This is a genomic window from Rhizomicrobium sp. (genome assembly GCF_056722145.1).
Genome location: NZ_JBWZET010000206.1, coordinates 1 through 46,066 on the forward strand (window position 1 = coordinate 1; position 46,066 = coordinate 46,066).

At 63.5% G+C, this 46,066-nt stretch carries 38 protein-coding genes; 18 read left to right on the top strand and 20 right to left on the bottom strand.

All coding sequences use genetic code 11. The annotated features are described in order from the left end of the window. The coding region (locus AC1P6P_RS10990; RefSeq protein WP_481402483.1) for a TMEM164 family acyltransferase at nucleotides 1-420 on the bottom strand (420 nt) is incomplete at its 3' end. A 229-nt stretch (nucleotides 421-649) separates the two neighbouring features. Between AC1P6P_RS10990 and AC1P6P_RS10995 the strand changes: the two genes are divergently transcribed. Together AC1P6P_RS10995 and zwf are read left to right on the top strand one after the other, a co-directional pair. Next, complete coding sequence (locus AC1P6P_RS10995) at nucleotides 650-2,053, top strand: MFS transporter (protein ID WP_481402484.1); 1,404 nt, start codon at nucleotides 650-652, stop codon at nucleotides 2,051-2,053. Nucleotides 2,054-2,148: 95 nt separating this feature from the next. Further along, nucleotides 2,149-3,588 carry a glucose-6-phosphate dehydrogenase gene (zwf, locus tag AC1P6P_RS11000; protein ID WP_481402485.1) on the top strand — a complete coding sequence of 480 codons (1,440 nt, stop codon included), beginning with the start codon at nucleotides 2,149-2,151 and terminating at the stop codon, nucleotides 3,586-3,588. Here the strand turns inward: zwf and msrA are convergent, their stop codons facing one another. From msrA to AC1P6P_RS11040, 8 genes are all read right to left on the bottom strand, one after another. After that, nucleotides 3,589-4,248, bottom strand: coding sequence for a peptide-methionine (S)-S-oxide reductase MsrA (gene msrA, locus AC1P6P_RS11005; RefSeq protein ID WP_481402486.1), 660 nt, complete (start codon nucleotides 4,246-4,248; stop codon nucleotides 3,589-3,591). A gap of 11 nt (nucleotides 4,249-4,259) precedes the next feature. Then, nucleotides 4,260-4,781, bottom strand: a complete 522-nt coding sequence (gene msrB, locus AC1P6P_RS11010; RefSeq protein ID WP_481402487.1) for a peptide-methionine (R)-S-oxide reductase MsrB — start codon at nucleotides 4,779-4,781, stop codon at nucleotides 4,260-4,262. 68 nt (nucleotides 4,782-4,849) lie between these two features. Further along, complete coding sequence (locus AC1P6P_RS11015; RefSeq protein WP_481402488.1) at nucleotides 4,850-6,007, bottom strand: DUF2914 domain-containing protein; 1,158 nt, start codon at nucleotides 6,005-6,007, stop codon at nucleotides 4,850-4,852. Between the two features lie 88 nt (nucleotides 6,008-6,095). Continuing rightward, the gene (locus tag AC1P6P_RS11020) at nucleotides 6,096-7,394 is read right to left on the bottom strand and encodes an MFS transporter (protein ID WP_481402489.1); all 1,299 of its coding nucleotides are present in this window, start codon (nucleotides 7,392-7,394) and stop codon (nucleotides 6,096-6,098) included. 39 nt (nucleotides 7,395-7,433) lie between these two features. Then, entirely contained in the window at nucleotides 7,434-8,258 is an 825-nt protein-coding gene (locus AC1P6P_RS11025; protein WP_481402490.1) for a 2-keto-4-pentenoate hydratase, read from the bottom strand. 285 nt (nucleotides 8,259-8,543) lie between these two features. Further along, complete coding sequence (locus AC1P6P_RS11030; RefSeq protein ID WP_481402491.1) at nucleotides 8,544-8,669, bottom strand: hypothetical protein; 126 nt, start codon at nucleotides 8,667-8,669, stop codon at nucleotides 8,544-8,546. Continuing rightward, complete coding sequence (locus AC1P6P_RS11035) at nucleotides 8,669-8,908, bottom strand: hypothetical protein (protein WP_481402492.1); 240 nt, start codon at nucleotides 8,906-8,908, stop codon at nucleotides 8,669-8,671. The genes AC1P6P_RS11030 and AC1P6P_RS11035 overlap by 1 nt, the downstream gene beginning before the upstream one ends. Before the next feature lie 80 nt (nucleotides 8,909-8,988). Continuing rightward, on the bottom strand, nucleotides 8,989-12,069 hold the full coding sequence (locus AC1P6P_RS11040; protein ID WP_481402493.1) for a TonB-dependent receptor: 3,081 nt from the start codon (nucleotides 12,067-12,069) through the stop codon (nucleotides 8,989-8,991). 599 nt (nucleotides 12,070-12,668) lie between these two features. Between AC1P6P_RS11040 and AC1P6P_RS11045 the strand changes: the two genes are divergently transcribed. After that, entirely contained in the window at nucleotides 12,669-14,132 is a 1,464-nt protein-coding gene (locus tag AC1P6P_RS11045) for a carboxylesterase/lipase family protein (RefSeq protein ID WP_481402494.1), read from the top strand. A gap of 36 nt (nucleotides 14,133-14,168) precedes the next feature. On the opposite strand, the gene AC1P6P_RS11050 is transcribed toward AC1P6P_RS11045, so the two are convergent. From AC1P6P_RS11050 to AC1P6P_RS11095, 10 genes are all read right to left on the bottom strand, one after another. Beyond that, nucleotides 14,169-14,720: a hypothetical protein gene (locus AC1P6P_RS11050; protein WP_481402495.1), complete on the bottom strand. Its 552-nt coding sequence runs from the start codon at nucleotides 14,718-14,720 to the stop codon at nucleotides 14,169-14,171. A 698-nt stretch (nucleotides 14,721-15,418) separates the two neighbouring features. Beyond that, a complete protein-coding gene (locus AC1P6P_RS11055; protein ID WP_481402496.1) occupies nucleotides 15,419-16,093 on the bottom strand; it encodes a PEP-CTERM sorting domain-containing protein in 675 nt (224 codons plus the stop codon). Nucleotides 16,094-16,266: 173 nt separating this feature from the next. After that, nucleotides 16,267-17,022, bottom strand: coding sequence for a 2-dehydro-3-deoxy-D-gluconate 5-dehydrogenase KduD (gene kduD / locus AC1P6P_RS11060; RefSeq protein ID WP_481402497.1), 756 nt, complete (start codon nucleotides 17,020-17,022; stop codon nucleotides 16,267-16,269). Nucleotides 17,023-17,031: 9 nt separating this feature from the next. Further along, entirely contained in the window at nucleotides 17,032-17,886 is an 855-nt protein-coding gene (gene kduI, locus AC1P6P_RS11065; protein WP_481402498.1) for a 5-dehydro-4-deoxy-D-glucuronate isomerase, read from the bottom strand. Nucleotides 17,887-17,981: 95 nt separating this feature from the next. Then, nucleotides 17,982-19,031 carry a LacI family DNA-binding transcriptional regulator gene (locus AC1P6P_RS11070; RefSeq protein ID WP_481402520.1) on the bottom strand — a complete coding sequence of 350 codons (1,050 nt, stop codon included), beginning with the start codon at nucleotides 19,029-19,031 and terminating at the stop codon, nucleotides 17,982-17,984. A 210-nt stretch (nucleotides 19,032-19,241) separates the two neighbouring features. Further along, nucleotides 19,242-21,794, bottom strand: a complete 2,553-nt coding sequence (ligD, locus tag AC1P6P_RS11075; protein WP_481402499.1) for a DNA ligase D — start codon at nucleotides 21,792-21,794, stop codon at nucleotides 19,242-19,244. Between the two features lie 46 nt (nucleotides 21,795-21,840). Next, a complete protein-coding gene (locus AC1P6P_RS11080; RefSeq protein WP_481402500.1) occupies nucleotides 21,841-23,667 on the bottom strand; it encodes a tetratricopeptide repeat-containing sulfotransferase family protein in 1,827 nt (608 codons plus the stop codon). Continuing rightward, a complete protein-coding gene (locus AC1P6P_RS11085; RefSeq protein WP_481402501.1) occupies nucleotides 23,664-25,367 on the bottom strand; it encodes a tetratricopeptide repeat-containing sulfotransferase family protein in 1,704 nt (567 codons plus the stop codon). The genes AC1P6P_RS11080 and AC1P6P_RS11085 overlap by 4 nt, the downstream gene beginning before the upstream one ends. After that, nucleotides 25,364-27,331, bottom strand: a complete 1,968-nt coding sequence (locus AC1P6P_RS11090) for a tetratricopeptide repeat-containing sulfotransferase family protein (protein ID WP_481402502.1) — start codon at nucleotides 27,329-27,331, stop codon at nucleotides 25,364-25,366. Before AC1P6P_RS11090 ends, AC1P6P_RS11085 begins: the two co-directional genes overlap by 4 nt. 129 nt (nucleotides 27,332-27,460) lie before the next feature. Further along, complete coding sequence (locus AC1P6P_RS11095; RefSeq protein WP_481402503.1) at nucleotides 27,461-30,871, bottom strand: TonB-dependent receptor; 3,411 nt, start codon at nucleotides 30,869-30,871, stop codon at nucleotides 27,461-27,463. A 433-nt stretch (nucleotides 30,872-31,304) separates the two neighbouring features. Here AC1P6P_RS11095 and AC1P6P_RS11100 point away from each other — a divergent pair, with 433 nt between their 5' ends. Continuing rightward, nucleotides 31,305-32,339: a hypothetical protein gene (locus tag AC1P6P_RS11100; RefSeq protein WP_481402504.1), complete on the top strand. Its 1,035-nt coding sequence runs from the start codon at nucleotides 31,305-31,307 to the stop codon at nucleotides 32,337-32,339. A gap of 65 nt (nucleotides 32,340-32,404) precedes the next feature. Here the strand turns inward: AC1P6P_RS11100 and AC1P6P_RS11105 are convergent, their stop codons facing one another. Then, a complete protein-coding gene (locus AC1P6P_RS11105; protein WP_481402505.1) occupies nucleotides 32,405-32,938 on the bottom strand; it encodes a hypothetical protein in 534 nt (177 codons plus the stop codon). 390 nt (nucleotides 32,939-33,328) lie between these two features. Between AC1P6P_RS11105 and AC1P6P_RS11110 the strand changes: the two genes are divergently transcribed. The 14 genes from AC1P6P_RS11110 to AC1P6P_RS11175 all read left to right on the top strand — a co-directional run bounded on the left by AC1P6P_RS11110 (nucleotide 33,329) and on the right by AC1P6P_RS11175 (nucleotide 45,972). Then, complete coding sequence (locus AC1P6P_RS11110; RefSeq protein ID WP_481402506.1) at nucleotides 33,329-33,529, top strand: Flp family type IVb pilin; 201 nt, start codon at nucleotides 33,329-33,331, stop codon at nucleotides 33,527-33,529. A gap of 131 nt (nucleotides 33,530-33,660) precedes the next feature. Continuing rightward, on the top strand, nucleotides 33,661-34,476 hold the full coding sequence (cpaB, locus tag AC1P6P_RS11115) for a Flp pilus assembly protein CpaB (protein WP_481402507.1): 816 nt from the start codon (nucleotides 33,661-33,663) through the stop codon (nucleotides 34,474-34,476). Nucleotides 34,477-34,490: 14 nt separating this feature from the next. Continuing rightward, nucleotides 34,491-35,891: a type II and III secretion system protein family protein gene (locus AC1P6P_RS11120; protein WP_481402508.1), complete on the top strand. Its 1,401-nt coding sequence runs from the start codon at nucleotides 34,491-34,493 to the stop codon at nucleotides 35,889-35,891. Then, nucleotides 35,888-36,193, top strand: a complete 306-nt coding sequence (locus tag AC1P6P_RS11125; RefSeq protein ID WP_481402509.1) for a hypothetical protein — start codon at nucleotides 35,888-35,890, stop codon at nucleotides 36,191-36,193. The genes AC1P6P_RS11120 and AC1P6P_RS11125 overlap by 4 nt, the downstream gene beginning before the upstream one ends. 57 nt (nucleotides 36,194-36,250) lie before the next feature. Next, nucleotides 36,251-37,189, top strand: coding sequence for a CpaE/TadZ family protein (locus AC1P6P_RS11130; RefSeq protein ID WP_481402510.1), 939 nt, complete (start codon nucleotides 36,251-36,253; stop codon nucleotides 37,187-37,189). 9 nt (nucleotides 37,190-37,198) lie between these two features. After that, complete coding sequence (locus AC1P6P_RS11135; RefSeq protein WP_481402511.1) at nucleotides 37,199-38,551, top strand: TadA family conjugal transfer-associated ATPase; 1,353 nt, start codon at nucleotides 37,199-37,201, stop codon at nucleotides 38,549-38,551. After that, entirely contained in the window at nucleotides 38,548-39,507 is a 960-nt protein-coding gene (locus tag AC1P6P_RS11140) for a type II secretion system F family protein (protein ID WP_481402512.1), read from the top strand. Before AC1P6P_RS11135 ends, AC1P6P_RS11140 begins: the two co-directional genes overlap by 4 nt. 4 nt (nucleotides 39,508-39,511) lie before the next feature. After that, nucleotides 39,512-40,441 (top strand): type II secretion system F family protein, encoded by a 930-nt coding sequence (locus AC1P6P_RS11145; protein ID WP_481402513.1) that lies wholly within the window; start codon nucleotides 39,512-39,514, stop codon nucleotides 40,439-40,441. After that, nucleotides 40,438-41,253 carry a LytR C-terminal domain-containing protein gene (locus tag AC1P6P_RS11150; RefSeq protein ID WP_481402514.1) on the top strand — a complete coding sequence of 272 codons (816 nt, stop codon included), beginning with the start codon at nucleotides 40,438-40,440 and terminating at the stop codon, nucleotides 41,251-41,253. Before AC1P6P_RS11145 ends, AC1P6P_RS11150 begins: the two co-directional genes overlap by 4 nt. After that, complete coding sequence (locus tag AC1P6P_RS11155) at nucleotides 41,250-41,723, top strand: A24 family peptidase (protein ID WP_481402515.1); 474 nt, start codon at nucleotides 41,250-41,252, stop codon at nucleotides 41,721-41,723. The genes AC1P6P_RS11150 and AC1P6P_RS11155 overlap by 4 nt, the downstream gene beginning before the upstream one ends. Nucleotides 41,724-41,728: 5 nt before the next feature. Then, nucleotides 41,729-42,139 carry a TadE/TadG family type IV pilus assembly protein gene (locus tag AC1P6P_RS11160; RefSeq protein WP_481402516.1) on the top strand — a complete coding sequence of 137 codons (411 nt, stop codon included), beginning with the start codon at nucleotides 41,729-41,731 and terminating at the stop codon, nucleotides 42,137-42,139. Then, complete coding sequence (locus tag AC1P6P_RS11165; RefSeq protein ID WP_481402517.1) at nucleotides 42,136-43,728, top strand: TadG family pilus assembly protein; 1,593 nt, start codon at nucleotides 42,136-42,138, stop codon at nucleotides 43,726-43,728. The genes AC1P6P_RS11160 and AC1P6P_RS11165 overlap by 4 nt, the downstream gene beginning before the upstream one ends. 196 nt (nucleotides 43,729-43,924) lie before the next feature. After that, nucleotides 43,925-44,347 carry a hypothetical protein gene (locus AC1P6P_RS11170; protein WP_481402518.1) on the top strand — a complete coding sequence of 141 codons (423 nt, stop codon included), beginning with the start codon at nucleotides 43,925-43,927 and terminating at the stop codon, nucleotides 44,345-44,347. A gap of 335 nt (nucleotides 44,348-44,682) precedes the next feature. After that, nucleotides 44,683-45,972 carry a tyrosine-type recombinase/integrase gene (locus tag AC1P6P_RS11175; RefSeq protein ID WP_481402519.1) on the top strand — a complete coding sequence of 430 codons (1,290 nt, stop codon included), beginning with the start codon at nucleotides 44,683-44,685 and terminating at the stop codon, nucleotides 45,970-45,972. The last annotated feature ends 94 nt before the right edge of the window (nucleotides 45,973-46,066 follow it).

The window sequence follows — 46,066 nt, forward strand, 5'->3', positions numbered from 1 at the left end:
GATGCCGCCGTGGAACAGCGAGAATTCGATGAAGCGGAAGGCGGGGAAATCGTCGGGGATGTCGGGCGTGACGATGCCTTGCACGGTGCCGGCCATCGCCCAGAACCACGCCAGCTCATAGGCCTTCTGGTTGCCGGTCGCGAGCGCGACGATGGTGGCGATTGCCGCCCAGCTGCAGAGATCGAGCGGCAGTGCGTTACCGGAATTGATCCAGCCCATCTTGGTGAAGACGATGTACCAGGCGATCCAGGTGCCGGCGATGACAGCCGCGAAGGCCCACGCGATCACCCGCGACAACGTGGCAGACCGGGTCAGCCGGACCAGCGCCGACAACAGCAGCGGAACCAGCACAATCAACCCCAGGACGACGCGATGGGATGGCCCGAAAACCACGAACGGTGCGATTTGCCCCCCCGACATGCTGCCTCCTTGTCCACCGGTGTCAATTCCGTCATACTGCCGATGGGCTGGTGCCAGATGATGCCAAAAATGCCGCTATGTCCATTCCTCAACAGCGGGGTGGGGAGCGGCAACGGCGCCATCGTTACCGGTAACATGCTATGGTATCAGGGGGCGGAATACGCACCGTCAACAGAAACGGTCGCCCCATCGTCACGGCGGCAGCCCCGCCACCCAGGGAGAAAAACCAATGAGTAACACCGACCTCGGCGCAACCAAGGCAGCGCCGGCCAAGGCTGGCGGCTGGTATCGCTGGGTGATCTGCGGACTGATCTTCGCCTCGACCAGCCTGCTCTATGTCGACCGCCTCACCATCGGCTACCTCAAGAAGCCGCTGTCCGATTTCTACGGATGGAACCAGGCCGACTACGCCTTCATCGTCCAGTTCTTCATGTTCGCCTATGCGGTCGGCTTCCTGCTGTTCGGACAGTTGATCGACAAGCTCGGCGCCAAGCGCGGCTACATCATCGCCGTCGGTGTCTGGACGCTGGCCCATCTCGGCTGCGCCCTGATCGGCCTGCTGCCGCTTCCGATGGTGCTGATCAGCTTCGCGGTAAGCCAGGCGGTGCTCGGCCTCGGCCAAGGCGGCAACTTCCCGGCTGCCCTGAAAACGGTAGCGGAATGGTTCCCGCAGCGGGAACGTTCCTTCGCCATCGGCATTTTCAATGCCGGTTCCAATGTCGGCGCCATCCTGACGCCGATGATCGTGCCCTTCGTGATGCTGACATTCGGTTGGCAGTGGGCCTTCGTCGCCACCGGCCTGTTGTCGATCCTGTGGCTCTTGGTGTGGATTCCGTTCTACTCCAGGCCTGCGGAAAGCCGCTTCACCAACAAACAGGAACTCGCCTACATCGAAAGCGATCCCTATGTGCCGGTAAAGCAGCTCCCCTGGCTCACCGTGCTGCTGAAGAGGGAAACCTGGGCGTACGGGCTGGGCAAGCTGCTGACCGATCCGGTATGGTTCTTCTATTCCTTCTGGCTGCCCACCTTCTTCCTCGACAACTACAAGGAACAGCTCGCCCATATTGGCGGGCCGATGGCCGCCGTCGGCAACTTCATCTGCATCCTGCAGAAAGGCACCGACTGCCGCTCGACGCTCGGCGTGGCGCTGCCGGTGATCGTCGTGTTCCTGGTGTCGGACGTCGGGTCGGTGATCGGCGGCTGGATGAGTTCGGCAATGATCAAGGCCGGATTTTCGGTCAACAAGGCGCGCAAGCTCTCGCTTCTGATCTGCGCCGCCTGCGTGATGCCGGTGGCCGTCATGACCATGCTCACCAAGGATTTGTGGCTCACCACCCTCATCATCGGCCTCGCGGCGGCGGCACATCAGGCGTTCTCGGCCAATCTGATGACCCTGACCAGCGACCTGATGCCAAAGGAGGCCGTCGGACGGTGTTCGGGCATCGGCGGTACGGCAGGCGCCATCGGCGGCATCATCATGGCGCGGGGTGTCGCCAAGGCCCTGTCGGGTCTGGGCGGCTACTCGGCCGTGTTCCTGGTCGCCGGCATTATCTACCTGGTCGCCGTCGCGGTAATCCACGTCTTGTCGCCCCGCCTCAAGCCGGCCGACTTCAGCAGCGCCAAAACGGTTTAAAGGCGCAATTGTTCCCGCAAGGGAATGCGCTTGTTTGATTGCGATTTTGCGCAGGCCGGGGGAGACTCCGGCCTGTTTCTTTTTGGAAAGGCTGCATGGCCAACAAGCAAGCGCTCGTGATCTTCGGCGCCACCGGCGACCTCGCGCTGAAGATGATCTACCCTTCGCTCTATTTCCTCGACATGGAGCATCACCTCGCCGACGACCTCGCAATCATCGGGGTGGCGCGCAGCGACCTCGACGATGCCGGCTTCGCCGCCAAGGTGCATGACAGCCTGATCGACCACGCCAAGGCCGATTTTCGCGAGGACGTGTGGGCGCGCTTCGTCAAGCGGCTCGGCTATCAGAGCGGTGACGTCACCGAACAGGCGCCCTATCTGGCACTGAACGAGCGGCTGAAGGATTGCGCCATTCCGCTGCACTATCTTTCCACTTCGCCCGATTTCTTCGGCACCATCGCCGGACATCTGAAAGCCAACGGACTGGTCCGGCCCGAGACGGCGATCGCAGTGGAAAAGCCGATCGGCCGCGATCTGGCGAGTTCGCGCGAGATCGAGACGGCGCTGGAACAGGCCTTCCCCGAGAGCCGCATTCACCGCGTCGATCACTATCTCGGCAAGGACACGGTGCAGAACCTGATCGCGTTGCGTTTTGCCAATACGCTGTTCGAGCCGCTCTGGAACAAGGACTGCATCGAGCACGTCCAGATCACCGTCGCCGAGACCGTCGGCGTCGAACGGCGCTGGTCGTATTACGACTCCTACGGCGCCCTGCGCGACATCGTACAGAACCACATGCTGCAGCTCCTCTGTTTGGTCGCGATGGAGCCGCCGCCCGATCTCGGGGCCGATGCGGTGCGCAACGAGAAAGTGAAGGTGCTGCGCTCGCTGCGCCCGATCGGCACCGCCGAAGTCGAACGCGAAACCGTGCGCGGCCAATACCGGCGCGGCTTCATGGAGGCGGGCGCGGTGCCCGGCTACAGCGAAGAAAGCGGCGGCGGCAATTCCGATACCGAGACCTTTGTCGCCTTGCGCGCCCACATCGACAATTGGCGCTGGGCTGGCGTGCCGTTTTTCCTTAGAACCGGCAAGCGCCTGCCGACGCGCTCCACCCAGATCGTGGTGCAGTTCAAGCCGGTGCCGCATTCGATCTTCCACAGCACCATGAACGTGCCCAACCGGCTCGTCATCCGGCTGCAGCCGCAGGAAGAGATCGCACTGCAGATCATGAACAAGACGCCGGAACTGGAGGCGGTGCGGCTTCGCCCGGTAACGCTCGACCTCAACCTGATCGACGCCTTCCGCACCACCCGCCGCCGCATCGCCTATGAGCGGCTGATCTTCGACGCGCTCGGCGGCTCGATGTTCCTGTTCGTCAGGCGCGACGAGGTGGAAGCGGCGTGGACCTGGATCGACCGCATCGAGGCGGGCTGGAAGGAACGCGACATGAGGCCCCTGCCCTACACCGCCGGCACCTGGGGGCCGTCGAGCGCTTTCGCCCTCACCGAACGCCAAGGGTATTCGTGGTACGAGTGACTAGCGCTGCGCCATCGTGATCGGGCGCGGGCTGTAGAGATCGGGATAAAGCGCCTTCAGCTTGTCGATCTTGGGCAGGTCGTTGATGACGATGTACGGCGCCCTCGGATTCCGGATCAGGTAATCCTGGTGATAGGCCTCGGCCGGATAAAAGCCGTGCAATGCCGATACGCGGGTCGCGATCGGGCGCGAAAAGACACGCGAAATCTGCGCGATATAGGCGCCAGCGATGCGGGCCTGTGCCGGATCGGCCGCGAAAATCTCGGAGCGGTATTGCGGACCGTCGTCGGGGCCCTGACTGTTCACGGATGTCGGGTCCATCACCGAGAAATAGACCTGCAGCAATCGCCCGAACGAGACCGCGCGCGGATCGTAGGTGATACGCACGGATTCGGCATGACCGGTATTGCCCCATTCCACGGCACTGTAACGGGCGGTGGAAGCCTCCCCACCGGAATAGCCGGCCGTCACCTGCTGGACGCCTTTGACGTGCTGGAACACGCCCTGCATGCCCCAGAAGCAGCCGCCGGCGAACACGGCCGTCTGCAGCGAGGCGCCTGCGGGCATATCCTGCTGCGGCAGCGGCAAGGCGCGGCGGGTTTCCTCGCCGCAGGCCGAGGTGGTGAGAAGAAGGGCGGCGACGACAAGCGGTTTCAGCATGGGAGCCTCCTTCAGGCGCGGGGAATGAATTTGAGAGCGACGGCATTCATGCAATAGCGCAGGCCCGTCGGACGCGGTCCGTCGCCGAACACATGACCGAGGTGGGCGTCACAGAGGGCGCACGACACCGCGGTGCGTTCTTCCAGCAGACTGCCGTCGCGGGTCTCGTGCACATTGTCGGCGGCGATCGGCTTGAAGAAGCTCGGCCAGCCGGTGCCGGAATCGTATTTGGTGTGGGAATCGAACAGCGCGGTGGAGCAGCAGATGCAGCGGTAAATTCCGTCGCCGTGATTGTCCCAGCCCGGCCCGGTGAAGGCCCGCTCGGTGCCGGCCTGGCGCGTTACCGTAAAGGCAAGCGGGGACAACAGATGGCGCCAATCGGCGTCGCTGCGCACGACCTTGGGCTGGCGCTTGACGCCGAGCAGCTGGCCGGATGCCGAAAACTCCGCTACCGGCACGGTCGTGGCGGCGAAGGATGGCCTTACAAAGCCTACGGCTATTGTTGCGGTGGCTAACAGTTGGCGTCGCGTCACGCGTACCTCCGGTCCCCGCTGCCGCAGTATGTGGTGGCAGGGACCGGATTTGCCAAGTGGATTTTATTTCAGAGACGCACCGTCTTCATCGCGCCGCCGCCGGAACCAGCCTCGACCTTGAACTCGGTCCGCCCGATCAGGCGGCCGTCCACCGACACGACGTCGACACGCCACAGGCCGGCATCGATGTCGGACTTGTAGGTGTAGCCGCGATAGCCCTGGTCACGGCCGCCGCGCAGCGAATTGGTGAGGCGCTGCACCATCACCCAATCGCCGACCTTCTCGTCATAGCGCTTCCAGATGTAGTAGGTCGTGGTGTTGAGGTCGACCGGCGCGAACACCGCGCCGAACACGATCACCGGCTCGCCCGGCTGGACATGGATGATGCGCCGGATGCCGAGGATTGGCGGCAGCGTCTGTTCCTCCTCCACCGCCTGGTAATAGGTGTTGCGGGCGCGCGCGACCGAGGCATCGGCCTTGGTGCCGACGCAGCGCACCGCGCCCCGCGCCGGCACGCGGCAGATCGAGTGGTACACGCCCGACTGCTGCATCGCGAGTGGCAGTGGCGGCAAGACGTCGAGGAAATAGAGCGCGGTGACCAGCGCATAGACCGCCACGGCGCCGCCGCCGATCTGCCACTTCACCTCGCCGAACCGCGACCGGCTGAGCTTGGCCAGCAGCCACAGGAACAGCGCAAAAATCGCGACCGCAACAATGCCGCTGACCACGAACATGCCGACGCTGATCACCTTGGTGAACACCGGCAGCATGAAGGCGCAATAGGAGAACAGCGCGAAAAAGAACAGCGTCGTCGTGAAGATCAAACGGGCATGATAGTGCTTGAAGACTTCATTGCCGACGAAGATCGCGAACAGCACCAGCAGGAACGGCCACGATCCGGCCAGCACGCCGCTGCGGGCATAGAACACGAGGAACGCGCTCCACAGCGAGCCGAGCACGAACTGGGTCAACGCCGGCAGGTAGGAGCGCAGCTTGAGGACCAGCTTCGATTCCCACTCCTGGTGCGCCTCGAGCCAATGCAGCAGCCCGATCGAGAACGCCGCCACCGAAAGATAAACGATCAGCAGCGTCTGGGTCACCGCATGGTCGACGCGGCCGTAGGTGAAGAAGTCGAAACCGAAGCCGCCCGCCATCGCCAGCGCCGAAATATGGCGCTCGTAGGTCTTGAGGGTCGACATCCAGAGCTGGATCGGGGGCTTGAACATGGGGCGCAGCGTAATTCGGGTTTCGCGGCGTGATAAGCGCATCTGCCCCGGCCGCGAAGGTGACCCCGCGTCGCGTGAGCCAACCCCTTCAAACTGAGGAGAATTTTGCCATCTCCAGGCGTGGCGTCAGCCCATGGATGACGATCACCGCGAGGAAATAGATCGATCCGGCGACGATGAAGACCGGCGTATAGGCGCCCGTCGCCTTGAGCGCCTCGCCAACGCCGAACGCCATCGCCACCCCGCCGAGCGCTCCCGCCGTGCCGCCGATGCCGGAAACCGAGCCGACCGCGGCGGGCGGGAAGGTGTCGGACGGCAGGGTGTAGAGGTTGGCGGAGAACGCCGCATGCGCTGCCGCGGCGATGCCGATGATCAGCGCCGTCGCCCACATGTCGTGGACGTAAAGCGTCGCGAAGGCGACCGGCAGCACGCAGCAGGCGCTGAGCAGCATGGTCAATTTGCGCGCCACGTTGGCACTCGCGCCGCGCCCGATCATCGCCGACGACAGCCAGCCGCCGGCAATCGAACCCATATCGGATATGACATAGATCATGATGATCGGCGCCGCGATGTACTCAACCTTGAGGTGATAGGTGTCGACAAAAAACGACGGCATCCAGAAGGTGTAGAAGTACCAGACCGGATCGGTGAGAAACTTGCCGAGCGCGAACGCCCAGGTCTCGCGAACCAAGATAAGCCGGCCCCAGGGCACCCGCGGCATCGGCGGCGGCCGGTCGTTTTCGATATAGCGAAGCTCGGCGGCGCCGACCGTTTTGCTGTCGCGCAGGTTGTGAAACTTCGTCGCCCAGATCGCCAGCCAGACAAGGCTCAAGGCGCCGGTCGCAACAAAAGCCCAGCGCCAGCCGACACTCATCAAGACCACCGGTACGACCACCGGTGTCAGGATGACGCCGACATTGGTACCGGCGTTGAAAATGCCGACCGCAAGCGCCCGCTCCTTCTGCGGGAACCACTCGGCGACCGCTTTCAGTGCGGCGGGAAAATTGCCGCTCTCGCCGAACCCAAGCGCGGCCTGGGCAAACTTGAATCCGGTCAGCGAGCCGACCAGGGCGCACGACAGATGCGCCAGACTCCAGATCATCACCGCGACGGAGTAGCCAAGCTTGGCACCGAGCCGGTCGATCAGATGGCCGAACACGACGTAGCCGACCGCATAAGCGGTCATGAACCAGCGCACGATGTCGGCATAGTCCTGGCGGTTCCAATGGAACACGCCCGATAGCGTCGGCTGCAGCAGCGCCATCGTCTGGCGATCGACGTAATTGAAGGCGGTGGCGCAAAACAACAGGCCGCATACCACCCAGCGCTGCCATCCGATCCGCCCGGAGCCCATGCTTCCGGCGGCCCGCCCCCCTGCTTGGCCCATACCTACTCCCTGTCGCGACAGGGGCTTCCCTGCCGCCCTTTAGATGCGCGGCTTCATCGGTACGGCAACGCAACTGATGGCGCCGAGACCCTTGAACTCCACGCGCGCCATTTCGCCGGGCACGACGTCGTGAATGCCGGTAATGGCGCCGGTGGTGATGAAGTGGCCCGCTTTCAACGGGCAGCCGCGCTTGGCGCACAGCTCGGCGACGAAGCGCAGCGATTCAAGCGGACCGCCCGGAACGTTGGCGGCCATGCCGGTGCCAACCGACTTGCCATTGATGAAGGTCTCGCAGGTCAGCTCGGTCAAAACGCGCTCGCGCCAGTTCGGAATTTCCGGTCCGACGATGATGCCGTTGTTGTTGCCGAAGTCGGAGACGACGCAGCGCGGACCGATCTTGTTGATGGTGGCGAGCGGGCTGCCCGCCATTTCGACGCCGCACAGCATCCGCTTGACGATGGCGATGACGTCGGCGGTGGTCCACACCGTCTTGCCGACTGGTGCATCTTCGCCGATCTCGAACATGTATTCGGCTTCCACTGCAGCGAAGCCGCCGACGAACATGCCGTATTCCACCACACCGCCGGGCGCGGCGTAATGCACATCCTTGCGGAACACCGGACCGGCCAGCGACTTGGCGCCGAGCGACGCGATCACGTCGGCGGGAATCTTGCCGATTTTCCAGCCGGCGATTTCATCCGGGAACAGATCGATGGCGACATCCTGCACGGCGTAGGCAGCGTCGAGATCGGCTGGCAGCGCGCCGGGGAATTCCTTGAGCGCTTCGCCCTTCAAGCGCGCCGAAACGAACTCGTTGGCGATTGCCTCTGCAGCGGCCGAATGCGGCTTGCGGACTGCCTCCATAACGCGCTCCACTCTAACAAACCGGTGTTGATGTCGTGCCCATTGCTCCGTTCGGAGCCGGCCTGTCCGGTTTATAGGAAACCGGTGTCATTATCAATCCAGGAGACGCATTCTGCGACGGTAAGCACAGGGATTTCCGTCCGAATAGCGGCTCAAACCACATCCCGGCCGCATTCGCCCCGCTCTGCCGCTGCGGTCCGGTGCAGGCCCCCGCGACGACGCCAACTTATTGCAATTGCATCGCATTACCGGACCCTCGCAACGGGCACCAACCTGCTGTGCCGATCAATGCGCCGTGGGCAGTAGCACCTCGTTGTTGGGGAGTGTGATCTCCGGCACCGCCACGACGCCGCCGCCCAGGGTGATCGCCACCGTCCTGGCGCCCGGCTTCGCCGCGGCATTGACATCCATCAGCGTGCGCTCCGGCAGATCGGGTCCATGATGCGGATGTTGAGCGGAATGAGTCCAGCCTTCAGCGGCGCCAGCCCCGCGATGGCGATCGCGATGCCGTCGAGGCCGGCGTTGATGTTCTCCCAGGCAGAGGAGAATTTCGCCGGCGCCCCGCCGATAAGGGCGCTTCCTGGACGGCTCCGGCATATCGTCAGTGTACGTCGATTTGGCGTCGACGCTTTCTTGGTGGCGCAGCGCAATTCACACCGCGGTCCGGCCTCCAAAAAAAGCGCCGGGGAGGACATCCCCGGCGCAAAGCGTGAGCAAAATGGAGAGAGGATCAGTAGGTGTACTTGGCACCGAAGTAGAACACCTGACCGGTCTTATGGAACTGGTAGGACCGCTGGGCGTACTTGTCGGCATAGATGTTGCTCGCCTGGTTGGTCAGGTTCATCGCGTCGACCGTGAACATCAGGCTTTCATTCATCTTGTAGGAGGCCGAAGCGTCCAGGTTGAACGTGCCCTTCACGAAGATGCCGTAGTTGTTGTAGTTCGAAGCGATGTTCGGATCGATGATGTAGTGGCTGCGCGACGAGGCGGTCACGCGGGCCTGATAGACTTCGTCATCGTAATAGATCGTCGCGTTGTAGCTGTTGCGCGACATGTTGTTGAGGTCGGCCATCATCAAGAGCTTGCCGTTCGAGTCGTAATAGGTCTGCTGCGCCTGGACATAGGTGTAGTTGGCGAGCAGGCCCATGTTCTCGAACGGACCCGGCAGGAAGTAGAACTGCTGCTGCCAGTTGATTTCGGTGCCGTACAGCGGCGCACCCTTGACGCTGCGCGAATAAGTGAAGGTCCACGGCGTGTTTTCGCGACCCTGGGTGGCGCAATAGGAGCTCGACGGGATCGACGTCCAGTCGGTGCCAGTGCCGCCGCAGGCGCCGACGAACGCATCCGCCGTCCAACCCCACGGATTGGCCGACCAGATGCCGGTCTGCTGGACGCTCTGGATGAAGTTGTCGAGGTGTTTCCAGAAGCCCGCGACCGAGATCATCGAACCCTTGCCGTAATAATACTCGAAGGCAAGGTCGAGGTTCTTGGAGCGCATCGGCGGGGTTTTCGGATTGCCGATCGAGGCCGTCGCATTGGAGCCGGACACCGACACCGATCCGCTCGGCAACATGCCGGTCAGGTTCGGACGGGTCAGTGCATAGCTGGCGCCGAAGCGGACCTGGAAGTCGTCGGTCGGCAGCAGCACGACGTTCATCGCCGGCAGCCAGTCGTGATAGGTGTTCGAGCCGGTCTTCTGCGTGATTACGCCGGCAACCGTAGCATACCCGAGCGACTGCATCTCGGTCTGGACGAAGCGGACGCCCGCGTCGCCCTTGACGCCCACGCCGAGGACTTCGGTGTCCCAGTTTGCCTGGATCCAGCCGGCGTAGTCGTTTTCACGCACCGTGCCGGTATTGCCGATACCGGCGGCCGAATTCAGCGGGAACACGGTAGGATCCCACAAGCTGATGGCCGAGGCCGCCTTGCCGAAGTCGGCGACCTGCCATGTCGTGGTCGAACCCGCCGGAACGTCGATGCCCTTGAGCGAGACGGTCTTGATGTAGGTGTTGAGGTCGACCGCGCGGATCGCGTCCGGAATGGTCGCAAGTTCGCCGGTGCCGCCGGTCGAACGGCGGGTTTCCAGCGTGCCAAAACCGAAGTTGCGGAAATCGAGGCCGCCGGTGAGGGTCGTCGTGCTGTTGGCCTTGTATTCGAAGTCGGCCGACGCCGAACGATAGGAGTTGTAGGCGAATTCCTGGCGCTCACGAACGTTCGACAGGAACCACGACGAATTCCCCGGCGCGCCGGCATGCAGCATCGGCATGTTGCCGGTGGTGTAATCGAAGGCATAGGGGTCGGTCGCCGAACCGGCGCCGGTGCAACCCGGCGTCGTGGCGTTGCCGGCGCCGGCGCCAGCGCAGCCGAGGTCCATCGCCAGCGTCGCCTGGATCGGGTTGCGGTGATGCGATTCCGACCAGCCGCCCAGCACATGCACCTTGAATTTGTCGGAAAACTCGTGGTTGCCGTCGACGGTCACCTGCATGAAGCGGGTGTCGAGGTGGTCGAGACGATGTTCGGTCCGCAGGCCGACGCCGGTCGCGGTCGCACTGACGATCGTGTTCGAGGCGTAGCCCTGATAGGTGAGGCCCTGCGCGCCGCCGAGCGTGTAGTTGAGAATGGCGATGTTGGCGACGCCAAGCGAGGTCACATGGGCCGCACCGCTGGAGCCGGTGTAGTTGGTGTTGGCGTTGGCGCCGGTCGAGAACGCATTCGCTTCGAGATAGTTCTCGTTGCGGATCTGGGCGAAATCGGCATAGAGGGCGTCGACGGTGAACAGCGTCTTGTCGTCGGGCTGCCACTGCACCGAACCGGTCAGGCCGAGGCGCTTGGAGTGGGTGGTGATCAGGTCATAGCGCGGGAAGCGCGGACGGAACGCCGAGTTGAATTCGGCGCACGCCGCCGACAATGCCGCGATCGTGGACGCGCCCTTCAGCGTGGTGGATTCCCAGGCCGTGGCCGGGCAGGCGGTGCCGCCGACCGAAGCGACGCGGTTGCTGTTGGCGCCCGGGGTAGTGACGATCGGAGCGGTGCTGCTGTAGGCCGGATAGGCGGCAGTACCGTTGGACAGGTCCGACATCCAGCGCACCGAGCTGGTGCCTTCTTCCAGCGTGTTGGTGGTGCCGTAGGCCGCCGAGAGCAGAACGCCGAAGCGCCCGCCGGCGAAGGTGTTGGACACCAGCGCCGCGACGCGCGGATTGACGCTGCCGGCGAGCGATTGATAGCCGCCCTGAGCCGAGGCAGTGAAGATGAAGCCCTGATGATCGAACGGACGGGCGGTCTGCAGCTGGACGGTCGCGCCGAGCGAGCCTTCTTGCAGCGAGGCCGAATTCGACTTGTGAACCGTCAGCGCGGAGAACAGGTCGGAGGCGAAGACGTTGAAATCGAAGCCGCGGCCACGGTTGGTGCCGCCGGCGCCATTGCCCGGGTTCGAGGTCGACACGTCCTGCGAACCGACGGTGGCGATGGCTTCGACGCCGTTGATGAGGACGCGAGTGAACTGGGCGCCGAGACCGCGCACGGTGATTTCACGGCCTTCGCCGGATTCACGGTTGAGGGCGACACCGGGAATGCGCTGCAGCGATTCCGACACGTTCATGTCGGGGAATTTCGCGATGTCTTCCGCCAGGATGGAGTCGGAGGAATCGAGCGAGTTGCGCTTGATGTCCATCGCCTTCTCGAGGCTGGCCCGGAAACCGGTGACGGTGACCGTTTCCATTTCCTCGGCCGAGGCGGCGGTGCCGACGATGGCCATCAACGCCACGGCGGACGCACCAAGCTTGAAGCTCGCGGTCAGATATTTGTTCAACACGTTTTTCCCTCCCTCGCTGCTGCCGGTACGACGGCTTTTTTGTCTGCGTACTTTTCTCGACAGCGCCGGTTCCGTTGTTTCCCCGTAAGAACGCCGGAAAACACGACCGGCGTTGACACCGGTGTCAGTGCCTCCTGACACCGGTAGCACCCGAACATACGATCAGAGCGGTCTCAGCCACAAGATGCGACGTGGCGAAATTTGGGCGATGCTGTGGCACGCGATGCAACCCGGCAACACCATCAAGCACTTACTGATAACGCTACCGCATAGCAAACCCATGAATTTGCGCCGGAAAGACGCTTTTTCAGGGACATTTCCGGCAAATCCCTTACATCTGGGACGGGTGGTTTGTTCCAAGCGTAAACCCTAACCTCTCCGCCCAAGCGTGGTGAAGCTTGCCCCCTGCGCCCAAATAGCACCATTGTCGAGGCCGGCTGCGCCGCGTAAGGCGTGGGTTTTGGCGTGTAAAAACAAAGTGGAACGCGGAGGGTCGCCCAATGACAGCGGTGTCAAGCCGGAGGAGGGTTTTACAAACGGCCGCGGCGCTCAGCGCGTTGTCCGCACCAGCCCTGGCCCTGTCGCACAAAGCCGCACCTGTGGTCGCAACCGCTTGCGGCCAGCTTGAAGGCACGACCGACAGCGGCATTCACGTTTTCAAGGGCATCCCCTACGGTGCCGATACCCGCCCGACCCGCTTCCAAGCGGCCGTGCCGGTAAAGCGGTGGCAGGGCATCCGCAAGGCACTTCGCTACGGCCCGGCCTGTCCGCAAGGACGCGGCGAAGCCGACCAGGGCGAAGACTGCCTGTATTTGAATGTCTGGACCCCGGCGCTGAAGGACGGCGGCAAGCGTGCGGTGATGTTCTATATCCACGGTGGCGCCTATTCGACCGGCTCGGGCTCGTCGGCGCTCTACGACGGCGTCAATCTGGCCAAGCGCGGCAATGTCGTGGTGGTGACGATCAATCACCGCCTCAACGCCTTCGGCTATCTTTCGCTCGGCCTTCTCGATGCGCGCTATCCCGATTCCGGCAATGTCGGGAAGCTCGACATCATCCTGGCGCTCCACTGGGTGAAAGAGAACATCGCCGCGTTCGGCGGCGATCCCGACTGCGTCATGGTGTTCGGTCAGTCCGGCGGCGGCGCCAAGATCGCGACCATGATGGCGATGCCCAGCGCCCGCGGCCTGTTTCATCGCGCCACCACCATGAGCGGCCAGCAGCTCACCGCCTCGGGCCCCTTGAACGCGCGCAAACGTACTGAAGCCTATCTGAAAGCGCTCGGCGTCAGCAAAGTCGACGAACTTCAATCCATCGAGGCCGATAAGCTGGTCGCAGCATTGGCCGCCACCGATCCCGTCATCGGCTCCGGCGGGCTCTATTTCGGCCCGGTGCTCGATTTCAAGCATTTGACGCGCCACCCCTTCTATCCCGATGCGCCGCCCCAGAGCGCCGCCATCCCGATGATGATCGGCAACACCCACGACGAGACCCGCGCCTTCATCACCGATCCCGGCGTCTATCACCTGACCTGGGAAGAACTGCCGGAGCGCCTTGCCAAGAATCTGCGCGTCGACATCCTGCCGTCGGTGGTCATCGATGCGTACAAATCCTGGTTCCCCGGCATTTCGCCGACCGACCTGTTCTTCCTTGCTACCACCGCCGGCCGCTCGTGGCGCGCCGCCATCGTCGAAGATGAACTACGCGCCGCCGCCGGCACGCCGGCCTTCGCCTATCAACTCGACTGGGCCTGCCCCGACGATCACCGCCGCGCCCAGCACATGACCGACATTCCCCTCGCCTTCGACAACACCGACAAGGCGAGCGCCATCACCGGCAACGACGAGCGCGCCCGCAAGATGGCTGCCGTCATCAGCGAGACCTTCATCGCCTTCGCCAAGACCGGCAATCCCACCAACGCGCTGCTGCCGTCGTGGACGCCCTACTCGCTCGAACGGCGCGAGACCATGGTGTTCGACCTGCCGCCGCACCTGGCCAACGATCCGCGCGGCCGCGAACGTAAGCTGTTCGAACAGGTGCCATTCATCCAGCAGGGGACTTGATGCGACGGGCGGACGAATAAGCTTGCGGGCATGAGGCTAAATAGGCGGATAAGCGGCAAGCGTCATACGCGCCTCAGCGTGGGTGATGACACGCTGAAAACACGCCACACGCGGGTCCGCCAGCGCCTCCTCGCCGCAGAACAATACAGTCGTCCAATCGTGATGCTCGTTTAGAGTTCGACGCGCCGGCCATGTGCGGGCAAAACAGGCCGCGCGCAATGGGTAAGCCTCGGGCTGTCCGAATTGAAACTGCTCGCGAGGATGTTTGAATTCGACGTGGATCGCGAGCACGCGCCCCGCCTGATTGCGCAAGAAAAAAATGGCGTCCGATTCAAGCCCCTTGCTGCCCGCAATGCGGCATGTGCAACGGCGGTCGAGCCCGCACCAATAGTTCGCCCAAAATGGCTGTTTGGAGGGCCGACTCGCGCAGCGGCGGGCGCGCTGCTCCTCGTTAAGAATTTCAGCCGCCTCATAACTGCCGGCAGCCGGCGTTCCCTTGATCAGCCATTGCCGTACCGTTGGCGACGAAAATACGCCATTAGCGATCGCATCGAGGTACGGCTGCGCTTTTCCCGAATAGGCCGGCATGGCGACGTGCTCCGCGACAATCCCCACATCGATAGCGTTGTCATCCTGGCAGAGACGACCTCAACGTCGACAATTTGGTTGTACGATACCGCACCGATCAACGCCGTCTTGGTCGCATTGCACTGGGCCCCGCGCCGCGGCGCCCACTCGACAAAGTGTCGCTCCCCTGGCGTCGCCAGGTCAGCAACCTTGCCACATTTACCAAACGCGTTGCGAAACAGGTGCAAGCGGCGGCGGCGGCGCAGCGTTCGCGACGACCGGCATGGCGTGCGCAAAGTGCTTAATCGACGGGCTTTTTTGCGTTTGTGTCGCAAACGAATTGTGAAACTCTTCGGCCTGCCGCGAGTGTCAGAATAGTTTTAGGATTCTCACATTTCGTCTGCACCTCTTGTCGAAGCGAGTGCCGATGCCCATCCTTGCGAGGTAACCCCGGAGCATCGCTGCATGACGATCACGCATCATGGCCGCGTCTTCATTCCGATCCGAAGCTGACGCGGGACCATACAGGGCCACGGACGCGCGCCCGCGCACGCCCAAACGACCGCGCCGTATCAAGGCGGGCGGTCCGCAAAACCCAGGGAGAAGGGACGGTGCCTGTGGCGCGCGGCAGCACGCGCGTTTCCTTTCGCCGGAGCTTCGAGGGCAAACGGGCGGAGAGCGACAATGCGCTCTGCCGCCTGCATTTGCTTATCCGGGGCTCAGCGGCGGCGCCGCATCCAGCCCACCCCCGCCAAGCCAGCCGCGAGGAAGGCGATACTAAAGGGCTCGGGCACGCCCGCGTTGACGCCGGCGAACGCGTAGTCGAGCTGGGTCGCGCCTTCGCCCACCGCCGCGCCATAGGTCAGCGCCCCGCCCGGGCCGGCATTGCCGTCGCCCCACAGGTTGACGACGCGACCGCCATCGATGGTGAAGGCGGCACCGAACACGTCGAGGAAGGTGCCGAAGAAAGGATAATCGCAATCGATCGGCGAACCGTCCGGGAAGAAGAGATTGTTATAGGTCAGGTTGGAGTCGAGATAGCTGAGGCTCGTCGGCACCAGCGGATCGAACACCGGATCGTGCTCGTTGGTCGGGCTGGTCGGCACGATGCCGGTGATCGCCGCATCGAAGATGCCAATATTGGCATCGGAAAAAGTGCCGCTGGCGCCAATAATGCGGAACGCGCCGGGTGGGTCGGCACGGCAGGGATTGTTGCCCGGCGTACCGCACAGCGGATTGGGATCAGGCGGCGACACGTTGGGCTCAACCGTCAAGGTGCCGCTGGCCGAAAAGCCTAGACCGCCGAAATTGAACGGCACGATCGTGCCCGCCCCTGCCGCCGACGCGATCGCGATGAATGACCCGAGATAAGCAACCGTCGCCTTCCAGTTCATTGCGCACTCCTCCGCTTTTGCTGGCGGGAACGCAATTGTCGTGCCGGATGAAAATTCGTCGTTATTGCCTACAAATGCGGCCGGCGGCCGCCCTGCCTGTCAACCGGATTGACAAAAACAAAAGGCCCCCGCCGATGAAAGCGAGGGCCAGTTGGAGCAGGTATGGGAAAGCGTCAGCGGGCGAGCCAGCCGCCGTCGACCGGGATGATGGCGCCGTTGATGTAGTCGGACGCCGACGACGCCAGGAACACCGCGGCACCGGCGAGGTCCGACGGCTTGCCCCAGCGACCAGCCGGGATGCGGTCGAGGATCGCCTTCGAGCGCTCGGGGTCTTCGCGCAGTTGCTGGGTGTTGTCGGTTGCCATGTAGCCGGGGGCGATGGCGTTAACGGTGATGTTCTTCGACGCCCATTCGTTGGCGAGAAGCCGCGTGATGCCGGCGATGCCGCTCTTGGAGGCGGTGTAGCTCGGCACCCGGACGCCGCCCTGGAACGACAGCATCGAGGCGATGTTGATGATCCTGCCGCCGCCCTGCCTGATGAACTGGCGGCCCGCCGCCTGCGACAGGAAGAAGGCCGACTTGATGTTCACATTCATCACGTCATCCCAATCCTTTTCGCTGAATTCCAGCGCGTCGGCGCGGCGGATCATGCCGGCGTTGTTGACCAGGATGTCGAGCCGGCCCAGCGCCGCAACCGTTTCGGCGACGATGCGCCCGACCGGTTCGATGGTGATGAGGTTGGCGTCGATATTGACGGCCTTGCGGCCGAGCTTGGCGATGATTTCGAGCGTCTCGGTTGGCGGCACGAAACCGGCCACCGCGATATCGGCGCCCGCTTCGGCCAGCGCCACCGCAATGCCCTGTCCGAGGCCGGTGTTGGCTCCGGTAACGAGGGCGACTTTGCCTTCCAGGCTGAACGGATTGGTCATGGTCGCTTCCTATTTGAGCTGGGAAATCTCGAGGGCCTGCATGTCGGTGTAATCGAGATTTTCACCGCCCATGGCCCAGATGAAGGTGTAGGCAGCCGTGCCGGCGGCCATGTGCACCGACCACGGCGGCGACACCACCGCTTCCTCGTTCTTGAGCAGGATGTGACGCAGACCATCGGCCTGGCCCATGAAATGGAAGACGCGGTCGTTGGGATTGACGTTGAAGTAGAAATAGACTTCGGAGCGGCGCTCATGAGTGTGCGGCGGCATCGTGTTCCAGACCGATCCGGTCTTCAGCGTCGTCACGCCCAACAGGAGCTGGCACGACTTGCACGTCGTCGGCACGATATATTGGCGGATGGTGCGCTCGTTGGACGTCGCCAGCGCGCCACGTTCCAGCGGCACCGATTGGGCGACCGAAATCTTCACCGTCTCATAGCGAGTGTGGGCCGGAGTCGAGGCGAGATAGAACTTCGCAGGCTTCTTGGGGTCGCTGGAGGCGAACACCACCTCGGCCGTGCCCATCGGAACGTAGAGGCCGTCTTCCGGGATCAGGTCGTACTTGACGCCGTCGACCGTCACCGTGCCGGCGCCTTCGCCGACATTGACGACGCCGAGTTCGCGCCGCTCGAGATAGGGCTTGCCCTTGGCCGAGGCCGGCTCGTCCTGGATCGGGAGTGCCACCGGCTTCGACACCGGGAAGACACCGCCGGCGACCAGGCGTTCAATGTGGGTGTAGGTCAGCGAAATCTCATCGGGAACGAAAATCCCGTCGATCAGATAGCTGTCGCGGAGCTGCTGGTTGCTGGCGCCGATAATACTGGCGGGGTCGGTCGCGTAGAGGGTTTTCTTGTAAATGGACATGGCGCATCCTCGTTGGGCCCGGGCGGGCAGACGGGCTTTGGTAACCGGTGTCATAACGCCCTCGGCGGTTTCGTGCAACGGCCTCGCGGGTGAAATTATTCCGACGGGGCTGCGGTCGACTCACGGATGATCAGCTTGGGAATGACTTCCGTCAGCTCGGGCTCGGCGGGCTTCTTTTTCGCCTGCCGCCCGAACAGCTTATCGGTCGCCAATCGGCCCATTTCGCGCACCGGCAGGCGCACCGAGGTCAGCACCGGCCACAACCGCAGGGCCGTGGCGCTGTCGTCAAATCCGACCACCGACAGATCGCGCGGGATATCGAGCCCCAATTCGTGCGCCACCTTGTAGATGCCAGCGGCCATCTCGTCATTGCCGGCGAAGATCGCGGTCGGCCGCGGCTTGAGGGCGAGAAGTTCGCGTGCCGCCGCAATGCCGCTGTCGAAGGTATAGTTTCCTTCCCGGTCGAAACTGGGCCGGAGCTTGACGCCGCGCTGTGCCAACGCCTCGCGAAACCCGCGGCGCCGCTCATGCGCCGACCGGAACGATGGCGGGCCGGAAATATGGGCAATGCGCTCATGCCCGAGTTCGGCCAAGTGCTGCGCCGCTTCCATCGCACCTTCAGCGTCGTGGGTGACCACCATGGTAGAGGCCTTGTCGAGCATCACCGAGGCGACGCGCACATAGGGACAATCGAATTCGCGCAGCATCTTGACCATGCGCTCGTCTTCGGAAATCGACGGCGTCAGGATGACCCCGAACAGCTTCTGGCGCTCGATGAAGCTGCGCAGATCGGAGAGATAGGTCGGGCTGGTGCGCTCGCAGGGATGCACCAGAAGACCGTAGCTGGTACCGCGCATGGCATCGAGGATGCCTTGCTGCATGTTCACCACGTACTGCGGCGTCGGGTTGTCGTAGATCATGCCGATCAGGAACGACCGGCGAAAGGCCAGGCCGCGGGCCTGCGGATCGGGCTCGAAGCCGACTTCGCGAATGATGGCGTTGACCCGAAGCCGCGTCTCCTCCTTGACGAAGGGCGAGTCGTTGATCACCCGCGACACCGTCTTCTTGGAGACGTTGGCCAACCGTGCGATGTCGTTGATGGTCGACCGTTTGCGGCTGCGGTCTTTCTCGGTCGGATCGATCAGCGTGACGACCTCCTGGAATCAAGCAGTGGTAGTTCACGACTTAACGGCCGTAAGACACCACAAGGCGATTTGTCTCGCCGTCGAGAATACAGGTTTTTGCCGCCGCTCAAATCCCAACTTGTCCACGCGCTTAACGGCCGCGACAATTTGTATACGCCTTTAGTTTCAATGATCTACGCTGCCCCAGCGGCGCCATGGCAAGGTCGGCGGTTAACCGGGACAATTCCGCGCCCCGGCGAGCTGTTTCAGCACCCCAATCAGCTTCGGGCGCGCCGCGCCATAGTCCTGCCACGCCGCGCTCTTCTTCATCAGCGCCGGCACGGTCTGGATGGTGAAGCGGTGCGGATCGAGCCCCTTTTTGACCTCACGCCAGGTGAGCGGCATCGATACCGGAGCGCCGTCGCGGGCCCGCGGCGACAGCGGCGCCACCGCCGTCGCCATCCGGTCGTTGCGCAGATAATCGAGGAAGATGCGGCCGGTGCGGTCCTTCTTGGCCATGGTGACGAGGTATTTCGCGGGCGAATCCGCGGCCATGCGGGCGCAAATCTCGCGCGCCAAGGATTTCGCCGACGGCCAGTCGACCGTCCCGGCCACGTACGGCGTCACCACATGCAGGCCCTTGCCGCCGGTGGTTTTGCAGAACGGCACCAGCCCCAGCGCTTCCAGCCTCGCCTTCAGTTCGAGCGCCGCCTCCACGACGCGATCGAACGGCACGTCGGGGGCCGGATCGAGATCGAATACGAACCGTCCAGGCTCGGCGGGCTTGCCCGGCGCGTTGTTCCAGGGGTGAAGCTCCAGCGCCGCGGTCTGCGCCACCGCCGCCAGCGCTTCCACCCGATCGATCTGCAGATAGGGTTTGCGATCGCCCGACACCGTGACGATCGACAACAGGCTGGATTGGTGCGGCATGGCGTGGCGCTGAAAGAAATGCTCGCCGGCAATGCCATCGGGCGCGCGGATGATCGAGCACGGCCGGCCTTTTATGTGCTCCAGCATCCACGGCCCGACGCTTTCGAGATAGCGCGCCAGATCGAGCTTGGTGATCCCCGGCCACAACGGTTTGTCGGGGTGGGAAATCGGCACGCCCATCACGACATTGGAACGCGACGGGGCGGGTTTGACCAGGCGCGCCGATGGGGCCGGCTTCTCGGCTTCGACGTCTGCGGCCGGTTTGTCTTCGCGCAGGGCCTTGAAGGCCGCCTGCCGCACCAAGCCATCGCCCGTCCAGCCGGCAAATTCGATCTCGGCCACTAGGTCCGGCTTCAGCCAATGCACGTCGCTGGCGTTGCGCGGCGCATTGATGCCGGTGAAAGGGTTGGTCTTGCTGGCGGCCGCTTTCAACCGCGGCATCAGGCGCGCGACCTTGTCCTTGCCGTAGCCGGTGCCGACGCGACCGACATAAACCAGGCGGTCGCCTTTGTGGACGCCGACCAAGAGCGAGCGAAAGCGCCCGGCAGTATCGCTCCAGCCGCCGATCACGACTTCATGTCCGGCGCGGCATTTGGCTTTGGTCCAGGCGCCGCTGCGATCCGCGGTATAGGGCGCCGTCAGCTTCTTTGAAACGATGCCTTCCAGCGCCATGCGGCAGGCCGACTGCAGCACCGCCTCGCCGCCGCTGCTGAAATGTTCGACGTAGCGGATAGGCCCCTTGTCGCTCACGACGCGGCGAAGACGGGCTTTGCGGTCCGACAGCGCCGCCTCGCGCAAATCCTGTTTGCCGGCGAACAGAAGATCGAACATGAAGAACACCAGTGCGTCGTCGCGGCCATCGGAAAGCGCGGCCTGCAGCGCGGCGAAATCGGGCGCGCCGTTGGCATCAAGCGCCACCACCTCACCATCATAAATTCCATCCGGCAGCGAAGTGGCGGCGCGAGCAATGGCGGCAAAACGCTTGGTCCAATCCAGGCCCTTGCGGGTGCGCAATACTGCGGCGCCGGCCTCGGCCCGCAGCTGCATGCGGTAGCCGTCGAGTTTGACTTCATGGACCCAGTTGGCGCCAGCCGGCGGATGCTCCACCAGCTTGCATAGCATCGGAGCCACGAAGTCTGGAATGGCAACGGCGCGCTTGGCTTTCGGCGCCGATTTCTTGCGCGCGACCGGATCGGACGCATCGGCTTGATCGGAATTCCACACTGCATCGCGTTCGAAACCCGAGGCGCGCATGAAGGGCTTCGGCTTCTTGCCCTTGCCGGCGGCGATATCGTCCATGCTGCGCCCCGAAGCCACCGAGCGATCGAGCGCCAGCAGCGCATCGGGATCGCCGGGCTGCTCGAATTCGTCGTGGTGCTTGATCAAGAGCCAGTTGGGGTGGTTGCGCTTGTATTTGTCGTTCTTCATGCGGACGAGCACCCACCCGCCCTTCATCTTCTCGCCGGCCAGCACGAATTTCAGGTCGCCTTTGGCAAATAGCGCCTTGGCGTCGCCGTCCGGCTGCCACAGCCCGCGATCCCACAGCATGACCGTGCCGCCGCCATATTGCCCCTTGGGAATGGTGCCTTCGAAATCGCCGTAATCGAGCGGATGGTCTTCCACCTCGGCCGCCAACCGGCGCACCGCGGCATCGACCGACGGCCCTTTGGCCACCGCCCAGGATTTGAATACCCCGTCCATTTCCAAGCGGAAATCGTAATGCAGATGCGAGGCGGCATGCTTCTGCACCACGAACCGCAACGCCCGGGCCGGCGCCACAGCCTTCGCGCCGCTCGGCTCGGAGGTTTTGCTGAAATCACGCTTCTTGCGGTATTCGACGAGTTTCCTGGCCACGGCGCTCTCCCTCGCGAGAAGAAACGCGGCACCGCCGAAATCGCTGCTAATCCACCAAAGCCTTCCGCAACGGCTCAAGATAATCAGTGTAGGGAGCGGCGCGGCCGATCGCCGAACGGTAGAGCGGCTGACGCACCTGAAAGGCACTGGCGGTCCCGACCGGACGCTCGGTCTTGTGGAATTCGAGGCAGGCCTCGTCCCAATCGAGCCCGCAGGCCGCCACGATCCGGCGGGCCTCAGCGGCGAAATCGGTAACCAGGTCCTCGTAGCGGACCTCGATCAAACGGCCTTCCGGCAAGGCGTGGCGCCAATGCGCCATCAGGCGTTCGTAAGCGCGGTAGTAGCGGCCCAGCGTGCCGAGATCGTGGGTGTAGCGATGGCCAATGTGAAAAAGGTTGGTCCAGCAGGAGAAGCAGGTGTCGAGCGGATCGCGGCGGACGTGAATGATACGCGCATTGGGCAACGCCGCAGCGATCAGGCCGACGGCGGCGAAATTGCCTGGCATCTTGTCAGTGATACGCCTGGCCTCGGGCGCGCGGCGGCGCATCCGCTCGACATAGCGGGCCCCGACCACAGCCAGTTCGCTGCGGGTCGGCTGGCGGTCACCGGCATTCAGCGCGTCGTAGAGCCGCGACAGGTCCGCCGCTTCGCCGGCCCCGAACACCTGCGGATGGCTCGCCAGCATCTGCTCGACCAGCGTGGTGCCCGAGCGCGGCATGCCGACGATGAAGACGGGAAGGTCGGACGGATCGACGACACCGGCCGGCGTGTCGAGAAACTCGCGCGAAAACAGCTCGGCGATGCGGGCGAGCAATCCGACCTCGTCTGCCTCATCATACGGTGTCAGGCGGCGCTGAACGGCGTGACCGGCCTGCCAGTGCTCGAACGCTTCGTCATGGCGGGAGAGATCGTCGCAGACCTTGGCTTGCGCGAAATGAAACGACACCTGTTCCACGTCGGGGAAACGATCCGCGGGCATGGCTTGGAGCGCGGCCACGGCCGGATGATCGGGATGAATGCGCTCGCCTGAGACCAAGGCATACCAGACGGCAGGAAGATCGGGGTTCAACGCCAGGGCTTGCTCGAATGACCGCCGGGCCGCAGCAAAATCGCCCCAGCGCTGGTTGGCGCGGCCCCGTTCGAACAGCGCGTCGATGTTGCGGGGTTTTTCCGCCACGATGGCATCGATCAAAGCCATCGCCTCGTCGCGTTCGCCGAGCGCACTCAGCGAACGCGCCAATGCGAGACGCGTCGACGTATCAGGGTGCATCGCCTCAGCCGCGCGGAAATGCTCGACGGCATCTTCATGCTGTTCCATGTCCTGCAACATGGTACCGAGCTTGAGATGCAGATCGGTGCGGCCGGGCTGAAGTTGGAGCGCACGCTCCCACACGGCCATTGCCTGTTCGGTGCGCGCCAGCCCATTAAGCAAGGTGCCGAGCGCGACCAGTGTCGGCAGGGACCCGGGTTGTTGCGTCAGAACCGCTTCGTATTCGGCGACTGCTTCGGCAGGACGGCCGAGGGCTATCAAGGCGTTGGCCCGGTCGAGCCGCGATATAACTCGCTCGGGCGCCAAGACCAGCGCGGCATCAATCTCTGTCAATGCCTCCGCGGGACGGCCGAGCGCATTGAGCGAGCAGCCCAGGCCGGCATGAGTCACGGCATCGCGCGGGGCGGCGACGACCGCGCGGCGGAACACCTCCGCGGCGGCCTCGAACTTGTTCTGCAGGAAACACACCTGCCCGAGACGCACCAATGCTCCGGCATACTCGCCGAATTGGCGCAGGACTTCGCGGTAATGGCGCTCGGCTTCGGCATAGTTGCCGTCGCGATGCAACTGCTGGGCAGTTTCGTAATGCTGTTGCGGGGTCATGGTGCGAGCGCTGCCTGGAGCGCACCTAGCCAGGGCAGATACGGGCGCGCCCGGCCGATGGCGTTGTTGTAAAGCGGGCGGCGCACCTGCACGGCGGACGCGGTCCGTACGGCGCGCTTGCTGGCATGAAAGGCAAGGCAGCGCGGTTCCCACTCGAGCCCGCAGTGGGCCACCAGCCGGCGCGCCTGCGGCTCGAGATCGGCCACCAGCGCCTCGTAGGAAACATCGAGCAACACTGTCGGCGGCAAGACGCTGCGCCAATGCGCGATCAGCGCTGCGTAGGCGCGGTAATAGCGGCCAAGTTCGCCAAGATCGTAGGCGTAGTTCACCGCGCCCGAAAACAGCTTCGAATAACAGGAAAAGCAGGTGTCGAGGGGATCGCGCGTGACATGGATGATGCGGGCGTTCGGCAGCGCCAGATGAATGAGACCGGCATGAACGAAATTGCCCGGCAGCTTGTCGACAATGCGCTCCGCCTCAGGGGCGAGGCGCTGAAGGCGTTCGACGTAGGCTGCACCAAGGACGCGCCACTCCGTCGGGCCGGCGGCGGCCAGAGCCGGCAGGATCGATTGTTCACCGGCGCCGAACACCGCCGAATGGCTGGCGAGAACCTGCTCGACCAAGCTGGTGCCCGAACGCGGCATGCCGACAACAAATACCGGTCGCGGATCGGGATCGCCCTCGCCTGCGTGGGTGGCGAGGAATTCGCGCGTGAACCGGGCCGCGACATCGGAGAGGCGCCTCAACTCCTCGGCTTCGTCATAGCGCACCAGACGCCGCTTGATGGCATTGCCTGACTCGAAATGGGAAAAGGCCTTCTCCCAGCGGCCGAGCCCGTCGTAAGCACCAGCCAGCGCGATGTGCAGTTCGGCCTGCTCCCACGCCGGATAATTTGCCGCCGACAACGCCATGCGTTCGAGGGCCCTCAGATCGGGATCATCGGCCGCAATCGGCTTCAACGCCATCAAGGCATAACGATAAGACGGCACCTCGGGCGCCAAGCCGACGGCGGTCTCGTAGGCCGTACGCGCCTCGTCCAACCGCCCGAGGAACGTCAGCGCGCTGCCGTAGTTGTAATGGACCATCGCAACGTCTGGCGCGAGCGCAATCGCGCGCTCGAAACAGCGCGCCGCTTCCTCATGGCGATCGAGTGCCCCCAGCGCTTCGCCCTGGCCGCAATGCGCCTCCGCAAGATCGGGCTGTAGCGCCAGCGCGGCGCGATATGCGGCCTCCGCCGCCTCGAACCGCGCGGCGCGCAGGGCTGTGACAGCCAGATGCATCGCCAGATCGAGACTGTCAGGCTGGAGTCGAACGGCGCGCTGCAATTGCGCGATCGCCTCGTCGGTGCGCCCGCCGGCACCTAGCGCAGCCGCGAGATTGACGTGCACTCCAGGAGCGTCGGGCGCGATCGTCAGCGATCGTCGGTAGGCATCAGCGGCTTCCTCAAAGCGGCCCGCGGCGGCCAACGCCACGCCGAGATTGTTGAGCAGCGTTGCGGATGCCGGGTCCACCGCTACCGCCTTGCCGAGATACTTCAAGGCCGGTTCCAGCCGCTGGGTCTGCAGGCACAACACACCCAAACCGTGCAAGGCCTCGACATGATCAGGCTGGCTAGCCAGGACTTCGCGATAAAGCCGCTCGGCTTCCTGCGCTCGTCCGGCGGCATGAAGGTCCTTGGCGTGGGTGAAAAGGTCATTCATGGCATTGCCAAAGCTTGGCGCAGCGGACCGAGCCAGGCGTCATATGGCTTGTAGCGGCCGATGGACGTTGTGTAGAGCGGCTGGCGTACCTGCGCCGTTGAAGCGGTGACGACGGCGCGTTCGGTCTTGTGGAATTCGAGACAGCGTCGGTCCCAATCGAGACCGCAATGTGCAAGCAGGGCGCGCGCGCCCGCCTCCAAATCGCCGACCAGATCTTCGTAACGGACGTCCAACATGACGCCAGGAGGCAAAACAGTGCGCCAATGTGCCATCAGGTTTTCGTAGGCGCGGTAATAGCGGCCAAGTTCACCGAGGTCATAGGTGTAGTCGAGGGCGCCGTTGAACAGCTTGGTGTAGCAGGAAAAGCAGGTGTCGAGGGGATCGCGGCGGACATGGATCAGGCGCGCCCGCGGCAGCACCATGTGGATCAGCCCGGCGAAGCGGAAGTTTGCCGGCATCTTGTCAGTAAATCGCGTCTTGCCCGCGGGGGCCATGACCGCTTCGATATAGCGGGTGCCGAGACGCTGCAGATCGTCCTGGCTCAGTGACACCGCATCGAGCGTGGCCCGGCCGACGCGATAAGAGCCGACGACGGTACGACCGAACGCTGGCGTTTCGCCGGCCGCAAACATGGCCGGGTGGCTCGCCAAAATCTGCTCGACCAGCGTCGTACCCGAGCGCGGCATGCCAAAAATGAATACCGGCATCTCCGAAGGATTGCCGCCGCTCTTGGACGCCAGGAACGGCGCGGTGAACCGTTCCGCCGTGAGCCGCATCTCGCCCAGATTGGCGGCTTCATCATAGGCGATCAGGTGGCGCTTGGCGGCATTGGCGTTCACCAGACTGGCAAATGCGCGCTCGTGCTCGCCGAGGTCCGCATAGGCCTTGTAGAGCGCGAAGTGCAACTCGGCGCGATCAGCCTCCTCGAACGCCCGGCGCGCCAGCGCCTCCATCTGCGCAATCTGCGGATCGCCTGGCGTGTATTTCTTCATTTCACTCTGGGCGCGGTGCACCGCCGGATCGTTCGGCGCCAGGGACACCGCTCTGGCGCATTCCACGCGCGCCTGCGCCAGCCGGCCGAGAAACAGGTGGGCGTTGCCGAGCCCGGCGTGGCATCGGGCGTGATCAGGATCGAGCGCCAGACCGGCCTCGAACGCGGCAACCGCCTCGCCGCTCCGGCCAAGAGCATTCAGCGAACGGCCGAGATTGTTGCAAACCGAAACGTTCGATGGATCGATCTCTCGCGCGCGGCGATAGTGCGCCACGGCCTCGTCATGGGCGCCCAGTTCTCCCAGCACCGTGCCCCAATTGTAGTGGGCCGACGCAAATGAGGGGTTCAACGCCAGCGCCCGTTCGAAACACGCCATCGCCTCGCCGTGACGACCAAACCGAAACAGGGCGTTGCCAAGATTGCTCCAGGATTCGACCGATGCCGCGTCGCGTTCGAGTGCCCGCCGGAACGCCACCGCCGCTTCTTCATAGCGACCAAGCGCCAACAGCTCGTTGCCGATGTTGTTGTGCGGCGCTGCCAGTTTGGGATCGAGTTCCGCGGCACGGACGAAATGGCCGAGCGCCTCTTCCCGACGGCCCGCAGCGGTCAGAACCATACCGAGGTTGGTATGCGTCTGCCCGGATGACGGCTGCAACGCGAGTGCCCGTTCGAGCACCGCCAACGCCTCGTCGATCGAGCCGATCTGGTACAGCATGGCACCGAGATTGGACAGCATCTGCGGGTCCGTCGGCACAATCGCAATCGCACGGCGGGCAAATCCGACCGCTTCGACCGTGCGCCCAGTGCGATAGCAAACATCGGTGAGCCGCTGCAGCAAAACGACGTGATCGGGCGCGGTCTCGATCAGGCGGCGGTAGATGCGCTCGGCGTCCTCAAGCTGACCTTCGGCATGCAGGCGCTTGGCGGATTGATACTCCGCCTCGGCAGACGCGGCATTCGACGGTTGGCTCATGACAGACGCGCCCGAAACGAAGCGGCGCCATTTTAGGCGGGCGTTGCCGCTCCACAAGTGCTGCCGCTAGGAAAAGAAATCCCCCCGGCGTCGCCACCGGGGGGCATAGAGCACTAAGGCTTGCGCGAACTACCAGCTGGCGCGCATGACGAGCGAGAATTTCCGTTCGCCTTCGACCCACTCGTACTTCGGCGTGTGGGAGACGGGCAACAGCGGAGTGCCGCCGATTTCCAGGACGGTGGTCTGCTTGAAGATGTTATTGGCCTGGAAGCCGACCTTGTAATGGTCGAGGAAGCTGTACAGGACCGACGCGTCGACCTGACCGTAATTCCGTTCGAACACGGGTTGGTTCAGGTTCACCGCCGAGCTGTTGACGAGGAAGCGCGAACGCCAGTTGTAGGCGATGCGCGCGTCAATGTCGTACTTGGCATACAGCAGGGCAAGGTTGGCGCTGTCGTTCGACATGCCTTCCATCGGCAGGGCCGTGCTGTCCGCAAGGTCGACGCCGGTGAGACTGCCGGTGGCAAGGCCGGTATTGTTGATGTTCACGGTCGTGTTGTGGCCGCCGTGATTGTACAGCTTGGTGTAGTTGAGCTGCAGGCCGATGCCGCCCCATGCACCCGGCAGCGAGTCATAGAACTGCTGGTAGTCGAGTTCGAAGCCTTCCAGCTTGCCCTTGTCGCCGTTGACATAACGGGTGACCTGGAAGGTCTCGGTAACGCCGTTGTGGGTGACGGTTTCGGGCGACGTCGCCGACATGAAGTAGTTGGTGATGTCCTTGTGGAAGAGCCCGAACGCAATGTGGCCGCTGGCCGAGAAATACCACTCGATGCTGGCATCATAGTTGTTGGAGTGCAGCGGCTTCAGGTGCGGGTTGCCGCCGGCGCCACGCTTGCCGATCGTGGATCCAGTGCACGCCTCGGGCACGGTGCCACCGCCGCAACCGACGATGTCGCCGTTGTTGAAATTAAAGCCGTACAGCGTGTAGTTCTGGGTGTTGGAAAAATCCGGGCGGACGAGGCCTTGCGAATACGCGAGGCGAAGTTGCAGCGTATCGCTAAGGTGTGCTCGGAAATTGAACGACGGCAGGATGTCGGTGTATTGGTTGTCGACTTCCGGCGCCGGAATCTTCAGGCTTCCCATGTCGGCCGTCATGCCGTCGGTGTTACCGTTGTCGACGAACGTCTGAGCTTCGATTACACCCGCACAAGTCGTTGCATTTCTCGTCGCAAGGCTCGTCGGGCAACGGGAGACTTTGCCCAGAATGATATAACCAGTCGACGTGGTCTCGGTCGAAACGATCCGCACGCCGATGTTGCCGTCAACCGGAACTTCGGTGCCGAGGAACGTGTCATGCGCGAAGTCGAACTGGACATAGCCAGCATAGGTGTTTTCGGTCTGCTCGTTGATGCCGCCGCCGTTGCTGGTCGGGTTGGTGCCGTCGTAGATCTTGCTGCAGAGATACTCGACGCTCTTGGGATCGCAGCCGGCGGTTACCGACAGCGGCTGCCACATGCCGGAGATGCCGGCCAATTTCGTGGCATTCGCCTCGATCGCCTGGATGCCACCGCCCGAGGTGCCGGCGCCCAGCCAAACCGCGCCCATGCCTTTGGCGAGCCAGGCCGGATTGGCTTCCCACACCGACGGCATCGAGGTGCCGAACAAGGCGGGGAAGTTGTACTTGTAGACGTAGGGCGAAGACAGCGAGGTCGAGAAGTCGCCGATGCCGTCGCGTTCCTGGCAGAGCTTCGGACCGTTGGCGGCGGAGTATTCGGCCAAGCAGGCTGCACTCGGGGCATAACCCGACGGAGCCGCCGGAACGCCGGTCCAGCCGTTCGACCAGATCTTGAAGGTCGTCTTGCCCCAGTTCCAATTCGAGCGACGCGAAACCGCCTGCTTCAGGCTGATGCGGCCGCCGAATTCGACGTCCTTCACCCATTTGGCGACCGGGCCGGCGAAATCATAGGTGAAGTCGGCCTTGGTCGCCCAGCTATGGGCATAGTTGTTCTCGACGTGATCCATCGCGGCGGCCCAGAGATAATTGCTGGGATCGCCAAGCGCGGTGGCACCGGCAGCGTTGTACGTGATCTTCGGCGAGTCGTCGGCGAGATCGGCGGTGACGTCGATTTCCGGCGCGTTCGGCCAATACCGCGCATCTGCCGCAGCAGCGGTACCGTTGTAACAGCCGCCCGGCGTGCTGCCGACGCTCGGCGGCGGCAGAGCGTTGGAGTAACCCGGGCCGCTCCAGCCATTTTCCGGGAAGTGGCAGAAGTACTTGTACTTGATCGAGTTATACATCGTCACGCTGTACATGTAGGCGCGTGAATCGACGTATTGCACGTCGGCCTTGACGTGGAAGCGATCGGTCGGATCCCACTTCATCGCCAGCGAGTAGTTGCCGTTGATGTGATGGCGGGCATCAAAACGCGAATCGAAATAGTTGGCGTAGCTCGAGTTCTCGAAGGCGTTGTAGATGGTGCCGCCAATGAAATCGCCCTGCGCATTATACTTGTAGTTCGGCAGCGCCGAGGCATTGGTCTGCGGCACGACCGGATAAAGGTCCCATGCCACGTTGTGTTCGTTGCTCTGCGGCTCGGCCTTGGACCAGATCGCCGTCGCCGTGAATTCGAGCCGTTCACTGGGACGCCACTGAACCGTGCCATCGAGCGTGACGCGCGGCTGCTTCCAGTCCATGTGGCGGTAGCCGACCTGCTCATCGCTGGTCAGGCCGACCGGGAAATAGACCTGCTTGGTTTGGCCGTTGATGGTCGGGCAGGGCAGCGTGTAGGAGGTGTTGGCGGCTCCACAGGTGCCGGTATAGGCGCCGGTCGACACGAGGCCGTTCGAGGCGCGTAGATCCTGATAATCGGCCGACAGCAGAACGCCGATCTCACCAACCTTGGTATTCCAGCGATCGCTGACCAGCACGTTGGCCGACGGTGCGAACTTTTCCGAATTCATGCCATAGGAATAGTCGGCACCGACCGACAGCTTGAGGCCGTCGAAATCGAATGGAACGTGCGTCTTGAGATCGACGACGCCACCAACGCCGCCTTCAATCATGGTCGCGTCGGGGTTCTTGTAGACATTGACCGCGCTCATCAGGCTCGGCGACACGTCGGCGAAGCTGATGGTGCGACCGTTTTCGGCGCCGAAGGTTTCGAAGCCGTTGGTCAGCGAGGACACCCACGACAAACCGCGAATGAACACGCCGTTGCCGAAACCGGCCCAGCGCAGCGGGTCATGGATCTGGTCGGTACGCGTTACCTGCACGCCGGGAACGCGCTGCAATGCTTCGGCCACACTGCGGTCAGGCAGCGCGCCGATATCGACGGCAGTGATCGAATCCACCACCTGGTCGGAATTCTGCTTGATGGCCTGAGCCGATTGCAGACTGGCGCGGATGCCAGTCACGGTGACCGTTTCCATCTGCTCCTGCGCCAAAGCTGGCGCGCCGAGCGCAACCGCACTCGCAAGCATGGTCGTACCCAGCAGCACCGTCTTGGCGCGACCGCTCAGTTTGCTCACTGTTGGATGCATGTTTTTCCCTCCCCTGGGTAGTCTTTTTCGCGTCCAGGCAGTGCGATCAGCCCAAGCCGATCGCGAAGCGACGCGCGTACAGCGCTTACTGTGGTTGTGCGCCGCTCCCCCGGTTGTGCTTGATAACGCTATCAACATTCGCCGGTCAAGATTGGGGCGGCATTGTGTCTGAAATGGGCAAAAGGTGTTGCAGATTCGCGCCAGCGTAGTGCGATCGTGTCGCAGTCTCTACTAAGTCGTTGATGTATAATAAATCATACAATTTTTGGCGTATGGCAGGATGACTCACTAGCGGGTGTTGGAATGCCACAATTATCTGTTTGGTAGCGTTCCCAGAGGGCGTTACTCTGGTCTCATAGGCTCCGCGAAGCTAGCTTCCGCTCGGATATGGCAGGCGTGGGGCCGTGATAGAAAACGAGGGGGAGGATTCACGATGAGACGTTTGTTGCTTGCTGCGAGTCTCGGACTGGCGTTGGCGACATTACCGGCGCCTGCGCAGCAAAGTGGCCCCAATGGTGGCGGTGGCGGCATGGGCGGTGGCACGGTGGGCCCCGGCGCCCAGATGGGATCGCGCAGCTTGACCAGCGATCAGTTCAATCAACTGCAAGACTACGCCGATCTCTCCAAGCGCCTCAGCAAGGACGACAAGGCCAAGGGCAAGACGGTCGAAGACCTGATGCGCGAAGACAAGGAGGCGGCGATCGCCATCGCCGCGGCCATGCCGCTCGGTTGCCAAGTCGACACTGCCATTCTGGCGGCACAGGGGCCCGATACCGTCGCCGGCAAAACCATCGACACCAAAACCTTCGAAACTGCCTGCTCGAACGGTGTTGGCTACTTCCTGACCTCGCGCGAAACCCTCACGGCGACCGGCCTATCGTGCTTCGCCGCGGATGCGGCGCGCGCCAGCGACATCGCCGCCGGACGCCGCCCGGGCCCAAGTTGCGGCCTGCCAGGCTTGGCCGACGTCAAAGCGATGGCAACCACCATCATGACCAAAGCCGGCACACCCTGCACCGTACGCGACACACGCTGGCTCGGGCCCAATACCGTCTCACATGTCGAATTCAACGAAATCGCCTGCAGCGATAACACCGGCTACATCCTCACGCTGGCGCTGCCGGGATCGACCGCGCCGGTCCGGGTGATGAGCTGCCACGATTCCAATGCGCGCGGCCTGCCGTGCAAGCTATCGGACAATGGCGGCGAGGCACTGACGGTGCAGACCTTCCTCAATGCGCTGAAGCAACGCTCCATCGCCTGCGATGCCGGCGAGCACGACGTCGTCATCCGCGGCCAGGAGACCAACCTCAAGCGCTTCGTCGTCGAATTCAAATGCTCGCAGCATCCACAAGGCCTAGTCGCCTACGTTCCCCTTAACGGGGTCAAGGCACCGTTCGAGGCGGTAGATTGCGCCACAGCCGCCAAACGCGGCGTGAAATGCGCATTGACTGTCACGCGGCCGTAACGGCGGTACCGCCAGACGAAGCAGCCGGGAAAACCCCGGCTGCTTTTTTGATCGCGCGCCGGCCGTCATTTCGGCTGGAACGAGTCCAGGAATTTCTCGAGCTCGGCGATGTTCTCGGGCGAGGCAAGACCGGTGTGCGAGGTCAAGACCTGGAACGTCCGCGGCTTGGCGCTCGGCACGATGATCATGATACCCTTGCCGGACGCGCTTTTGTCGTTGGTCTCGTAGGTGAAGAAGCGCGCCTTGTAGGGACCGACCTTGCCGGGCTTGCTCGATGTGATGGTGGCGTCGAGCTGAGCCGCAAACATTTTCGGCATGGTGGTTAGCGCCGCATTGGCGTCGATCTTGCGCGCCACGCTATAGGTGTCGACTGTGACCATCGCCGTCCACACCCCCAAGACCCGCGATTGGACGATCACCGATTTCGAGATGTAATTGCCGTGCGCGTCGGTTTCGGACCCTTGCGGCTCGCCGACCGTGACCTCGGCTGGAAACGCGGCAGAAAATCCGTGTTGATCCGACGAATAGGCTTCGCCGTTCGCCTTGACGGGCATCAGAACGACCAGCGCGCACGCCGCTATCGCCGTTAGAATTCGCATGGGCCCCCTCCCCGTTGTCCCAACCGGCGAAATCTGCGCGCGCCACCGCGGCGATGTCAACGCAACGGAACCCGCGTTCACACGCCAAGGCGTGGCAGTAAGGGAAGCGTTTCGACTGTTCTCCAGGCCAACTTTTTCAAGTTATATACTGTATAGGAAAATATAGATGACAACTGTTTCCTCGGTGCCGCGACGGCATTCCTTCGCGTTTTCGATGCTGTCCTTGGTAAACTTAAGCATCAATTGCAAATGTAATGTTTCCGATATCTTTTCGTAATGACCCAAATTTATAACTATTTTAAAACAGGTTCTCACTGGCCGGGACAAATTTAGGTTGTGTGCGCACCTGGGCAGATATTTGGGGTAGCAAAACAAGGGGTTAGCAACACCATGTCCAACGTTCTCAACGCTTTTTTGCATAACGAAGACGGTCTGGTGACCGTCGAATGGGTCGCCCTGGCTTCGGCGCTTGTCGTCGGCGCGATCGCAATCGGCTGGCTTGTACTGGGCAATTTGAAGGCCCCGGCCAACACCATCGGGACCCAGATCAACACGACCGCGGGCACGACGGGAACAACGCCGCATCCCTGATCTGATGACTATTTGACGGCGGCAGTCTCCGTCGGCTGCCGCCGTATGCCTCAATACATATGTGTGGGTGAACAAGGCCGCTTGCGGTTCGCAGCCGGCAGCGATGCCTTGTTGCATCCAAAGGGGGCTTGATGCGGCGTTCCTATATCAGTCTGGGTGCTGGCGTTATTTTGGCAATCCTCGCGGTCGTCGTCATCCGGCTTTATATCGGGGCCGCCCTTAGCGGCGCCCATGAACCGGATACTGCCTTTACCCGCGTCGCCGTTGCCGCCCGCGACCTTCCCGGCGGCACGGCGCTTTCGGCCGCGGATATCCGTCTGGTGCGCTGGCCCAAGGAGTCGGTGCCGAGCGGCGCCTTCGACACCGTCGACGCCATCTTCCAGGGCACCAAATCCGCCAACGAGCGCGTCAGTCTCGTTGCCATGGCCGCCGGCGAGCCGGTGTTGCGGGGCAAGGTTTCGGGATTGGGGTCGCGCCCGATCTTGTCGGCGATGGTCGCCGACGGCATGCGCGCGGTCTCAATCAAGATCGACGATGTCAGCGGCGTATCCGGCTTCATCCTGCCCGGCAACCGCGTCGACGTCATCCTGACCCGTCACATCGGCACCGCGAGCGACAATCTCGTCACCGACATCATCCTGCAGAATATCAAGGTCTTGGGCATCGACCAGCAGGCGTCCACCGAAACCGACAAGCCGGTGGTCGGACGTACCGCGACGGTGGAAGTGACGCCGGAACAGGCCGGCAAGCTGGTGCTGGCGCAGCAGGCCGGAACACTCAGTCTGGCGCTGCGCAACGACGGCGGCGTGCAGACCGTCGAGGTTGCCCGCCTGTCCGAAAACGACCTTGCCACCGGGCACCACGCGCCGCCGCCACGCAAACCCATCCGCCGCTCGGCCGAGGCGGTAGAGGTGCAGTACGGCGTCGGTCTCGGTTCCTTTCATTGATCATCGGGGGCTTCATGAAACGCCGTGCCGTCTTTCTCGCCGCCTTCCTCGCCATCGCGGCACCCGCCGTTGCGGGAAGCGCGCCGATCACCGAAATCCACGCCGGCGACGCCAGCGCGCACGTCTTCGTGCCGCTCGACAAGGGCCAGCTGCTGCATCTCGACAAGCCGTTCAAGCGCATTTCGGTCGGCACGCGTGATGTCGCCGACGTGCAGGCGATGGCCGATGGCATGATTTATGTCGTCGGCAAGAAAGCGGGCAGCACCAACCTCACCTTCCGCGATGCCGCGGGCGAAGCGGTGGCGGTGGTCGATCTCGTCGTCACCACCACCGACGTCAGCGGCCTCGCCAACCGCCTCAAGGCCGCCATGCCGGACGAAAACATCGGCGTCATGCCGTCGGGCGATGGCATCGTTTTGACCGGACAGGTTTCGAGTGCCGATCATGTCCGCGAGGCGGTGGCGATCGCCGAGCGCTTTGCACCGGGCAAGGTCACCAACATGCTGGGCCTTTCCGGCAGCCAGCAGGTGCTGCTCGAAGTCAAGTTCGCCGAAGTCGCGCGCACCGCCTTGAAGCACATCACCACCGCGACCGATCTGCATTACCTTGCCGGCGGCAGCGGCGCCCAAATTCTGACCGGGCCGCCGTTCCCGATTCCGGTCGATACCTCCCAGACCTTCGGCGCCATCGCCGGTCATTTCACCAGCGGCAATTACGATCTGCATGCCGGCTTCGATGCGCTGGAACGCCAAGGCCTGATCCGCACCCTGGCCGAGCCCAACCTCGTGGCATTGTCGGGCGATACCGCCAGTTTCCTGGCCGGCGGCGAGTTTCCCATTCCGGTGGCACAGAACGCGCTGACCGCCGGCGCCTCCTCGACCATCACTGTCGAATATAAGGATTACGGCGTCGGCCTCGCCTTCACGCCGACGGTGCTTTCGCGCGATCTCGTCAACCTGATGATCCGCTCGGAAGTCTCCTCGATCGACGACAGCCTGGCGGTGAAGGCCAACGGCTTCGAGATTCCGGCGCTCAAGACCCGGCGCGCCCGCACCACGATCGAACTGCGCGATGGCCAGAGCTTCGCCATCGCCGGTCTGTTGCAGGACGATTTCGCCAACGCCACCGAGAAGCTGCCCATCCTCGGCGACGTGCCGATCCTGGGTACGCTGTTCCGCTCGCCCAACTACAAGCACAACCAGACCGACCTCGTGATCATCATCACCGTGCATCTGGTGCAGCCGACCGTCGCCGCCAAGCTGGCGACGCCGCTCGACACCCTCACCCTGCCGCGCCAGTCCGAGCATTTCGGAATCGACGGCCGGGTCGAAACGCCGAGTTCCGGCACGCCGACGACGCCCGCCGCGCCGCTGGGCGACGTCAAGAAGGACAAGGAAGGATACGCGCTGCCATGAGGACGCTTCTCTTCGCACTGCTGGTCGCCCTGCCGCTCGGCGCCTGTTCCAACCTGGTCGATGAACGCGAAGGCGAAATGACCGCCGACGCCGGGCTGGCGGTGCGCCAGAACATCACCGCCCAACTCGCCAATCCCAATGCGCCGGACGATCACGGTGCCTTCATCACCGACGGCGAGCGCGCCTGGCGGGCACTGGACCGCTACCGTCGCGGTGCCGTCATCCCACCCACCAGCGCCTCCGGCAAGAACGCGGATAGCGGCGGCGCGCCTACCACCACCGACAATCAGGCCGCGCACTAGGATCGTCACGATGCCAATGGGTCGAAAGAAACCTGAACCAGTCCCGGAGAGCGGGCGATGAGCGCGGCCGTTCTGCGTCTGCCGCTGGACGAAGCGCGCGAGGAACCGTCGCTGCACGACAAAACCGAAGGTTTCCAGAACGCAAGCCCGGTGGCGGGCACGACTGCGGCCGAACATTTGACGGCAGCGCGCGAGAAGGCGGCGAGCGATGGCTCCGGCCTGAGCGGGCGCGTCATCGTCTTCCTGCACGTTTCGGGCGGCGCCGGCGCCACGACGCTGGCCGTCAACGTCGCCGCCAGCCTCAACCAGGGACCGGCGCGCAAAAGCTGTGCCATTCTCGATCTCGATTTGCAGTTCGGCAGCGTCGCTTCGCTGCTTGATGTGCCGCGCGCCTCCACCCTGCAGGCGCTGATCGACGAACCCGGCCGACTCGACCGCACCGGACTCGACGAAATGCTGATGCGCCATCACAGCGAGCTTTACGTGCTGCCGGCACCGCGCATTCCGCTGCCGCTCGATGCCTTGAAGCCGGTGACCGCCGCCGCCATTCTCGACGCCGCCCGCGCCCGCTTCCGCATCACCGTTGTCGACCTGCCGGTGGCATTGGGAACCTGGACCGATGTGGTGCTCAGCCGGGCAACCCGCATCTATCTCGTCACCCCGATGACGGTACCCGCCGCCCACAACCTGGCGCGATTCTTCTTCCTGTTGCAGCAGCACGATCTGCATCTGCCGATTTCGATCGTCGTCAACCGCCACGCCAAGCAGTCCAAGCAGAGCTTGATCACGCCGGCCGAGTTCAATTCGGCGATCGGACGGGCGGTCGAACACATCGTACCGGAGGATTTTCCGATCGTGCAGCAATCGGTGAACCAGGGAACCCCGGCGGTGACGCTGGCGCCCAAAAGCCTGTTCGCGCGCGCCATCGGCGACATCGTCGCGAGCGAAACCGGCGAAGCCCAGGTCGCCAAGCGCGGCCTGTTCGGCCTGTTGTGAGGGTGAGCCATGTTCCGCGTGTTTTCCGATAACAAGACGGCGAACGAAGACCCGGCCACCACGCCGCTCGTCAGCCCGCGCAGCGAGCCCGTCAATTCGGCGCCGCGCACCGACCTGAAGGTCCATCTGCACCAGAAGCTGCTCGAGGTGTTGAACCTCGGCGTGCTCGAAAAAATGACCCGCGGCGAACTGCAGGCGGAACTGACGCCGATCATCCGCAAGATGGTGGATGGCGAGGGCCAGGTGATGTCGTCAGCCGAGTACCATCAGCTGACCGAAGAAGTGCTCGACGAAGTCCTGGGGCTGGGGCCGCTGGAGCCATTCCTCAAGGACCCGACCGTCACCGACATCCTGGTCAACACCCACCAGCATGTCTTCGTCGAACGCCGCGGCCAGCTCGAAGCCACCGAAGCCCGCTTCAAGGACGAGCGCCACCTGATGCGCATCATCCAGAAGATCGTCACCGGCGTCGGTCGGCGGGTGGATGAATCGCAGCCCTACATGGACGCGCGCCTTGCCGACGGCAGCCGCGTCAACGTGCTGGTGCCGCCGTGCGCCGTCGACGGGCCGCTGCTGTCGATCCGCAAATTCTCCAAGACGCCCTACACCATGGACCGTATCGTCGAGATCGGCTCGATCAATCCCGAAATGGCGGCGCTGTTCCAGGTTATCGTGGCGACGCGGCGCAACGTATTGATCTCGGGCGGCACCGGCTCGGGCAAGACGACGCTGCTGAACGCACTTTCCAGCTACATCGACAACCGCGAACGCATCCTCACCATCGAAGACACCGCCGAACTGCAGCTGCAGCAGCGCCACGTCTGCCGCATCGAGACGCGTCCGCCGAACCTCGAAAATACCGGCGAAGTCACCCAGCGCGACCTGCTCAAGAACGCCCTGCGCATGCGCCCCGACCGCATCATCGTCGGCGAGGTGCGCGGCGCCGAAGTGCTCGACATGCTGCAGGCGATGAACACCGGCCACGATGGCTCGATGACCACCGTCCACGCCAACACGCCGCGCGATGCCCTCACCCGGCTCGAACATATGGTCGGCATGACCGGACTCGACCTGCCGCAGAATTCCCTGAAGGGCCAGATCGCTTCGGCGATTCACGTCGTGATCCAGCAGCAGCGCATGAGCGACGGACGGCGCCGCGTCACCTCGATCCAGGAAATCATCGGCATGGAATCGGGCACCGTCACCATGCAGGAGGTCTATCGCTTCGAGCGCACCGGCATGGATTCGGCGGGCAACATCCAGGGCCAGCACCGCGCCACCGGCGTGCGGCCGAAATTCCTGCGCCAGGCCGAAGAATACGGCATTCCGATTCCGGCCATCCTGGCGAGGGCACCGGCATGACCGGGACCGTCGCCTTCATCATCGGCATCGCCGTCATCGCGGTCTGCGCCGCGTTGCTGGCCGATGCGGTGTTCGGCCTGTTGCGCGCCTCGCGCGGCATCGACGACGAAGCGGTGCAGCGGCGCCTTTCGCAAGCGACCGGCGGTGACGCTGCATCGCGGCTGCTGCGCGACGGCGACGCCAAGCCGCGCCAATCGGTGCCGCTCTCGAGCCAGTTCGCGCGACTGCTTCAGCAGGCCGGCTCGCCGATGACGGTGCCCCAGGCCCTGGTCATCGCCGCCGTCGTATCGGTACTGGCAATGCTGGCGCTGCTGCTGCTGTTGCCGCACAAGGTGACGCTGCTGGCGTTTCCGCTCGGCCTCGCACTCGGACCGGCGGCCGTGCTGCTGTTTCTGGTCCGCGCCCGTGCCTCGCGCATCGCCCGGTTCGAAGAACAGCTGCCCGAAGCCATCGATCTCGTCATCCGCTCGCTGAAAGTCGGCCACCCCTTGAGCGTGTCTCTGTCGGTGATTGCGCGCGAATTGGCGGCGCCGATCTCGCAAGAATTCGCCATCGCTCACGCCAAGGTGTCCTACGGCCTGTCGGTCCCCGACGCCTTTCGCGAAATGAGCGAGCGCGTCCCGCTGGCGGACTTGCGCTATCTCATCGCCGCGCTGCAGATCCAGGAAGAAGCCGGCGGCAACCTGATCGAATCCCTCACCAAGCTATGCGGCGTCATCCGCGAGCGCTTCCGCATGTTCCGCAAAGTCAAGGCGGTCACCGCCGAAGGGCGGATGTCGGCGTGGCTGCTGTCGTCGTTTCCGTTCCTGATCGCGATCGGCATCAAGATGGTGAAGCCAGACTATTTCGACCACGCCCTCGAAACCGAACGCTTTCCGATCATCGCGGTCGTCACCGGCATTCTTCTTGTCATCAACATTGTGGTGATGAACGCCATCACCAAGATCAAGGTGTGATCCCATGCTGCCGGCCAGCACCTTTCTCATCGTCGGGTCCGTGCTGCTGATCGGCGCAGCGGCGATTTCCGCGTTCTCGGTGACCGCCATCCTCGGCGAACGGCGGCGCCGCGCGGCCATTGCCGTGACCGCCCCCGATCCAACCCCGAGAGCGGCGATCGAAGACGACCTCTTGAAACGCTTCGCGCGCTTCGTCACCCCGGCCAAGGAAAATGAGCTCAGCCAGGCGCGCCTCAGGCTGGCGCAAGCCGGCTACCGCCGCCCTGCTGCGGTGCGCGTCTTTCATGCGGCACGGGCGGTCTCGGCGCTTGGTTTCACGCTCGTGGCGGCGGTGCTGTTCCCGTTTCTGTTCGCCAGCGCACCGGCGCCGCTGCAGATCGTCGCCATCCTGTTCGCCTTCCTGATCGGCTTCCTGGCGCCGTCGATCGTGCTCGACCGGCTCGTCGCCCGGCGCAAGAAGACCGCCGAAGAGGGATTTCCCGACACCCTCGACATGCTGCTCGTCTGCATCGAGGCTGGCCAGGGCTTCGAACAGGCGGCACGGCGCATCGCGCGCGAATTGCACGGGCACAATGCGGTACTGGCCGAAGAGCTGTCGATCCTCAACGACGAATTGTGGGCGGGCAAGGACCGCGCCCAGGTGTTCAAGGACTTTGCCCTGCGGCTCAACGTCGGCGACATCACCGCCTTCATCAGCGTGCTGCGCCAGGCCGATCAGTTTGGCGTTTCGATCGCCGAGGCCATCCGCGTCTATGCCGCCGACATGCGCTTCAAGCGCGTGATGCGGGCCGAGGAAACCGCCAACAAGATGCCGCTCAAGCTGGCGCTGGCCTCGATGCTGTTCACGGTTCCCCCGACCATGATCATCATGATCGGTCCGGCACTGCTCGAAATCATCCGTTCCTTCACGCAAGCCCAATCGGGGTCCCTATGACCACACGCTCAACCCTGGCGGCGCTGGCCGCCGTACTCACAGCCTCGGCCTGCGCGCCGATTTCCGAACGCACGGCAGAGGACTATCTCGCCGCTTCGCCAGCCGCGGTTTCCGATTATCAACGCGGCAAGCGGGACCTGTCCGCCGGCAATTACGGATTGGCGCTGGCGCGGTTCGACGCCGCCCTCGAACGCGATCCCGGCAACATCGCCGCCCGCAACGGTCAGGCGATCACGCTGGCCAAGCTCGATCGCGACGACGACGCCGTCGCCGCCTTCGAACAGGCGCTCAAACTCGATACCCGCTCGCCGGTGACGATCGACAATTATGCCAACTACCTCGAGCGCCACGGCAATCACGCCAAGGCGAAGATTCTGCTGGCCCTGCTCAATCCGCCCGGCGCCGCGCCCGAACCGCCGAGCGCCGCTCCCATTGCGCCCATCAACGTGGCGCCCGCGGACGCGGTGCCGGCCGCCGCCGATGCCGCCATGCTGGGCGCCGTGACCGCCCCACTCTCGATCGCCAACGCCTCCGGCCAGTACCATCTGGCGCGGCGGCTGCAGCAATACCTGTCAGGACACGGCTTCGCGGCCGACCACGTTGCCAACGCCACCCGCTTCGATCGCACCCAGTCGGTGCTGTTCTGTCACGCCCAATCGCGCGAGGCGGCCGAGCGAATCCGGCGCACCTTGCCGGCCAACGTCAAGCTGGTGGTGTTGACGTCGAAAGGCAATGCGGTCGAACTCATCGCCGGCAGCGACCTCAACGGCTTCGACATGGCAGCCGCCGCGCCTCGCGTGGTGATGCGATGATCTGGGCCCTGTTCATCGCTTTGCTGGCGCTGGTCGCGGTGTCGGACATCGCCCGCTATCGCATTCCCAACTGGGCCTCGCTGGCGCTGATCGCGCTGTTCGCGGGTGTTCTGTTGTGGCGGCATGCCGGCACCGATTGGCCGTGGCATCTGGCGGCGTTCGCACTGGCGCTGATGGTCGGCATTGCCTTCTTCGCCTTCCGCCAGGTCGGCGCCGGCGATGCCAAACTGTTTGCGGTGATCGCGCTGTGGGCTGGGTTCGGCGCCTTGGTGCCGCTGCTGTTCTGGATTGGCGTTGCCGGCCTTGTCGAGCTGGCGATCCTGACGGTGACCCGCCGCTTCGCCGCGCGTTGGCGCGGACCGTTGCCGCGTGTGCTCAGCCAAAAACAGGGCGTTCCGTTCGGCGCCGGGATCGCGCTCGGCGCGGCGATCGCTTCGTTCTGGTTCCCTTCCTGGCTATGGGTGGCATGATGCGGATGCAGGCGCGACTTGAACGGTTCGCCCGATCGACTCGCGGCTCGATGACGGTCGAGTTCGTGATCTGGATTCCGATCCTGCTGGTGATCCTCGGCTTCACCGCCGATGCCTGCAAGCTCTACCTCACCCAGGCCGACATGTGGGACGTGGCGCGCGATACCGCGCGGCGCATGTCGACCGGGCAATATTGCAAGACCAGCGATGCGCAAACCTATGCCCAGAGCCAACTGCTCTATCCGCTGACCTACACCTTCAGCATCACGCAAGGGTCCGACGACGTGGTGCAGATCTCGACGCCCGTTGCGGGCGCCAGCGTATTCGGCGTGCTCGCCTCCTATGGCGGGTTCATGGCGAACTCGCTCGGCGCCAAGGTGACGATGCCCGCAGAGCCCGGAGCTTGCTCGACATGATGCGACGCTTACGACGTTTCCTGCGCGACGAGCGCGGCGCCGGCACCGTATTCATGGTGATGATGCTGCCCGTATTCCTCGGCCTGGCGGGCCTTGCCATCGACGCCGCCGACGCCTATCGCGCCCGCAACATCCTGCAAGGCGCCGCCGATGCCGCCTCGCTCGCCGCCACGCTGGCGCTGCCCGACACCAATGCGGCGGCCGCCGCGGCGGTCAATTACGCCAACCTCAATCTGCCCAACAACGGCTCCGTGCTGGCGGCGGCCGATGTCGAATCCGGCAACTGGAATGCCGCCACCAACGTCTTCACCATAGGCGGCACGCCGACCAATTCGGTGCGCGTCACCACGCGCATGACGGCCGCCAACGGCAATGCTCTGCCAACGACGCTGCTGCGGATCATCGGCATCGACCATTGGGACATCACCGCCCAGGCGATCTCGGTCGCCGACCAGCCCAAGCTGTGGGTCGCCTTGGTGCTCGACAATTCGGGATCGATGTCGGAAGCCGATAAGACCAAGACGACCAAAATCTCCGCACTCAAGACCGGTGCCATCAACCTGCTGACGACGCTCAAGACCGCCTCGCTCCATCCCGGCGACGTGCAGGTTGGGATCGTGCCCTTCACCAAGAACGTCGGGTTGGGACCGGCCTATGCCAGCGCCAGCTGGCTCAACTGGACCGATTTCAACAAAGCGCCGCCGGCCGTGCCCGGCAACAAGGTCGGTCCCGGCAGCACCTGCCCGTGGACGACGAGCGCCAACGGATATCAGTGCCAGACCTCGCCCACCAACAACGCCAACGCCCGCACGGTCACGCCGTCCCCGAAAGTGCCCTCGAGCGGCACCTATTCGGGCTACATCTGCCCGACCGCGGACGGCTACGGCCATTTCTATAACGGCTGCTACAACAGCGTGAAGACCGGCGGCAGCGGCTCCAACACCACGTACAGCCACACCTGGATCGCCAACGCCAAGAGCACCTGGACCGGCTGCGTCATGGATCGCGACCAGAACTACGACACGCTCGACACATTGCCGACGACCGGCGGCACCATGGTCTGGCCGGAGAACAATACCTATTGCCCAATGCCGACGATCACACCGCTGCGCACGCTCGCCACGCCCGCGGACATCACCTATTTCACCGGCCAGATCAACGCCCTCACCGCCAACGGCTGGACCAACCAGGGCATCGGCGTCGATTTCGGCTGGCTGGCGCTGACGCCCGGCATGCCGCTGACGCCCGTCACTCCGGTCCTGCCGAGCGATACCCAGCGCTACATCATTCTATTCAGCGACGGCTTCAACACCTACAACCGCTGGACCGCGGCGCCCAATTCCAACGTTCGCGACACTGCCGCCGACCTGCGCACCGAACTTGCCTGTACCAACGCCAAGCAGGAAGGCGTGGTGATCTTCACCGTCTACGTCGACCTTTCCGGCACTACCGGCGCGTCGGATGTGCTGCAGAATTGCGCCTCCGAGCCGAAGACGGACTATTATTTCCCGCTCACCACCTCGGGCGCGATCATCACCACCTTCGACAAGATCGGCCAGCGCATCATGAAAATGCGGCTGGTGCATTGAGCCTTCCGGAAAAAGCCGGACGAGGGACGAAGGACCGCATAACTCGGCGCCCGATCGGCGTTATGGTCCGTGTCGGATGGTGCGGAGACTTGATGCGATGGCGGCAAGAGCGAAATCGATCCGAGGCTGCATCATAGCGGGCGTTGTGCTTATCGCGGTTGCCGCCCCACCTATCGCTGCCTCGAACGCGCAGGCCATGGAACAGCGCAACGACATCGAGCGGCTGATGGGCGCCTACTGCTTCAAACCGACGGATAAAAAGGCCACCGCGCCGGTGTGCAAGCGGATGAAGAATGGCAGGATGACATCCGATGCGGTGGCGACCCAAGCCTTCCGCCGAATGTTCTGGCCTCTTGTCCCCGACGCGATCAAGGCCAAGACACTCAGCATGATGGACGTGGTGAGCCCCTTCGGCGAGGTGACCGACCGAGATGGCGCCAAACTGACCGATCGCATCGAAGGGACGGCCTGCATCGCACACAATTGCGGCGGCAACGAAGTCCTCTTCCTCTACGAACGCTCGACCGGCAAAGCCGCCGTCACCATTACCCGCTACGGCGAGGCCTGCCGGGCCTACCGCGAAGCCGGCTTCGCGCGTGGCGATGATCTGTGCCCTTGACGCGTCGATCGGAATGACGATGCCGCCGGCCGCCCTGAGGCAGCAAAAAGGGCGCTGACGGCGCCCTTGTGCAACACGTTGTTTTATCAGCCACTTTGGAGCGGGCGAGGCGAATCGAACGCCCGACCCTAACCTTGGCAAGGTTATGTAGGGGCTACGACAGACTTTTCTCCCTTTCGCTGCTGTACGATAATCTATCGCATATTCAATTGCTTACTAATTTTCACCTCCGATCGATCACGCCTCACTACGCTCGATTTTTGCATCGCGGTGGACACCATGTGGACACCATTTTAGGGTGGAGTCCACCGAGGAATGCTAAGGGAAATGACTCGATGGATCGCTCTTCGAGCACCCGGCTAACTAAGCCCGTGGTGGAAAAAGCTGAGAAGCGCAACGCGAGATACGACCTGTGGGACACCGAACTTGCCGGGTTCGGGCTGCGCGTCGAAAAAAGCGGCACCAAGAGCTTCATCATCAGATACCGCGCGGATGGCGGTGGTCGCTCAGCGCCGAGGCGGTTTCTTACAGTCGGCCGGTACGGCCCACTGACGGTCGAGCAAGCAAGAAAAAAAGCCAAAGAGCTGCTTGGGGCCGCGGCCAGCGGACGCGATCCCGCCGGGGACGTTCAGGAAAAGCGCCGCGAGAGCACCATAAAGGAACTGCTCGACGTCTATGAGAAGAATGGTTGTGTGATCCAGCGCGGCAAGCACAAAGGCATGCCGATGAAGCCATGGACAAAAAAGTGCACGATGGCGCGGCTCCGCAATCATGTTGAACCGCTGCTCGGGCGCAAGCGGGTCAATGGGATCACCTCAGGGGATATCGAGACCTTCGTCGCCGATGTGACGCAGGGCAAGACCGCTAAGGATGAGAAGGTCGGTCCGCGCAAGCGGGTCATCGTCCGTGGAGGCGAGGGGGCCGCGCGAAAGGTCGTTCGAGATCTGTCGGCCGTATTCAGCTTCGGCGCACGACATGGGTTCAACGCAAGGAACCCCGTTGAACAGGCTTCGGTGCGGAAAACCGATAATCGCCGCGACAGATTCTTGACCCTTGAAGAGGCCTCCCGCCTTGGCGAAGCGTTCGACAAGGTGGAGGCGCAAGGCGCGAACCCGAAGGCCATTGCGATTTCACGATTATGGGCGCTCACGGGTTGTCGGCGAAACGAGATCGCAGAACTCAGGGTCCACGAGGTCAATCTCGCGAGCAACCTATTTGAGTTCGACGATACGAAGACGGGAAAATCCGTCCGTCCCTTCGGTCCGGCGGCCGCCGCCTTGTTGCAGGAACTCTTGAAGGAACGAACGAGCGGATACCTGTTTCCGGCCGAGAGGGGAAAAAGCTACTATCAGGGTACGCGTAATATCTGGGCAGAGGTGACGAAGCTTGCCAAATTGCCGGGCGTGACACCACACACCCTCCGCCATACGCTCGGCTCCACCGCTACATCGAGTGGTGAAGCGTTGGCCCTAACGGGCGCGATCCTGGGGCACGCGAACCTGAGATCGACTGCGATCTACGCTCACGTCCAGCGCGATCCCTCACTTGAAGCAGCAAAGCGCGTCGAAAAACTGCTGGCGACAGCGCTGGAACGTACGCCTCCGGCGTGGGCCGCGGATAAATAGGCTTGCTATTCTGGGAGCTTGAGCCAGTGCGGGGCGTCTTCGCGCATGCGGACCAGATCGCGAAGGTGGTCGATGCCGTCATCCGTGAAGGCCT

Bases quoted from the DNA above. Each gene is read 5' to 3' on its own strand.
- AC1P6P_RS10995 (WP_481402484.1), top strand. From the start codon at position 650: ATGAGTAACACCGACCTCGGCGCAACCAAGGCAGCGCCGGCCAAGGCT.
- zwf (WP_481402485.1), top strand. From the start codon at position 2,149: ATGGCCAACAAGCAAGCGCTCGTGATCTTCGGCGCCACCGGCGACCTC.
- msrA (WP_481402486.1), bottom strand. From the start codon at position 4,248: ATGCTGAAACCGCTTGTCGTCGCCGCCCTTCTTCTCACCACCTCGGCC.
- AC1P6P_RS11015 (WP_481402488.1), bottom strand. From the start codon at position 6,007: ATGTTCAAGCCCCCGATCCAGCTCTGGATGTCGACCCTCAAGACCTAC.
- AC1P6P_RS11020 (WP_481402489.1), bottom strand. From the start codon at position 7,394: ATGGGCCAAGCAGGGGGGCGGGCCGCCGGAAGCATGGGCTCCGGGCGG.
- AC1P6P_RS11025 (WP_481402490.1), bottom strand. From the start codon at position 8,258: ATGGAGGCAGTCCGCAAGCCGCATTCGGCCGCTGCAGAGGCAATCGCC.
- AC1P6P_RS11030 (WP_481402491.1), bottom strand. From the start codon at position 8,669: ATGGATGTCAATGCCGCGGCGAAGCCGGGCGCCAGGACGGTGGCGATC.
- AC1P6P_RS11050 (WP_481402495.1), bottom strand. From the start codon at position 14,720: ATGCCGGCCTATTCGGGAAAAGCGCAGCCGTACCTCGATGCGATCGCT.
- AC1P6P_RS11055 (WP_481402496.1), bottom strand. From the start codon at position 16,093: ATGAACTGGAAGGCGACGGTTGCTTATCTCGGGTCATTCATCGCGATC.
- kduD (WP_481402497.1), bottom strand. From the start codon at position 17,022: ATGACCAATCCGTTCAGCCTGGAAGGCAAAGTCGCCCTCGTTACCGGA.
- kduI (WP_481402498.1), bottom strand. From the start codon at position 17,886: ATGTCCATTTACAAGAAAACCCTCTACGCGACCGACCCCGCCAGTATT.
- AC1P6P_RS11080 (WP_481402500.1), bottom strand. From the start codon at position 23,667: ATGACCCCGCAACAGCATTACGAAACTGCCCAGCAGTTGCATCGCGAC.
- AC1P6P_RS11085 (WP_481402501.1), bottom strand. From the start codon at position 25,367: ATGAATGACCTTTTCACCCACGCCAAGGACCTTCATGCCGCCGGACGA.
- AC1P6P_RS11090 (WP_481402502.1), bottom strand. From the start codon at position 27,331: ATGAGCCAACCGTCGAATGCCGCGTCTGCCGAGGCGGAGTATCAATCC.
- AC1P6P_RS11095 (WP_481402503.1), bottom strand. From the start codon at position 30,871: ATGCATCCAACAGTGAGCAAACTGAGCGGTCGCGCCAAGACGGTGCTG.
- AC1P6P_RS11100 (WP_481402504.1), top strand. From the start codon at position 31,305: ATGAGACGTTTGTTGCTTGCTGCGAGTCTCGGACTGGCGTTGGCGACA.
- AC1P6P_RS11105 (WP_481402505.1), bottom strand. From the start codon at position 32,938: ATGCGAATTCTAACGGCGATAGCGGCGTGCGCGCTGGTCGTTCTGATG.
- AC1P6P_RS11110 (WP_481402506.1), top strand. From the start codon at position 33,329: ATGTCCAACGTTCTCAACGCTTTTTTGCATAACGAAGACGGTCTGGTG.
- cpaB (WP_481402507.1), top strand. From the start codon at position 33,661: ATGCGGCGTTCCTATATCAGTCTGGGTGCTGGCGTTATTTTGGCAATC.
- AC1P6P_RS11120 (WP_481402508.1), top strand. From the start codon at position 34,491: ATGAAACGCCGTGCCGTCTTTCTCGCCGCCTTCCTCGCCATCGCGGCA.
- AC1P6P_RS11125 (WP_481402509.1), top strand. From the start codon at position 35,888: ATGAGGACGCTTCTCTTCGCACTGCTGGTCGCCCTGCCGCTCGGCGCC.
- AC1P6P_RS11130 (WP_481402510.1), top strand. From the start codon at position 36,251: ATGAGCGCGGCCGTTCTGCGTCTGCCGCTGGACGAAGCGCGCGAGGAA.
- AC1P6P_RS11135 (WP_481402511.1), top strand. From the start codon at position 37,199: ATGTTCCGCGTGTTTTCCGATAACAAGACGGCGAACGAAGACCCGGCC.
- AC1P6P_RS11140 (WP_481402512.1), top strand. From the start codon at position 38,548: ATGACCGGGACCGTCGCCTTCATCATCGGCATCGCCGTCATCGCGGTC.
- AC1P6P_RS11145 (WP_481402513.1), top strand. From the start codon at position 39,512: ATGCTGCCGGCCAGCACCTTTCTCATCGTCGGGTCCGTGCTGCTGATC.
- AC1P6P_RS11150 (WP_481402514.1), top strand. From the start codon at position 40,438: ATGACCACACGCTCAACCCTGGCGGCGCTGGCCGCCGTACTCACAGCC.
- AC1P6P_RS11155 (WP_481402515.1), top strand. From the start codon at position 41,250: ATGATCTGGGCCCTGTTCATCGCTTTGCTGGCGCTGGTCGCGGTGTCG.
- AC1P6P_RS11160 (WP_481402516.1), top strand. From the start codon at position 41,729: ATGCAGGCGCGACTTGAACGGTTCGCCCGATCGACTCGCGGCTCGATG.
- AC1P6P_RS11165 (WP_481402517.1), top strand. From the start codon at position 42,136: ATGATGCGACGCTTACGACGTTTCCTGCGCGACGAGCGCGGCGCCGGC.
- AC1P6P_RS11170 (WP_481402518.1), top strand. From the start codon at position 43,925: ATGGAACAGCGCAACGACATCGAGCGGCTGATGGGCGCCTACTGCTTC.
- AC1P6P_RS11175 (WP_481402519.1), top strand. From the start codon at position 44,683: ATGGATCGCTCTTCGAGCACCCGGCTAACTAAGCCCGTGGTGGAAAAA.